The following is a 57,671-nucleotide window of genomic DNA, read 5'->3' as shown; positions in this document are numbered from 1 at the left end:
GATGTCGAAGGCATACGCGGTCCCCTGGGTCTTGCAGATTCCCGCCACGTCCTGGCCAGACGCGCGGTTGGCGACGTACTCCCCTGCAAAGGCTCCAGTTCCCGCTGCTCCACCAACATACATGTGCACGGTGATCGACGAGGTAACATACGTCGAACAGGCCCAGCCCCAGACGTGGTGATTGTCTGGCTGGGCCATGTCACCGATCACCCGGGACGCGTAAACGGTCACAGCACCGCTCGTCGTGCTTGCGCCGCGGGTATCGGTGGCCCGTGCTGCCACGGTGTGGGCGCCCTCGGCGATCGAAGACCATGTCCCCTGATAGGGCGCACTGCTGTCGGTCGCAACGACGTTTCCGTCGCCAATAAACGCAACCGAGGCCACCGGGCCGTCCGGGTCCGAGGCGTTTGCTGCGAAACTGAAAGAGCCACCCTCGGCAATGATCGCGCCACCGCTTGGTGCGGTCAGTTGGGCGGTTGGGGCCTGGTTCTGCGGGACTGTGTACGAGCCCGAGTGCCCGATGAGGTTGTTGCCGCCGCCAAGGGGAGATAGGCCATGGATGTAGATGCTCTTGCCCGCGTGCTGTCGGACCAGGTCATCGGTAAGAGGTATCTCGAAAATGTACGCGGAACCTTGCGTCTTGCACGCAGCGGCGACATCCGTCCCAGACGACTTATTCGCTGAATACTCGCCAGCGTAAGTCCCAGTCCCATAAGGCCCCCCGACATAAAGATGGACCTGGATCGAACCCGCCCAATAGGTGGAGCAGGCCCACCCCCAGATCCGATAGCTATCCGGCTGACCGATGTCGCCAATCACGCGTGAGCCGTAGACGGTCACCGCAGAACTTGTCGTGCTGGCGCCACGCGTATCGGTCGCACGTGCAGCTAGCGAATGAGCGCCCTCCGCTACGGACGACCATGTGCCCTGATAAGGCGAACTGCTGGTGCTCAACAGTACGTTTCCATCGCCCAGGAAAGCAACCGAGGCCACGCCGTCGTCAGCATCCGAGGCGTTCGCGGCCAGCGAGAACGTTCCACCCTCCGCGATGATCGCCCCACCGCCCGGCGCGGTCAGCTGCGCCGTCGGCACTGCGTTCACGGGGATCCGGAAGTTGCCCGAGCCGGCGATCGCCGAGTTTGAAGCGCCTACGGGCGAGATACCATGCACATAGATGGTCTGCCCGCCGTACTGCATCACCATCGCGTTGGTGATTGGAATGCTGAAGCGATAGGCGGACCCACCCGCTTGGCAGGCGCTGGCCACACCAGTCTCACTTGCATTGCTCGCCCGGAACCCGCCAAGCATCGTACCTCCGCCGCCGGCGGGGCCGCCGACATACAGGTGCACGTCGATCGAGGTATTCAGGCGCGTGGAGCACGCCCAGCCGTTGATGCTGCCGCCGCCGATCCCGTCGATGTTGCCCTTGATGACCGACTCGAGTACCTGGACCGAGACGTTGGAGGAGAGGTTGCCGAACCACGCCACGCCGTCCTGGACCATCCTCCACTGGAAGTTGTAGGTTCCCGGTGTGCGTGGCGCGGTCGCATTGAAATTGAAGGTCGCCGTCTGCCCAGTGGCCGTGGCGCCCGGCAGCCCCACTCGGCCCGTGCCCCAGGTGCTGTTATCGCCCGGGTTCTGGGAGCCGAGGTTGAATGCGGAACCCGAAGTCCATGTCATCGTGCCCGTATTCTTGAACGCCAAAGACGCGCCATAAGTCTGCCCCACCACCATGGTCGTTGGCACGCTCTGCGACACGAAAGCCGCATCGCGCGGAGGGGTGTTGTCCGCGGGCGGATCGTCTGGGCAGATGTTGCCGGAGCCTGCAGTCGAACCGTCAGGGCATTTCCTGGCAGCCCATGAGGGCGCCGCGTGAAGCATCAACAGCAGGCACACGGCAATAGCGCATACGTGGCCGCGAGCGGCTCGCAGGCCCGGCCTAACAAATTTCATGTCCCGAGATCCCTCTATTGGGCCTTTGAATATTCGGTCGCGACTCGAAAGGCTTGGCGGCGCTTATCCGCCAGACTTGGTTCTGCTAATACTCATCGGCTTGCCGAAGACATCACGCGCGATCGTGGTCTTCGCCCCTTCTTGTGCATCGATAACGGTTGGCGTTTCGTAGTTCGGCGTGTCGAAAGCCTGGAAGCTCGTCACGACCTTATGGCCCAGCGGATCGGTCGTACGCGTCTTGTTGCCCGTCAGGTACTCCGTGAGCGTCGTCAGCGTTCCGCCTTCGCTGTCCTGCGAGGAGGACGTCAGGCGGCCTAGCGCGTCGTAGCTCTTCCAGACACCGCTGGTTGTGCCGCTCGAACTGCTCGGATAGGAGGCAAAGGTCTGCCGCCCTTCGGCGTCATATGCGAAGCGCTGGAAGCGCACGGTTCCCGCCTCATTTGCAGCATCGAATTCACGAACAAGCGTGGGCCGCCATAGTCCGTCGTAATAGGTGAGTTTGCGATTGTTCCCTTGAGACACCACCTGTCGCCAGTGTCCAGCGCCCAGGCCATATTCGTCCGAAGCGACCGGCTCAAACACCTGTGTGGTGGAACTCCAAACCTGGTTATCGTTCGGATAGTTCAGCGAAGCCAAGCGACCCATGGCGTCATAGCCATAGCTGTATCGATTCCCCAGTTCGTCCGTGCGACTGGTGATCCAACCAGCGTCACTTACGACTGCCGACTGGGAGTTCCCGTCCGCATGGACGACGCTCTGGGCGATACCCCGCTTCCAGTTCGAGAAATTCGTGGCGTGGCCAACTGCATCCGTCGCGCTCGAAAGCGTTCCGTCAGCGTTATACGCATATGTGCCGGCCAGCTGGCCGAACGCATATGCTTTCACAAGAACTCCCGAGGCCGTGTACTCTCCGGCGGACATCACCACACCGGTATCGGAGTTAGTGACCGAGGCGACTTGATCCATGATCCAGAGCGATGGCACATCCTTGTACGAGCGCTTTTCCTTGACTGTGCCGGACGGGCCTGTCCGCGTCACTTCCAATTGACGTGCAAAGGAATCAAACGTCGTCGTCCAGGAGAAACTTGTCCCTTCTTGCTGTATCAGCCGACCATTGAGCGGATGGTATTGACTCGCGTAGTTCCCATCGCCGCGCGGCTGGATGCTGTATCCGATGTAGGCGGGATACGGGCCGGCATCGGGCGCTGCATACGTCCGTGTCTCGGTACGCAGCGCAGCGCCTCCCGATAGCGCGGATTGCTGACTGAGCAACTGGCCCTCGTTGACACGGAAGCGGTTGCCGTACATCAGCTTGTCAATGCTGCCGTCGGGTTTGGTAACGGTCGTGGTCCTGAGCGCGGGTGTCGACGCCGTGCATTTCGGCGCAGCCGTCGCGTTCGAAGGAACCGAAGATGGAATCCAGCAACCAGCGGTTTCGTCGTAGGCGTAGGTCCAACTGTAACCCGCGCTGGGCAAGCCTGGACCGGTGATGGACTTGGAGACCAAGGCCATCGCGTACGACTCTTTGGGGTAGTACGCATAGAACTGGTCGGTACTGATGCCGTCAACCGACAGGCACTCACGCGGGACCCAAGTGCGCGACATGCGAACCGCTTGCAGCCCGAATGTGATGACCGCGCCACTGGGATGCGTCACAGTCCCCGTAGAGGTGCCTCCGCCCGTTGTCGTGTCGCAACTCCCGTGCTGCCCAGGCGTGCGGGAAACCAGCGATTCGAGGTTGAATTTCCAACTGCTTTGATCGGGCAGGGTCACCTGACCCAACGAGATCGACGTTGCGTAGCTGTATGTCCACGTACGGCCAGCACTGCTCGCCGTCTTGATCTGGTAACCGCTTGCGTCGACATAGGTAAAGGCGATCGAGCGACCGTCGCTGCTGGTGATCGACTGCAATTGGTTCGCGTTCGAAGGATTCCAGTTGTAGGTCACCGTGTTCCCGAACCGGTCCGTGACCTGCGTCGGATAGATGACGTATTCGTTGCGGTAAAGGATGTAACCGTTGTAAGCCTGGGGCGTGATGATGGTTGAACGGCTTGCAGACGCAACTTGAGGTGCGGCTGATGACTTCTTCAACGCAGTGTGGCTACGCGTGGTCATGTGATCGAACCGATACCGCGTGCCATCGCGGGTCACGACCTCGAAGCCCTCGCCGATCGAGGGACTACTGCCGCTGGCGAGATTGGCTACACAGGTGACGGCAGAGCCGTCAGCCAATGTCAGGCCATAGGAGCGCCCGTCGGTGGGCACAGCTGCAGGGTTGGAGAGAAGCTCCTGGTCCCCCTTCCCGGGAAGGTAAACAAAGGTGCCTTGCCAGTACTCGCCAGCTGCGAAATCTCCGCCTTGCTGGCCTACCGCGTCCGGCGGCGCCTCGTAATTCGAGCAGCGCGTTTTCCTGATTTCCCCACTACCAAAAGCCCAATCACTGCCAAGGGGAAACACACCATGGATGGACGGAATGGAAAGATCCCAATCACCGAAGAAGCCGTGAAAGCCGTCTGTCCCTTGACCAGCGCTCAAACGACGAGTGACCTCAACGGCCAAGGCATTGTTGCCGGGCACAGAGATGTCGGTCTGGGTCAAGCCCAGGGATCCGCTGTAGAGGTTGACCTCATCGCCGGCCAAGCCCGTATTGAGGCCTTTGACCTGCGAGGTCGCGGTGACCAGCTTGTTGAACTCTTCGGGAAGCGTGACGCTCTGAGCGCTGAGGGACGCCACCGGCACAAGCATCAAGCATGGCAACAGAATTGTGGACAGCACTTCCTTGTATGACAGCCACAGGCTGTCATTCCACTTGGCACGCATCGATATCCCCTATGCCAAGGCAGCAGCCCCATACCGCCCGAATCCTTAGCAGTGGGGCTATTAGCGCGCGGGCATGACCAGATTGTCAAGCGCGTCACATTCGCCTTCTTCCAGGCGTTGCGCAGCGATCGAGTCGAGAGCACAAATGTACTGTCAAGCGAGCAGGCGATGCTTGAGGGTCTTTACTGCTCAACGTACAGCGCAAGAATGCTGTCCACCCATCCGGCGTCGGGGTCGTACCGGCTCCTTTCCGCAGGAATACAACCGCAAACAAAAGCGCCCCGGCGGGACCGGGGCGCTTGGTGGGTCAGGCTTCCAGGCCCCACTTGTCGGGGTCGGCGGGCTTTTGCTTGTAGATCGTGCCGGCGAAGTCGACGTGCAGTTCGGTCCAGTCGCCCTCTCCCTGATAGGCGAGCACTTCGAAGTGTTTCGGTTTGCGTTCCGGCTTGCCGTGGGTGGTCCATCCGGCCTGTTTGACGGCGGTCAGGGCGGCTCGCGGATCGGCGGGCACATCCGGGTGGTGATGATGGTGGTGCTTCGGGCCGTGGTGGGGCTTCTTGTGCTCCACTTCGACGAAGCGTCCGCCCTTCTTGCTGATGCGGGTGACCTTGATCTCCGAGGGGCGTTGTTCGCCCTCCAGTTTCACTGAGAGGCCCTGCTGGAGAGGGAAGGCTTCGGCGCCTTTGGGACCCAGGTCGGCCAGGTGGACCTGGTCGCCGGACTGCAGGGTGAATCGATGCGCGAAGACGTGTTCGATGACGCCGGTCAACGCGACTGTTTCATGGTGCGGCATGCATTTCTCCTAAGAGCGCCCAACCGCGGGCGCGGCAAGGGAATGCGTGCGGGCTGGGGGCGTTTCAAGCGCGGGGCTTGGCGCGGTTGGCGGGCGTGCAGGTTTGTGGTGTGGGCGCGTGGAGATGCAGGGGACTTGGTTCGTCCTCACAACGGTGCGCGTGAAGAGGGGCTCGGCTTGGTTGTGCGGCCGGCGATACGATGGGCCCGGCTGGCATCCGCGCGGAATGGGTGCTGTGGATCGCAGGTGGTGAGCGATACGTCCATGGATTCCCGCTTTCGCGGGAATGACGGGCTGATGGGGCTCCTGTGGGAGCCGCCATGGCGGCGATCGGGCTCTCAAGGTAAAGCCTCATCGCCGCCATGGCGGCTCCCACCTTGCAGCCGGCGACTGGATCATCCCGCCGCGGCCTGGCGCTCTCGGGGTCCGCGCAGGCGTGCGCGACGAGTGGAGACTCGCGACGGGTTATCGAGCCTGCCCGCATGCGGTGGCGTTGGGGCGATGCCTGGGGTCCAGTAGATGCCTGGGACCCGGTACACGCCAGGGCCCCGCGTTGCGCGGGGCCCGACCGGCTTACTCGCCCTCGCCGCGATTGGCCAGCTGCTCGCGGATCTGGGCGTCGACCGCGGCGATGGCGGTCATGTTGAGCACGCGGCGCGGGGTGGCGCTGGCGGTGAGGATGTGGACCGGCTTGGACACGCCCATCAGGATCGGGCCGATGGCCACGCCCTCGGTGAACACGCGCACCAGGTTGTAGGCGATGTTGGCCGCCTCCAGGTTGGGCAGCACGAACAGGTTGGCGCGGCCCTTGAGGGTGCTGTTGGGCATGATCTGCCGGCGCAGGGTCTCGTCCCAGGCGGTATCGCCCTGCATCTCGCCGTCCATGTTGAGGTCGGGCCGGCGCTTGAGCAGCAGTTCGCGCACCGCGCGCATCTTCAGGGCGTCGCGCGAGTCGTGGCTGCCGAAGTTGGAGTGCGACAGCAGCGCAACCTTGGGCTCGATACCGAACAGCTTCAGGCGGAAGGCGGCCTGCAACGTGGCCTCGGCGATCTGCTCGGCGGTCGGATCTTCCTGCACGTGCGTGTCGACGAAGAAGAACGCGCCCTGCTGGTTGATCACGCCGGTCATGGCCGAGGTGGAGCTCACGCGCGGCTCCAGCGGGATGACGCTGCGCGCGTAGCCGAGCTTCTTGTGGAAGCGTCCGACGATGCCGGTGAGCATGGCGTCGGCCTCGCCGCGGGCCACCATCACCGCCGCGATCAGGGTCGGCCGCGAGCGCATCAACTCCTTGGCCGCGGCCACGGTCACGCCGCGGCGTTCGGTCAGGGCGTGGTAGGTCTGCCAGTACTCGTTGAAGCGCGGGTCGTCGTGGATGTTGGTGACTTCGAAGTCCTGGCCGGCGACCAGGCGCAGGCCCATGCGCTTGATGCGCTGGTCGATCACCTCCGGGCGACCGATCAGGATCGGGAAGGCCACGCCTTCATCGACCACGGTCTGCACGGCGCGCAGCACCACTTCCTCCTCGCCCTCGGCGTAGACCACGCGCTTGCGATCGGCGCGGGCGCGGTCGTACACCGGCTTCATCATCAGGCTGGTGCGGTAGACGAACTGGCTCAGGGTGTTGCGGTAGGCCTCCATGTCCTCGATGGGGCGCTCTGCTATCCCTGAGTCCATCGCCGCCTGCGCCACGGCGCTGGACAGCTCCACCAGCAGGCGCGGGTCGAGCGGGCGCGGGATCAGATAGTCGGGGCCGAAGCTGGGCGTCTCGCCGCCATAGGCCGCGCCCAGGTCGGAGGCCTCGCGCCGGGCCAGGGCGGCGATGGCGCGCACGCAGGCGACCTTCATCGCCTCGTTGATGCCGGTGGCGCCGCAGTCCAGCGCGCCGCGGAACAGGTAGGGGAAGCACAGCACGTTGTTGATCTGGTTCGGATAGTCCGAACGCCCGGTGCCGATGATCGCGTCCGGGCGCGCCTCCTTGGCGACCTCGGGCATGATCTCCGGGTTGGGATTGGCCAGGGCGAAGATGATCGGCTGCGGCGCCATCGACTTGACCATCTCGGGCGTCAGGATGCCCGGGGCCGACAGGCCCAGGAAGATGTCCGCGCCCTGGACGATCTCAGCCAGGGTGCGCTTGTCCGTGTCGCGCGCGTAGCGCTGCTTGTCCGGATCCAGGTCGGTGCGACCGGTGTGGATGACGCCTTCGCGGTCCAGGGCCAGGATGTTCTCGGGCTTGAGGCCCAGCGAGACCAGCATGTTGACGCAGGAGATGCCGGCCGCGCCCATGCCCGTGGTCGCCAGCTTGACCTCTTCGATCTTCTTGCCGGTGACGATCATGGCGTTGAGCACCGCCGCGCCGACGATGATCGCGGTGCCGTGCTGGTCGTCATGGAACACCGGGATGTTCATCTTCTCGCGCAGCGTGCGCTCGACCTTGAAACACTCCGGGGCCTTGATGTCCTCCAGGTTGATGCCGCCGAAGGACGGCTCCAGCGAGGCGATGATCTCGATCAGCTTGTCCGGGTCGGTCTCGTTGATCTCAATGTCGAACACGTCGATGCCGGCGAACTTCTGGAACAGCACGCCCTTGCCTTCCATCACCGGCTTGGCCGCCAGCGGGCCGATCGCGCCCAGGCCCAGCACTGCGGTGCCGTTGGTGATCACCGCCACCAGGTTGCCACGCGCGGTATAGGTGCTGGCGGCCTTGGGATCGGCGGCGATCTCCTCGCAGGCATAGGCCACTCCGGGCGAATAGGCCAGGGCCAGGTCGCGCTGGGTGATCATCGGCTTGGTGGCGATGACCTTGATCTTCCCGGCGGGCGACTGGCTGTGGTAGTCCAGCGCGGCTTGCTTGAATTCTTCTTTGGACATCGGCGTGGTGGGCATCTTCGATGGGGGTTGGATTCTAGCGCCGCGATCCTGAGTGGACCGGCAGTGGCGGCGATGGGAGGTCCCACCTGGCGGGAACCGGGCGCTTGCGCTCGGTCCCGACTCCAGACGCAAGAGGCCGGGCTTGTGGGCCCGGCCTCTTGAGGCATCTGGCGCGGCAGGGCCTTACGCGGTGATCGGCAGGCGGTCCGGATCGGACTCCAGCTTGCCGTCCAGGGCGGCGTTGAGCTTGTCGCGGTCCAGCGCGTTCTCCCAGCGCGAGACCACGATGGTGGCCACCGCGTTGCCGGTGAAGTTGGTCAGCGAGCGGCATTCGGACATAAAGCGGTCCACGCCCAGGATCAGCGCCATGCCGGCCACCGGCACCTCAGGCACCACCGACAGCGTGGCGGCCAGGGTGATGAAGCCCGCGCCGGTGACGCCGGCCGCGCCCTTGGAGCTGAGCATGGCCACCAGCAGCAGGGTGATCTGGTGGCCCAGGGTCAGCTCGGTGTTCGTCGCCTGGGCGATGAACAGCGCGGCCAGGGTCATGTAGATGTTGGTACCGTCCAGGTTGAACGAGTAGCCGGTCGGCACGACCAGGCCCACCACCGACTTCTTGCAGCCGGCCTGCTCCATCTTCTCCATCAGCGAGGGCAGCGCCGACTCGGAGGAGGAGGTGCCCAGCACCAGCAGCAGCTCGGCCTTGAGGTAACGGATCAGCTTGAGGACCGAGAAGCCGCACAGCCGGCAGACGAGCCCTAAGATCACCAGCACGAACAGCAGCGAGGTGATGTAGAAGCTGCCCACCAGCCAGGCCAGGTTGGCCAGCACCGCCAGGCCGTACTTGCCGATGGTGAAGGCGATCGCGCCGAAGGCGCCGATCGGGGCGGCCTTCATCAGGATGTGCACCAGGCGGAACACCGGGGTGACCAGTGCATTGAGGAAATCGACGATGGGCCGGCCGCGCTCGCCGGTCATCGCCAGCGCGATGCCGAACAGCACGGCCACGAACAGCACCTGCAGGATGTTGTCGCCCACGAACGGGCTGATCAGCGTCTTGGGGATGATGTCCATCAAGAAGCCGGTGACCGTCATGTCGTGGGTCGCGTTGACGTACTGATCGACCTTGGTGTGGTCCAGATCGGCGACGTTGACGTTCATGCCCGCACCCGGCTGCACGACGTGGGCGACCACCATGCCCACGATCAGCGCCAGGGTGGAGAAGAACAGGAAGTAGATCATCGCCTTGCCGAAGACCCGACCCACGCTGCGCAGATGGGTCATGCCGGCGATGCCGGTGACGATGGTCAGGAAGATCACCGGGCCGATGATCATCTTCACCAGCTTGACGAAGGCATCGCCCAGCGGCTTGAGCGCCTCGCCCAGCTTGGGGTCGAAGTAGCCGACCAGCACGCCGATGATGATGGCCACGATCACCTGGAAGTACAGGTGCCGGTAGAACGGGAGCGGCTTGGACGGCGCCACGCCGGCGCTGGGAATGTGCATGGTCGGTGGACTCCTGAGGAGAGAGGCGCGGGCGGACGGTACGACCCACGGAACGAGGCGCACGGTAGCCCCTGCCGCGGCGGCGGGCATTAGCACATTGGTACTAAGCGTCATTAACAGGCCTTTGGCGGCGTTTCCGCGGACGGGCGCGACACTCTTCGCCCCTCCCCTTGCCCGCAACGCGGGCAGGGGGAGGTTGGGAGGGGGTCGCTTCTTGCGCGGTGGCTGGAGAAGCGAAGCAAAAGCAACCCCTCCCCCTCAGTCGCTAGCCGCGACTTCGAGCTCCCCTTCGCCTTCGGCGAAAGGAAGCGACCGTTCCTGCGGGCTGCTGGCGCTTCGGATGCGACGGAGGAGGCCGGGAGGCGACGCTCGCGCTCGGCCGCGCTTTGCGCTCCTCCCCTTGCCCGCAGCACGGGCAGGGGGAGATTGGGAGGGGGTCGCTTTTTTGCGCGGTGGCTGGAGAAGCGAAGCAAAAGCAACCCCTCCCCCTCAGTCGCTAGCCGCGACTTCGAGCTCCCCTTCGCCTTCGGCGAAAGGGAGGGGGCCGTTCTTGCGCTCTGCGGGTCTCTCGCACGTGCCGAAGGAGAGCGGCGCTTCGGGTTCTGCTTTACACGTTTGCTGGCATAAGGGAGCGGCTACCGCTTCCGCTTGGTACGCCGTCATCGCGGCGCGGCGTCGGCGCCTGCGTCGCGGCATGCTCGCCGTGTGCGACCATGCCGCGCCCGTGCCCTGCGCATTGCTTCCATGCCTCAGCCGTGTCCCGCCTCTCCCCACGCCTGATCCGGATCGCCGGCTGGTCGCTGCTGGCCCTGTCGATCGCCAGCACCGCCATCGGCGCGGCGGTGCTGGCGCGCAAGGCCGCGCTGGAGAGCGAGCAGCGGGCGCTGGCCGACCAGCTGCACCTGCGCGCGCAGTCGCTGCAGCGGCTGATCGAGCGCTACCGGGTGATGCCCACCGTGCTGGCGCTGGATCCGGAACTGCGCGCGGCGCTGCAGCAGCCGCAGCAGGCGCGCGATGTGGCCGCGCTCAACCGCAAGCTGGTGGTGGCCAACGGCGCCACGCACGTGTCCACGCTGACCCTGATCGACCGCGACGGCATCGCCGTGGCGGCCAGCAACTGGGACGACCCCAGCAGCAACGTCGGCCAGGACTACGCCTTCCGCCCGTATTTCCGCAACGCGATGCGCGACGGCACCGGCACCTTCTACGGCATCGGCGTCACCACCGGCGTGGCCGGCTACTTCATCTCCGAGGCGATCCGCGATGCGCACGGGCGCCGGCTCGGCGTGATCGCGGTGAAGATCACCCTGGACGCGCTGGAGACCGAGTGGCGCGACAGCCGCGACCTGCTGTTGCTCAGCGACAGCCACGACATCGTGTTCCTGGCCAGCCAGCCGCGCTGGCGTTACAGCGAGCTGCGCCCGCTGACCGAGCGCGACAACGAGGACCTGAATGCCACGCGCCAGTACGCGGGCCAGCCGCTGCATCTGGCCGGCCTGCAGGTGGTGGATACCCTGCCCGGCGGCGACCGCCGCGTGCAGCTGCGCAACCCCAGCGCACGCGGGCTGTGGCTGTGGAAGTCGCTGCCGCTGGACGGGCCCGCCTGGACCCTGCACGCGCTGCGCCGCGATCGCAGCGTCGCCGCGGCCTGGAGCGCGGTCGCGGTGGCGGTGGCGTGCTGGCTGCCGCTGATCCTGCTGGGGCTGTTCGTGCGCCAGCGCGTGCGCCTGGCCGAGCACCGCCGCCGCAGCCGCGAGGAACTCGAACGCATGGTCGCCCACCACGCCGAGGCCCTGCGCTCGGCCCAGGACGGGCTGGTGGATGCCGCGCGCGCGGCGGCCTCGGGCCAGTCCAGCCTGGAACACCTGCCGCAGGGCGTGAGCGTGGTCGATGCGCAGCTGCGCCTGATCGCCTGGAACAGCCGCTATCAGGAGATGTTCCAGTTCCCGGCCGAGATGATGCAGGTGGGCCGGCCGATCGAGGACTTCTTCCGCCACAACGCGCGCAAGGGCTGGCTGGGGCCGGGCCAGGTCGAGGAGGCGATCCAGCGCCGGCTGGACCATCTGCGCAGCGGCGGGGCGCACATGCACGAGCGCGAGCTGCCCAACGGCCGCGTGCTGGAGATCCGCGGCAATCCGATGCCCGACGGCGGCTTCGTCACCAGCTTCGCCGACATCACCACCTACGTGGCCGCCGCGCGCGACCTGCGCACGCTGGCCAGCACGCTGGAGCGGCGCGTGGAGGAGAGCACGGCCGATCTGCGCGCGGCCACCGCGCTGGCGGAGAACGCCAACCGCTACAAGGCGCGCTTCGTCGCCTCGGCCGTGCACGACCTGCTGCAGCCGCTCAACGCCGCGCGCATGTTCCTGGGCGCGCTGCGCGGCAAGCTGCACGGCGAGGAGGAGCGCGACCTCATGCAGCGCGCGCAGACCGCGCTGGCCGCGCAGGACGACCTGCTGGCCTCGATGCTGGAAGTGTCGCGGCTGGAGGCCGGCGTGCTGCAGCCCAAGCTGGAGGACGTGGCGCTGGGCCCGCTGCTGGCCGGGTTGGCCGAGCAGTTCGGCATCCTGGCCCAGGCACAGGGCCTGGTCCTGCACACGGTCGGCACCCGCGCGCGGGTGCGCACCGACCCGACCCTGCTGCGCCGGGTGCTGCAGAACCTGCTGTCCAACGCGCTGCACTACACGCCGCACGGCAAGGTGCTGCTGGGCTGCCGCCGCGTGCCCGGCGCGGTGCGCGTGGAAGTGTGGGACACCGGCGTGGGCATCCCGGAGAACAAGCACGCGGCGATCTTCGAGGAGTTCGCGCGGCTGGACAACGGCCTGCGTCACGACCGCCGCAGCGCCGGGCTGGGCCTGTCGATCGTCGAGCGCACCGCGCGGCTGCTGGAGCATCCGCTGTCGCTGCGCTCCTGGCCCGGACGCGGCAGCGTGTTCGCGATCACCGTGCCGTTGGCGGCGGCGACCCCTCCGGCGGCAGCCGCCCCGCGTGCGCCGGTGCCGGGCGCGCTGGCCGCGCAGCCGCTGCAGGGCACGAGGGTGTGGTGCCTGGATGCCGACGCGCAGGCCTGCGAGGCGCTGATGGCGCTGCTGCGCAGCTGGGGCTGTCAGGTCGCCGGCGGCAGCGCGCCGCAGGCGCTGGAGGCGCTGACCGGCCAGGAGGCGCCGCCCGACCTGGTGCTGATGGATCTGCGCTGGCGCGACGGGCGCGGTGCGGCGGCCGTGGGTACGCTGGAGCCGGTGCCGCCGCTGGTGCTGATCGGCGCGCCGGGCGAGCGCGCCGAGGCGCTCGAGCACGGCCATGGCTTCCTCGCGCGGCCGATCACGCCGGCCGCGCTGCGTGCGGTGCTGACCCAGCGCCTGATGGCGAGTGGGAGGCTGCGCTGAGGCTGAGGCGTTGGTCTTGTCGCAGGGGATGATCAAGCTTTCCCGGTAAAGCCTCATCGCTGCCATTGGCCGAAAAGGCCACAAGGGCGGCACCCTCTGTAGAGCGGAGCTTGCTCCGCTGCGCTTCGTTCGGTTCGTAGGGAAGGCCCCAGCGGAGCAAGCTCCGCTCTACAGGCAGGATGCTGCGAGATTTGAGGACACAGTTGCTCCCACCAGACCCTACAAAGCGTCGTCGGGGCTGGGGACGTCGTCCAGCTCGAGCGAGCGCGCCATGACGGCGGCCTGGGTGCGCGAGCGGCAGCCGAGCTTGGACAGCACGGCGCCGACGTGGATCTTGACCGTGTTCTCGGCCAGCCCCAGCGCGGCGGCGATCTGCTTGTTGAGCAGGCCCTCGGCCACCAGCATCAGCACGCGGAACTGCTGCGGCGTCAGCTGCGCCAGGCGCGCGGCCAGCTGGGCGTCGGCCTCCGAGCGCGCGGCGGTCAGCGGCGGGAACCAGGTGCCGCCCTCGAGCACCGTGGCCACCGCCTCGCCGATGGTTTCCACCTGCGAGGACTTGGGGATGAAGCCGGCCGCGCCGAACTGCTGGGCGCGGCGGATCACGCGCGGATCGTCGTTGGAGGAAATCACCACCACCGGCAGCTCAGGGCGCTCGCCGCGCAGCAGCGCCAGCGCCGACAGGCCGCGCGCGCCGGGCATGGCCAGGTCCAGCAGCACCAGGGCCACGTCCGGATGCTGTTCCAGGGCCACGCCCAGGGTGGAGACGCTGGAGGCCTCGACCGTGGCCACGCCCGGGAAGCGCGAAGCCAGCGCGTGCAGGACCGCGGCGCGGAACAGCGGATGGTCGTCGGCGACGAGCAGGGTCGGTGGCGTCATCCGCACAGTCTAGGACACCGCGGGCGGGCGGCGCTCAGGCCGGCGCCGCGCGCAGATGTCGGATTCGCCATGTGGCTGGGCCTGCGCGCGTGGATTGTTGTGGATTCGTAAAACGCGCCGGACATGCGCAGGCATCCCGTGGACAAATTTTCACCACACCGAAGTTGCTCCCACTTGATGTAATAACGCTTCGCGTCGTTGAGGCCGATGTAAAGAATCCATGAAGCGTCGCCAGCGCGGTCATCGCGATGGACCGCGCTTGTCATGCAACGTTCATGCATCGCTTGTCGACCCGAGAAATTCGTGGCTAGTCTCGGGATGTCGCTTGTACGGAAAGACACCCAACGCATGTCCTCGTTCGTCCTGACCCTTGCCCTGCTGGCGATGGCCTGTCTGTTGTTGATGTCCGGCCGCGGGCGAGTGTGGAAGGCGTGCGTGCTCTCGCTCCTGGGCGTGCTGCTGAGCACGTGGTGGTTCATCGACCGCCTCAGCGGCGATGGCCTCAACGCGGCCACGCTGTATCACCTCAGGGCCGGGATGGAAGGCGCGGGCGTCTCGGATTTCGCCGGCGACATCGCCGCCTATGTCGCGTTGCTGCTGGCCTCGCTGCTGCCGCTGGGTCTGGCGCGCGTGCGGCGCTGGCGCCTGCCCGGCCATGCGCGCGCCACGTCCGCCGCCTTCCTCGCCGCTGCCGCGATCGCCGTCACCGCCAGTCCGCTGCCGCGCGATGGCATGCGCCTGTATCGCCTCGGTCAGCCGGTCGATGGCAGCGTGGTGGCCGGCGAGTACCGCGTCCCGCGCGCACCGCTGCCCACGCGCAAGAACATCGTGTGGATCTATGGCGAGAGCCTGGAGCGCACCTACTTCGATCGGAAGGCCTTCGGGGGGATCACGCCGCACCTGCAGCAGCTGGCCAGCGAAGGGCTGGACTTCCGCAACGTGACCTCGGCCGACGGCGGCGGCTGGACCATCGCCGGCATGGTGTCCTCGCAGTGCGGGGTGCCGCTGACCGCCGCGCCGGGCGATGAGAACAGCTTCGGTCGCATGCACAGCTTCCTGCCCGAGGCGCAGTGCCTGGGCGACTATCTGCGCACGCAGGGCTATCGCAACGATTTCATCGGCGGCGCCGATGGCGCGTTCGCCGGCAAGGGCAGCTTCCTGGCCAGCCATGGCTACGACGATGTGCGCGATCTGGCCTGGTTCCAGCGCCAGGGCATCGATCGCCGCCACTTCTCGGCCTGGGGCGTGCACGACGACGTGCTGCTGGACCAGGTGTGGGACAGGTTCCAGGCACTCTCGCGCGCGGGTCAGCCCTTCATGCTCACCACGCTGACCATGGATACCCATCATCCGGCCGGGCACCTGCCGGTGGCGTGTCAGCGCCAGGGCCAGGACGCGGTGAGCATGCGTGAGGCGATCGCCTGTTCGGACCGATTGATCGGCGAGCTGGTCGCCAGGATCCGCGGCAGCCGCTGGGCCGACAATACGGTGGTGGTGGTCGCCTCCGATCATCTGGCGCTGCCCAACGAACTGGCCGGCACGCTGCGCACGCTGCACCGCGAGAACCTGCTGCTGATGCTGGGCCCGGGCATCGCGCCCAAGCAAGTGGATACGCGTGGCGGCAGCACGCTGGACTCCGGCGCCACGCTGCTGTCGCTGCTGGATCCGGCGCTGGGCGCGATCGGCTTCGGCCGCTCGCTGCTCGACCCGCACGCCAAGCCCAGCGCCAGCGCCGCCTTCGCGCAGGCCGACGGCCGCGACTACCGCCGCTATCTGGCCTATGCCAACCAGCTGTGGACCGGGCGGCAGACGCGCACGCTGCGCGTGGACGACGATCGCCTGGTCGTCGGCGTCCAGGAGCTGCGCCCGCCCGTGCTGCTGGATTACGACAGCAGCTGGAACCTGAAGAACATCACCCTGGAAGACACGCCGCGCCGCTTCCGCAAGGCCAGCCCGGAGAACACGCTGGCCTATGTCGACCGCTGCACCGCCTTCGACAACGACTCACCCGACAGCGGCTGGTGCGCGCTGCTGATCAACAACGCCCGCGATGCGCGGCTGTACCGCAGCGGCGAGCTGGCGCACGGCGTGCGCGTGGACGCGCCGCTGCAGCGCATGGCCGGCGCGCGGCTGGAGCCGCGCCAGCCGGTGATGGTCGGCTCGGCGCTGCGCCAGACCGCGCCCGGCCACTACCAGGTCACGCTGACCACCTCGCACCGGCCCAGCCACGCGTTCTGGATCGAGGCCATGGATGCGCAGGGCAAGGTGCTGGCCCAGCACTGGGCGCTGCCCGATCCTTCCGGCCGCATCGAGATGAGCCTGGACCTGGACCGCGAGGTGGACGACATGCAGATCCGCGCCTGGCTGGGTTCGCCCGACGACATCGGCGTGGACCACGATGTGGCCCTGGTGCCCGCGCCGACGCGCAGCAAGCGCTCGTAACCGCGCTCAGTAGGTGTAGGTGATCGCCCAGACCGCGCCGGGCTCGGTGCGGCGCACCAGCAGCGGGCTGCCCTGCACCTGGCCCCCGTAGCGCGTGGAGGTGAGCTGGGTCGTGGAGGTCCAGTGCGTGTCGAACTTATGTTCCCAGCCCAGGCCCAGCGAACCGGCGTACAGCCCGGCATCGGCCTGGAACGGCGCGAAGTCCGAGCGCGCGGCCTGGGCCTGCGTCACGCCGAACCAGGCCTGGTTGTAATGCGCATCGCCCCACCAGGCATCTACGTCCACGGCCAGGCCGTCGTGCGCGGTCTGGAACAGCCCCAGCTCGGTGCCCAGGTGGAACTGGGTGCGCGGCGCGGACTGGCGCAAGGTGCGCTCGGCCTCGGCGCTGACCGACAGCCAGGGCGTGAACTGCGCCTCCAGCATGGTGTGCGAGGTGAAGGCGTCGGGCACCTGGCCCATGCCGGCCAGGCGCGTGCTGCCGGAGCGCCAGCGGCTGTCGTGATCCACGCGGCCGAAGTCGTAGGCCACCGACTGCGACAGGGTGAACACCGGCCCGAGCTGGAACTGCAGGCCGGCGCCGTGTTCCTGATCGGCGAACAGCACGCCGTGCTGCAGCGAGAACACCGGCATGGGCGCGAAGCGACTGCCGCCGCCTCCCGGATAGCGCGACTCGAGTTGGGCGGCCATGCCGATCACCTGCTCGTTGTCGCTGGTCGGCTGGGTGACGGTCGCGTCCTGCGCCTTGGCAGGCGGGATCGCCAGCGTGCCCAGGGCGGGCACCGCCAGCAGGAGAGGAATCAAGCGCACATGCATGGTCTAAGGTCCTAGGCGGCCCGGCCTCGCCGGCGGCCTCCCGCCGGGCGAGGCGTGGGTCGGCGCGGCACGAATCCGCTGGCGAGCCCAGGCCCATCGGTAACCATTTTCTGGCAGAAAATGTCGGGACGATGTCGTACTTGCCGGAGCCGGAACGGTTCCGTTCATGCCCCGCGCGTCCGCTGCGGCGCGCGATCGGCCTCAAGGCGCCTGCGGCTGGACCAGCGCGTGCCAGTTCTCCAGGAACTGGCGGCGCTTGAGCGTATCCAGGTACACCAGCAGGCCGGGCCCCAGCGCGATCGGCCGCAGCGCCTCGCCGGCCGGCAGCACCGAGCCCAGGCGCGCCTGCTCGGTCAGCACGCGCTGGCCGCGCGGCGAGAGCAGATAGTCCAGGAAGGACTGCGCCTGCGCGGGGTGCTGCGCCGTGCGCGGGATCACCGCGGTGCGCAGCGCCAGCAGCGTGTAGTCCTCCGGCTGCACCAGACCCAGCGGCGCGCCGGCGTCGATGCGCGCCTGCGCGTAGGAGCCCAGCACGTTGTAGGCCAGCAGCAGCTGGCCGCGCGCGACCCGGTCCAGCAACGGGCCGGTCCGCTCCTCCAGCTGCACCGCGTTGCGGCCCAGCGCGGCCAGCAGCGCGGTGGACACGCTGCCGCGCTGCGCGTCCTGGGTCGCGAACAGATAGCCCACGCCGCTGCGCGCGATGTCGTAGGTGCCCACCCGGCCGCGCAGCGGCGCGTCCGGATCGCGTAGCAGGTCCAGCAGCTGGCGGCGCGTGCGCGGCACCTGGTCCGGCTTGAGCAGGCGCGTGTTGTAGACGATGGCCACCGGCTCGGTGCTGACGGCGAAGACCTCGTGCCGCCACTGCGCCCAGTCGGGCAGCGCCTCGGTCTGCGGCGAGCGATAGGCCAGCGCGTGGCCGTCGTTGGCCAGCTTGGTCTGCAGGTCCATGCTGGCGCTGATCATCAGATCCGGGCCGTGCGCGTCGTTCGGGGCGCGCAGGTAGCGCGCGTACATCTCCCAGGAGACCACTTCCTCGTACAGCACCTCGACGTCCGGATGCAAGCGCTGGTAGTCGGCGATGACGCTGGCGAACACCGGCAGATCGGTCGAGCCCTGCACGCGCAGCTGCGCCCCGGCCTTGCCGGAGGGCGCGGGGAAGCGGCGTGCCTTGTCCGACTGCGCCCAGGCCAGGGGCACCACGCACAGCAGCAGCAGCACGGCGAACAGACGCATCGGGCGCATCAGGCGATCCTCGGCAGGCGCAGGGTCACCACCAGCCCGCCCTCGGGCCGGTTGGACAGGTCGATGTGCGCGCCATGGCTGTCGGCCACGCGCTTAACGATGGCCAGGCCCAGGCCGGCGCCGCCCTGTGCGGCCTGCGCGCCGCGGGCGAAGCGCGCGAACACGGTGTTGGCCTCGGCCGCCGGGATGCCCGGCCCGTGGTCGGCGATGGTCACCACGCACTGCGCCGGCTCCACGCTCAGCGCGATCTCCAGCGGCCCTTGCGCGCCGCCGTGCTTGAGCGCGTTGTCTATCAGGTTCTTCAACGCCTCGCGCAGCAGCAGCGCATCGCCGCGCACATGCGCCGGCGCCGGATCCATCTCCAGCACCAGCGTCGGCTGCGGGCCGACCGCCGGCAGCGCGTCGTGCAAGGCCTGGCGCAGCGCCTCGGCCAGGTCGCAGCGCGTGAAGTCCTGCAGGTTGGAGCGGTGCAGCACGCTGGCATCGCTGAGCAGTTGGTTGAGCAGGCGGCTCATGTGGGTCGCGTTGCGCTCCACCGCGACCAGGCTGCGGCGCATGTCGGCCGGGTCGTCCTCGTCCAGGCCCAGCTGCGCCTGCGCGCGCAGCGCGGCCAGCGGCGTGCGCATCTGGTGCGCGGCCTCGGCCATGAAGGCGCGCAGGTTCTCGTTGCTGGCCTGCAGGCGCTGCATGAAGCGGTTGAGCGCGCCGACCATCTGCTGCATCTCCTGCGGCGCGCCCTCGGGCAGCGGGCGCAGGTCGGAGGGCTCGCGCCGCGACAGGTCGCCCTCCAGCCGTGCCAGCGGACGCAGCGCGCGCTGCACGCCCAGCCAGACCAGCGCGGCGCTGAGCAGCGAGAGCAGCGCCAGCGCGGCCAGCGCGCGCAGCACCAGCTCGCCGGCCAGCGCCTCGCGCGCGCGGCGGGTGTGGCCCACCTCCACCAGCACCTGCGCCTGCGCGGCCGGCGTGGTGATGCGCCGGGCCACCGCCGCCACGCGCACCGGCTCGCCGCTGTAGCGCGTGTCGAACAGCACCGGCTGCCCATCGCGCGGCGGCCGGCTTGGCATCGGCAGGTCGCCGTAGCCGGTGATGGTGCGGCCGCTGCCGTCGAGCACGCGGTAGAAGACGCGGTCCTCCGGCGCCATCGACAGCATGTCCAGCGCCGCGTACGGCAGATCCACCTGCCACTGGCCATCGGCCAGGGCGACGCTGTCCAGGATCGACAGCGCCGAGGACACCAGCAGATGGTCGTAGGACTGGTTGGCCGCACGGTTGCCATAGGCGCGTGCGGCGAAGAACAGCACGGCGATGGCCAGCGCCGACAGCGCGCCCAGGTACAGCAGCAGCGTGCGCCGCAGCGAGGGCGCGGCGCGGCTCATGGCGCGGCGGCCTCGGCCTTGTAACCCACGCCGCGCACGGTGGTGATGCGCAGCGGGCCGTGTTCGCCCAGCTTGCGGCGCAGGCGGCCGATGTACAGCTCGATGGCGTTGGGCCCGGCCTCGTCGTCGAAGCCGAACAGGCCCTTGGCGATCTCGTCCTTGCTCACCACCTGCTCCAGCCGGCCCAGCAGGATCTCCAGCAGGCGGAACTCGCGGTTGGGCAGCTCCAGCGCCACGCCATCCACGTGCACCGTGTGCGCGGCGGCGTCGAACACCAGCGTGCCCACCTGCACCGCGGCGGTGGCCTGGCCGCGGCTGCGCCGCAGCAGCACCCGGCAGCGCGCCTCGAACTCGCGGAAGTCGAACGGCTTGGCCAGGTAGTCGTCGGCGCCCACGTCCAGTGCGTGCACGCGGTCCTCGATGCCGTCGCGCGCGGTGAGCATCAGCACCGGCGTGGCGTCGCCGCGCTCGCGCAGCTCGCCCAGCACGGTCAGGCCGTCCATGCGCGGCAGGCCGATATCCAGCACTACCAGGTCGAAGGCCTGGTAGCGCAGCACGCTGGCCGCGCCCAGGCCGTCGCGCTGCCAGTCCACCGCGTGGCCGCTGCGCCGCATGCGTCGCACGATGGCGTCGGCCAGGTCCTCGTTGTCTTCGACCAGCAGCAGGCGCATCGGCACGGCCAGCACGGCATGGGGCGCCGCAGGATTCCATCTGCGCGCGGCCGCGTCCATCCCACCTTTGCTGCGCCGCAGCGACAGGACCATGACAGCTTGCGGCCCCTAGCCTGCCTCGCAACCTCGGCGCCCGGGCTCGATCCGCGGCGGCCGGTCCGAACCTGGGAGGGTCCGTGTCCACCACCACCAACACCATCGCCGCGCTGGCCGCGGTCCTGGGCGCCTGCGTCGCCGCACCGGCCCTGGCCGCGGACGAGGACACGCGCCCGATCACCGCCGAACTGGGCGGCCGCCTGCACTGGGACTTCGCCGTGTTCGACAACGACGAGCGCGGCGCGCCCAACCGCAACGACACCCAGTTCCGCCGGGTCTGGCTGGATGTCTCCGGGCGCTTCTACGGCTTCACCTACAAGGCCGAGGTCGATCTGGCCGGCCTGCAGGATGCGCCGGGCAGCGCCGGCATCGTCGCGCGCGATGTGTACATCGCCAAAGCGTTCGACGCCGGCACGCTGACGGTGGGCCAGTTCAAGCAGTACTTCAGCCTGGACGATCGCACCGGCTCCAACTACGGCGCGTTCCTGGAGCGCGGCATGGGCCCCAGCACGCTGGCACCGATCTATCGCAAGGCGGTGTCCTGGCAGGCCACCCTGCCGCATGGCACCTGGGCGGCGAGCGCCTACAGTCTGGAGAGCATCGACAACAGCGCGACCAAGGGCGCGGCGGTCGGCGGGCGCGCCACCTGGCTGCCGCTGGATGCGGGCAGCACGCTGCGGCACCTGGGCCTGTCGCTGGCGCACGAGGCCTACGACCATCCGGGCACGCGCCGGGCCGCGGCGCTGGTGCTGCGACCACGCCCAGCCAACGACCTGGCCGACAACAGCCGCCTGACCCTGGCGCGCTTCGACGCCGGCCGCGACACCGACGTGGACAAGTGGTCGCTGGAATACGCCGAGGTCCACGGCCCGCTCTCCTGGCAGGGCGAATACAGCGGCGCGGTGCTGGACGACGGCGCGCAACAGGCGCAGGTGCAGGCCGCCTACGGCTTCGTCAGCTGGTTCGTCACCGGCGAGTCGCGCGGCTACGACCGCAAGACCGGGCGCTTCTCGCGCATCAAGGCCATGCGCCACCGCACCGGCGCGCTGGAATTGGCGCTGCGCTACGACCGCATGTGGGGCCGGCAGCATCCCGACGGCATGGCCGACACGATCGATGCCTCGATGCGGGCGGTGACGCTGGGCGCCAACTGGTACTTCCAGCCCAACCTGCGGGTGATGTTCGACGTGATCGACAGCCGCAACCGCGACCACCGCACCGGCACCACGCTGGACCACACCCTGGCCTACACCGGACGCTTCCAGTACGACTTCTGATCCCCCGCCGCACCGCCGGTGCGGCCTTCAACCCTTGAGGAAACGCGAATGCTGACGCTGCTCGGCTTCGGGATGGTCATCGCCTTCATGTACCTGATCATGTCCAAGCGGCTCTCGCCGCTGGTGGCGCTGATCACGGTGCCGATCGTGTTCGCGCTGCTGGGCGGCTTCGGCGGCGGCATCAACGAGATGATGCTGGAAGGCATCAAGAAGATCGCGCCGACCGGCGTGATGCTGATGTTCGCCATCCTCTATTTCGGCGTGATGATCGATGCGGGGCTGTTCGACCCGTTGGTCGGACGCATCCTGCGCCTGGTCAAGGGCGATCCGCTGAAGATCGTGATGGGCACGGCGATCCTGGCGATGCTGATCTCGCTGGACGGCGACGGCTCGACCACCTACATGATCACCGCCTCGGCCATGCTGCCGCTGTACCACCGGCTGGGCATGAACGCGCTGCGCATGACCTGCGTGACCATGCTCGCCAGCGGCGTGATGAACCTCACCCCGTGGGGCGGGCCGACCGCGCGCGCGGCTACCGCGCTGCACGTGGACCCGGCCGATGTGTTCGTGCCGCTGGTGCCGGCGATGGTGATCGCGCTGCTCAGCATCCTGGCGCTGGCGTGGTGGCTGGGCCTGCAGGAGCGCCGCCGCCTGGGCGTGATCCAGCTGCCGCCGGGCCAGGACTGGATGGATGCCTCGGTGGCCGAGGATGGCAGCGACGCCCTGCCCACGGTCGAGGATGTCGAGCACATCAAGCGGCCCAAGCTGCTGTGGGTCAACTTCGCCCTGACCTGCGCGCTGATGGCGGCGCTGGTGGTGGGCGTGCTGCCGATGCCGGTGCTGTTCATGATCGGCTTCGCCATCGCGCTGGTGATCAACTACCCGGACCTGGCCGAGCAGCGCCGCCGCCTGGTCAACCACGCCGGCAACGTGCTGTCGGTGGTGTCGCTGATCTTCGCCGCCGGCATCTTCACCGGCATCCTGTCCAACACCGGCATGGTCGAGGCGATGTCGCGCAGTTTCCTGGCGGTGATCCCCGATGCCTGCGGCCCGTATCTGGCGGTGATCACCGCGCTGGCCAGCATGCCCTTCACCTTCTTCATGTCCAACGACGCCTTCTACTTCGGCGTGCTGCCGATCCTGTCGCAGGCCGCGGGCGAATACGGCATCACGCCGGTGGAGATGGCGCGCGCCTCGCTGGCCGGCCAGCCGGTGCATCTGCTCAGCCCGCTGGTGCCTTCGACCTACCTGCTGGTGGGCCTGGCCAAGGTGGAGTTCGCCGACCACCAGAAGTTCACCCTCAAGTGGGCGGTGCTGGTCTCGCTGGTGCTGATGGCGGCGGGGTTGGTGTTTGGGTTGTTTCCGTTGGTGGCTTGAGTGGGGGGATTCGGGAATCGGGAATCGGGAATCGGGAATCGGGAATCGGGAATCGGGAATCGGAAAAGCAAACACCGCTGACGCTTCGCAGGCCACGCTCGCTCTTCACGGGGCCCGGTTCCCGGGTTCCGACACCTCTTCGAATACTTCCAAGGTCCATCCAATGACACTTCGCATCGCTTACGTCACCAGCGGCATGGGCAGCCTCGGCACGGCCATCTGCCAGAAGCTGGCCCATAGCGGCCACACCGTGGTGGTCGGCTGCGGGCCCGATTCGCCGCGCAAGGCCGGCTGGCTGCGCGAGCAGCGCGCGCTGGGCTTCGACTTCATCGTCTCGGAGGGCAATGCGGCCGACTGGGACTCGACCGTGGCCGCCTTCGACCAGGTGCGCTCGGAGGTCGGCGAGATCGACGTGCTGGTCAACAACGCCGGCGGTCACCGCGATCAGCTGTTCCGGCAGATGCAGCGCGCGGACTGGCAGGCGGTGATCAACGGCAACCTCAACGCGCTGTTCAACGTCACCAAGCAGGTGATCGACGGCATGACCACGCGCGGCTGGGGACGCATCGTCAACATCGGCTCGGTCAGCGCGCACCGCGGGCAGATCGGGCAGGTCAACTACGCCACGGCCAAGGCGGCGATGGGCGGCTTCACCCGCGCGCTGGCGCAGGAAGTGGCCACGCGCGGGGTGACGGTCAACACGCTCTCGCCCGGTTACATCGCCAGCGCGGCGATCAGCGGCTTCCCGCCCGACATGCTGGAGCGCCTGGCCTCCAGCGTGCCGGTGCGTCGCCTGGGCCAGCCGGCCGAAGTCGCCGGCCTGTGCGCCTGGCTGGTCTCCGACGAGGCCGCCTACGTCACCGGCGCCGACTACGCCGTCAACGGCGGCCTGCACATGGACTGAGCGCGACCCCTGCTCGGTGGGGGCAACTGTCTTCTCAAATCTCGCAGCGGCTCTGCCTGTTGAGCGGAGCTTGCTCCGCTGGGGCATCCCCACGAACCGAACGAAGAGCAGCGGAGCAAGCTCCGCTCTACAGGGGGGAGCCGCCGTGGCGGCGATGGAGACTTCCCGGTAAAGCCTCGTCGCCGCCATGGCGGCTGCCACAGGGTTTGCGAGGACTGTGCGCACGGCCTGGCCCTTGCTGTGCCATGCCCTGTCGGGTCGAGGCTCTGCGGCCAACAGGTCAGGATTTCTTTCGAGCCGAAGTCATGAGACATGAAGCGCGCCGCAGCGGGCCGGCGGGCAGTGGCCGCGACGAGCGAGGCAGGAGGCCGAGCGCCCGACTCAGGGCAGGATGCCCTGACCGAGGGAAAAGCGGACGCCGCCCGCCGGACCGCTGCCCCTTTCGAAGTCGCAGCGCCCACGCACTGCAATCCCTATAGCGACAAGAACAAAAAAAGGACGGCCAGAAGCCGTCCTTTTTGATATCTCCCGCCGAACTCGGCGGAAAAACCCGCCTCACTTCAGCCCGCGATTCTCCAGCAGCGGCGCGACGCTGGGATCCTTGCCGCGGAAGTCGCGGTAAAGCGTGGCCAGGTCGACGGTGTTGCCGCGCGAGAGGATCTTGTCGCGGAAGATGTCGCCGTTCTTGCGGCTCAGCCCGCCATGCTCCTTGAACCACTCGAACGCATCGTCGTCCAGCACCTCGGCCCAGAAGTAAGCGTAGTAGCCAGCCGAATAGCCGCCGCCCCAGATATGGTCGAAGTAGGTGGTGCGGTAGCGCGGCGGCACTTCGGCCAGATCGACCTTGTACTTCTTCAGCGAATCGGCCTCGAACTTGTCCACGTCCTGCAGCGGCGCGTCGGCCGGCAGGGTGTGCCAGGACAGGTCCAGCAGCGCCGCCGACAGGTACTCGGTGGTGGCATAGCCCTGGTTGAAGGTGCGCGACTTCTTGATCTTCTCCACCAGATCGGCCGGCATCGCCTCGCCGGTCTGGTAGTGCTTGGCGTAGTGCGCGAACACCTTCGGATCGGAGGCCCAGTGCTCGTTGAACTGCGAGGGGAACTCGACGAAGTCGCGCGAGGTGGCGGTGCCCGCCAGGGTCGGATACTTCACGTTGGAGAACATGCCGTGCAGCGCATGGCCGAACTCATGGAACATCGTGGTGACGTCGTCGAAGCTCAGCAGCGCCGGCTGGCCCGGCGCCGGCTTGGTGAAGTTGCAGACGTTGTAGACCACCGGCTTGGTGCCGCTCAGCCCGTTCTGGCCGACGAACTCGTCCATCCAGGCGCCGCCGGACTTGCTGTCGCGCTTGAAATAGTCGGTGTAGAACAGCGCCAGCGACTTGCCGTCCTGGTCGAACACCTCGTAGACCTTCATCCCGTCGTGATAGGTCGGGATGTCGGTGCGCTCCTTGAAGGTGATGCCGTAGAGCTGGGTGGCGGCGTAGAACACGCCGTTCTTGAGCACGTTGTCCAGCTCGAAGTACGGCTTGATCTGCGCCTCGTCCAGGTCGTACTTGGCCTTGCGCACCTGCTCGGCGTAGAAGTCCCAGTCGGCGGCGGTGAGCTTGAAACCGCCCTGCTGCGCGTCGATCACCTTCTGCATCTCGGCCGCCTCGCTGCGCGCCTTGGCGGTGGCGGCGGGCACGGTGTCGGTGAGCAGCTTCAGCGCGGCATCCGGCGTCTTGGCCATCTGGTCGCTGAGGCTGTAGGCCGCATAGCTGTCGAAGCCGAGCAGCTTGGCCTTCTGCGCGCGCAGCTGGGCCAGGCGCTGCACGGTCTGGCGGGTGTCGTTGGCGTCGCCCTTCTCGGCGCGCGTCTGCGAGGCGCTCATCACCTGCAGGCGCAGGTCGCGATCCTTCAGCGAGGCCAGCACCGGCTGCTGAGTGGTGTTCTGCAGGGCCAGCAGGTACTTGCCGTCGAGCTTGCGCGCGGCCGCGTCCTGCGCGGCCGAGGCGATGTCGCCGTCGGACAGGCCGTCCAGCTTGGCCTTGTCGTCCACCACCACCGCGCCGGCGGCGGCGGCCGCGACCAGCTTGGTGTGGAACTGCGTGGCCAGGGTGGTCTCTTCGATGTTGAGCTTGCGCAGGGTGGCCTTGTCGGCGTCGGACAGCTGCGCGCCGGCGCGCACGAACTCCTGGTACTGGTACTCGACCAGGCGCTTCTGCTCCGGGTCCAGGTTCAAGGTGTCGCGCTGGTCGTAGAGGCTCTTGATGCGCGCGAACAGCTTCGGATCCAGGTTGATCTCGTCCTGGTGCGCGGCCAGCTTGGGCGCGATCTCTTCCTGGATCTTCTGACGCGCATCGTTGGTATCGGCCTGGACCAGGCCGAAGAAGATGCGCGAGACACGGGTCAGGGTCTCGCCGCTGCGCTCCATCGCCTCCAGGGTGTTGGCGAAGGTGGCCGGCTCCGGGTTGTCGGCGATCTTGCGGATCTCGGCCAGGTGCTGCTGCATGCCTTCCTCAAAGGCCGGCAGGTAGTCGCTGTCCTGGATCTTGTCGAAGGGCGGCGCCTGGAAGGGCAGCGTGCTGGCGCTCAGCAGCGGGTTGGCGCGCTGCGGTGCGGCGTCGGCGGCCGGGGTGGACGCGGCGGGTTTCACGGCATCGGCCTCCGTTTGTGCGTGGCAGGCGGCCAGCGCCAGGCTGATGGCGGTGGCAAGAGCGAGGGTGCGGGTCATGCGGGATCCAGCCATTGCGGAAGAGCGCGCACGCTACCCGATCTGCCGGTCGCTGGCACGTGCCGGACGCTGGCCGATTGGGCCAAAGGTCAGCGTCAGGACGCATCGGCGCCCGGGCCCGGCCTGCCCGGTCCGGGCGCAGGGCCAGCCACGCCTAAGGCGCCGCCTGGCCGGCCGGCAGCGGCAGCGCGTCGTCCTTGTAGATGGCCACGTGCGGCACACCGTCGGCGCCGATCCAGCCGCGGTACATGCCCTCGGTATTGAACGGGAAGGCGACCACGCCATCGGCGGCCAGCCCGATCGCGCCGCCGTCGCCGCCGGCGGCCGGGATCTCCCGGTTGATCACCGTCTGCGCCGCGCGCACCAGCGACTGGCCGGCGTACTTCATCCGCGCGCAGATGTCGTAGGCGGCCACCGCGCGGATGTAGAACTCGCCCCAGCCGGTGCCGGACACGGCGCACTGCGCGTTGGCATAGGTGCCGGCGCCGATGATCGGCGAATCGCCGACCCGGCCGTAGCGCTTGTCGGTCATGCCGCCGGTGGAGGTGCCGGCCGCCAGCCGCCCGGCGCCGTCCAGCGCCAGCGCGCCGACGGTGCCGAAGTGCCTGGCCGTGGCCAGGTCCTCGTGGGCCAGGCCCAGGCGGTCTTCCTTCAGCGCCTGCTGCAGCTGCTGCCAGCGCTTCTCGGTGCGGAAGTACGACGGATCGACCAGCGTGATGCCTTGCTCGCGGGCGAAGACCTCGGCGCCATCGCCGACCATCATCACGTGCTGGGAGTGGTCCATGACCGCCTTGGCGAGCAGGATCGGATTCTTGACCCGGTGCACACCGGCGATCGCGCCGGCCTTGCCGCTGGCGCCGTCCATGATCGCCGCGTCCAGCTCGTTCCTGCCGTCGTGGGTGAACACCGCGCCCTTGCCGGCGTTGAACTGCGGCGAGTCCTCCAGCACGGTGATGGCCGCGGCCACCGCTTCCGGCGCCGGCTTGCCCTGGGTCAGTAGCGCATGGCCGGCCTGCAGCGCGGCGGTCATCGCCGCACGCGCCTCGGCCTCGTCGGCCGGCGTCATGCCCTTGCGCTCCACGCCGGCCCCGCCGTGGATCACCAGCATCGGCGCATCCAGCAGGACCAGCACGCCGTCGCGCACCGCGTAGCGGCGCTGGAAGACCGGCGCGTCCACCGTGCCGGCCGGCAGGTGCAGCACCGAGCCGGCGCCCACGCCCAGCGTGCGCACCTGCGCCAGCCGCATCGGGCTGTCCTCGGCCTGGCGCTCGGTGAAGCCGCCCTGCACCACCGTCGCGCCCGCGCCGGGCGCGGTGGCGTACACGCGGGCGCTGCCATCGCCTTCCACGGCCACCGCCGCGCTCTCGTCCACGCCCAGGCCGATCAGCGGATGCCCAGCCAGGGTCTCGGCCTTGGCCACGAAGCCGATCAGCCGGCCCAGCCGGTTACGTTCGCTGAAGTGCGTGTCGGTGATCACGCCCTTGAGCGCGGCCAGGTGCAGGAAGCCGGTCTCGATGGTGTTCTCCGGCCCCAGCGGATCGGCCAACGCGCGCGGGCTGGTCTGGCTGCCGCCGTCCATGGCGCCGTACAGATACTCGCCCTGCATGGCCAGGCCGGCGCTGGTGCCGCCAAGCGGCTTGCCCGCGGCCACGTGCGCATCCAGCGCGTCAGCCACCGGCGTGTCCTTCCAGAAGCGCACGTAGCGCGACTGGTCGCCGCCGGCGATGAAGATGCCGTCGGCCCGCTTCAAGGCCTGCAGCATCTTCGGGTCGTAGGCCGCCTGGCGGTCGTGGAAGACGAAGGTCTCCACCGACACCGGGCCGCCGACCTCGCGATAGAACTCCTCGCCCACCTCGCCGGCCTGCGAGGCACGCAGCACCACCAGGTGGCCGTTGCCGGCTTTGGCGAAGAACCAGCGCAGGGCATCGTGGTTGCGGTCGCCGCCGCCCATCAGCAGCAGGCCCGGCTGGACCTTGCCCGGTGTGGCGGCCCTGGCGTCGCCCAGCAGGTAGTGGTCCAGCGAGGCCGGCGCGGCCATCGCCACACCCGACCACAGCAGCGCGGCCAGCAGCGGCCAGGACTTGCGCGAAACGGACGGCATGGGCAGGGGTTCCTTTGGAGGGCGACAGCCATGCAGGACGAACGAGCAGCGCCAATCCCCCCGTGGGCAACAGCGCGTCGGCTCGGCTATGGTGCAGGCCATGCGCACCGCCCTGGACGACTGGTTCATCCGCGAGATCCTGGTCCACGAGGCGTCGCTGAGCGCGTATCTGCGCCGCAGCTGGTCGCGGCCCGACGAGGTCCACGACCTGCGCCAGGAGATCTACGTGCGCGTCTACGAGGCCGCCGGCAAGGCGCTGCCGACCGCGCCCAAGTCCTTCCTGTTCGCCACCGCCCGCCACCTGATGACCGACCGGCTGCGCCGCGGGCGGGTGGTGTCGATCGAGGCAGTGGGTGATCTGGACGCCTTGCACGTCTTGGTGGATGAGGCCTGTCCCGAGCGCGTGTGCGGCGGACGGCAGGTGCTCAGGCGGCTGGCCGAGGCGTTCGACCGGCTGCCGGACCGCTGCCGGGAAGTGGTGTGGCTGCGGCGGGTGGAGGAACTGTCGCAGAAGGAGGCGGCCATGCGCATGGGCATCAGCGAGAAGACCGTGGAGAAGCACCTGGCCAAGGGCATGCGCCTGCTGGCCGGGGCCTATCACGACGGCGGCCCGGCGCGCCCCGCCGCCACCGCATCGCAACCGACCGGACACCGGCATGTCGACGGACAGCGCCAGGATTGAGTCGCGCGCGGCCGCGTGGCTGGCGCGGCGCGACTGCGGGGACTGGGACACCCAGGCACAGGACGCGCTGGAAGCCTGGCTGGCGCAGGCCACCGCGCACCGCATCGCCTTCCTGCGGCTGGAGGCGGCCTGGGAGCAGAGCGGGCGCCTGGCCGCGCTCGGCGCCGGGATGGCGCCGGGCACGGTGCCGCCGCGCGGCGCCTGGTCGTCCCCGCCGGCACCGCCCACCGCGCCCGCCGCGCCCCCCGGCCCGGGCGCCGACCTGTCCCAGGTGGTCTTCACCCCGCGCCCCGCGCGCTCCCGCCGCCGCTGGCCTGCCCTGCTCGCCGGCGCGGCCGTGCTGCTGCTCGCCCTGGGCGTGGCCGGCGCCGGCTGGAGGCACTACGCGGTCACCGAAAGCGCGAGTTACGCCAGCGCGCTGGGCCAGCTGCAGCCGGTAGCGCTGTCCGACGGCTCGCGCGCCACGCTCAGCAGCGACAGCCTGATCGAGGTCGCGCTATCGGCCGCGCGCCGGCGCATCGCACTGAAACGCGGCGAGGCCTACTTCGAGGTGGCCAAGGACGCCGACCGGCCGTTCGTGGTCGAGGCCGGCGAGCGCCGCGCGGTGGCGGTGGGCACGCGCTTCTCGGTACGCCGCGACGGCGCCACCACCCGCGTGGTCGTCACCGAAGGCACGGTGCGGCTGGAATCGGACGACCACGGCGACCGCCCCGCCCCGACCACGCTGCTGCCGGCCGGCAGCATCGCCATCGCCGGCCCGGACGGGGTGCTGGTGCGCAGCGTGCCGCTGGCCGAGGCCGAGGCCGCGCTGGACTGGCGCGGCGGCCTGCTGAGCTTCCGCGACACCGCCTTGGGCGAGGCGGTGGCCGAGTTCAATCGCTACAACGCGCACAAGCTGGTGGTGGCCGACGCCCGCGCCGCCGCGCTGCGGGTGTCGGGCACCTTCCAGTGGGACAACGCCGACGGCTTCGTGCGCCTGCTCGAACGCGGCTTCCCCGTGCACGCCGAACGCCGCCCCGGGACGGTGCTGCTGCACAGCCGCTGAGCGCGCCGCGCGTCGATCGCGTGGGGGGAGTGGCGGACTTGTTCGTCCTGAGCCTTGCATGGGCGCGCCCCCCGCACGCCCGCCACTCTGGGGAGAGTCGAATGCATTCCAAGCTGCGAACGCTGCTGTTGAGCGCTGCCTGTGCGGCGGCCCTGTCCGCCCAGGCCCAGGCCGCCAGCCAACTGGACATCCCGGCCGGCAGCCTGGATGTCGCCCTGCAGGCGCTCTCGCGCCAGACCGGCGCGCAGCTGCTCTACCGCCCCGAGCAGCTGGCCGGCCTGCAGACCCGCGGCGTGCGTGGCGAGCTGAGCCCGGCGCAGGCCGCCGAGCGCCTGCTCGAAGGCAGCGGCCTGGTCGCCCGGCGCGACGCCTCCGGCGCCCTGCTGATCGCCCGCCAGGACGCGACCCCGCGGCCTGTGCCCGGCGCGCGCCCGAAGCCCGCGCCCGCGCCGCAGGCCGACAGCGACGCCCCGACCGACCTGGAGCGCCTGCAGGTCACCGGCTCGCGCATCCCGCGCGCTCAGGTCGAGGGTCCTGCGCCGATCACCACCATCACCGCCGAGGACATCAAGGCCAAGGGCTTCACCACCGTGCCCGACGTGCTGCGCGCGATCACCCAGAACGGCGGCGAGACCCAGAGCCAGCAGTCGGCCAACGGCGCGGACTTCTCGCCCGGCGCCCAGCAGGTGGACCTGCGCGGGCTGGGGCCCAACCACACCCTGGTGCTGGTCAACGGCCGCCGCATCGCCGACTTCCCGCTGCCGTTCAAGGGCCGCAGCAACTTCACCGACATCTCCAACATCCCGCTGGGGATGATCGAGCGCATCGAGATCCTCAGCGGCAGCGCCTCGGCGGTGTACGGCTCGGACGCGATCTCCGGCGTGGTCAACTTCATCCTGAAGAAGCACGCCGACGGCACCACCTTGGACTACCGCTTCGGCACCACCAGCCGCGGCGATGCCGACTCGTTCGACCTGAGCATCTCCAGCGGCTTGGAGCGCGGCGCCTTCAGCGCGGTGTACGGACTGGAGTACACCGGACAGAACCCGCTGTGGGCCTATCAGCGCGGCATCCAGGACTCCTCGCAGGATTCCCCCGTGGCCAGCGGCCGGATCGCGCGCCGCGGCTTCCTGCGGACCGACTATTACGACACCTACCTCGACCCGGGCCGGGACACCTGCGAGGCGCTGGCCCGCTTCAACGGCAACTCCACCTACTACGCCTCGCGCCCGCGTTACGGCGACTACGATCCCGCGCTGGACGACTACGGCCCCGGCTACTACTGCGGCAGCGACAAGGCGATCGGCTACGGCACCATCATCAGCAAGCGCGAGGGGCTCAACGCCTACGGCAGCTTCAACTACGACTTCGGCGACGGGCTGCGCTGGTTCGCCGACGTGCAGGCCGGCTACCACACCATCGACCTGTTCCGGGACGTGCGCAGCTGGTCCTACCAGCAGCCCAACGGGCAGAAGGACGGCTACTTCTACAACCAGGCCACCGAGCAGGTGGAGTACTGGCAGCGCCAGTTCACGCCCGAGGAAATGGGCGGGCTGAACACCGGCACGGTCCGCAACCGGCAGAAGACCTTCAGCCTCACCACCGGCCTGGCCGGCCGCTTTGGTCAGGCCTGGGACTGGGAGGCCTCGCTGTCGCATTCGCAGTACTCGCTGGCGGTGAGCTGGCCGCAGATCGTCGCCTCCAAGGCCAACGACCTGTTCCTGGGGCCGATGCTGGGCATCGACGAGGACTCGGGCTATCCCATCTACGACGCCGATCCGGCGCGCCTGTACACCCCGCTGACCCGCGCCGAATACGACGGCATCTTCGCGCGCTCCACCTACCACCCCGAGTCGCGCAACGACACGCTGGCCTTCACCCTGACCAACACCGAGCTGTTCGGCCTGCCCGGCGGACCGGCCGGGCTGTCGGCCACCGCCGAGCTCGGCAGCCAGGGCTACGACCTCAAGCCCGATCCGCTGGCCACGCAGGACTACTACTACAGCTGGAAGGACTCCGACGGCCACGGCAGCCGCAACCGCTGGGCGGTGGCCAGCGAACTGCGCCTGCCGCTGCTGGAGCGCCTCAACCTGAGCCTGGCCGGGCGCTTCGACCAGTACCGCTTCGCCGGCCGCAGCATCGACAAGCCGACCTGGAGCGCGGGCGTGGAATGGCGCCCGATCGATGCGCTGCTGCTGCGCGGCTCCTATGGCACCGCCTTCCGCGCGCCGGATCTGCACTACCTGTTCGCTCAGGAAGGCGAGGACGAGACCTCCGGCGTGGACTACTACCGCTGCGACACCGAGGAGGCGGGCACGCCGTACGAGGACTGCAGCTACGGCGACGAGGGCATCGTGCGCACGCGCGTGGGCAACCGCGACCTCAAGCCGGAGACCAGCACCGCGTGGACCGCCGGCCTGGTGTTCTCGCCCACGCCAAGCTTCGACATCTCGCTGGACTGGTTCGACATCGACATGCGCGACCAGGTGCAGGACCTGCGCGTGGACGTGGTCCTGCGCAACGAGCGCGACTGCCTCACCGGCGCGGTCCCGCTCAGCTCGGGTACCTGCGTGGACGCGCTCGCGCGCGTCACCCGGCTGGCGGACGGCAAGCTCTACGGCGTGTCCGTCGAACCGATCAACATCGCCCGCGAACGCACCTCCGGCGCAGACCTGGCCGCGCACTGGAAGCTGGACACCGGCCTGGGCCTGTTCACGCTAGGCCTGGACTACACCTGGGTGCACCGCCACGACATCCAGGTCTATGCCGGCGATCCGATGGTGGACGAGTTCGCCATCAACAGCGGCTACGACATCCCGCGCACCAAGACCAGCGCCAGCCTGGGCTGGAGCAAGGCCGCCTGGTCGGCCACGGTGTACGGCCAGCGCCTGGGCAAGCTGCCCAACTATGCCTCCTACGACCAGGACTTCGACGAGGACTCGGGCCAGAGCCCCTGGGTCGAGGCGACCTGGCGCTACAACCTGTCGCTGTCGCGGCAATTCGGCGACCGCGCGCGCCTGTCGCTGACGGTCAACAACGTGCTGGACAAGATGCCGCCCAAGGACGCCAGCTACACCGCCTATCCGTACTACGACGTGTCCTGGTTCGATTCGCTGGGGCGCAGCCTGTATCTGGACTTCACCTACAAGTTCGGCGGCAAGGCCTTGTGAGAACCGCGTGCTGAGGAATGAGTAACGGGCGCGGGCAGAAGATCCGCGCTCATTCGCGCCTCGTTCCTCTCCGCCCGCTCCTCAGACGGTGCCGCGCGTCTTCCCCATCCACGGCCGGTACCAGGCGCGGATGGCGGCCATGTCGGCCTCCATGTCGGCGCTGGTGTGGAACACCGGCCCCAGGCCGATGATCTTCTCGGGGTAGTGGAAGTAAGCCATCAGCACCGGCACATCGGCGGCGCGGGCGATCTTCCAGAAGCCCGCCTTCCACTTGTCCACGCGGTTGCGCGTGCCCTCGGGGGTGACCACGAACCAGATGCGCTCGCTGCGGCGGATGGTGTCCACCGCGGTGCTGACCACACCGCCGGCGTTGGCACGGTCCACCGGCACCACGCCCAGCTTGTGCAGCAGGATCGACAGCGGCCACCAGAACAGGCTGGCCTTGGCCAGCACCTTGACCTCGAAGCCCATCGCGATCTTGGCCGCCATGCCCCACAGCCCGTCCCAGTTGGACGAATGCGGGGCCACGATCATCACCAGCTTGGGGATGTCCGGCAGCTCGCCGGCGATGCGCCAGCCGCTCAGGCGCAGCAGCGTGCGCGCGCACCAGCGGTTGAAGCGGTTGGGCTTCACACGCGGCATGTTGCGGGGGGTGGCCGGCATCTGGCCCGGCGGCCTCGGGGTCGGGTCAGTCCCAGTCACGTGCGGTCCGGTTGCGCTTGATCTGGCCACGGGTCTTCTTCTCATCCAGCCGGCGCAGCTTGGAGGCGCGGCTCGGTCGGGTCGCCACGCGCGCCTTGGGCACCGACAGGCTGGCGGCGATGATGTCGGCCAGGCGCTCGCGTGCGTCCTGGCGGTTGCGGTCCTGGGTGCGGAAGCGCTGCGCGTCGATCACCAGCACCCCCTCGTCGGTCAGGCGCCGGTCGCGACGCGCCAGCAGGCGGCTGCGCAGGGCCTCGGGCAGCGACGGCGAGCCGGCCACGTCGAAACGCAGCTCCACCGCGCTGGACACCTTGTTGACGTTCTGCCCACCGGCGCCGCTGGCGCGCACGAAACGCTCGACCAGCTCCTCCTCGGGGATCGACAGCGCAGGGGTGATCTGGAGGGAACCGGCCGGCATGGCCGCGATTGTAGGACAAGGCGATGACACGCCGTGCGATGCCGCGACATGCGGGCCGGCGCCCATCGCGGTCCTGAACCCCGGCCCGCGCGCGCACCTGACGAGTCTGTCATCGCGCTTTGCGAGCGAGGCGAACCGACGCAGAATCGCCGCCCTTGCTTAGTGAAATTTTTACACGCACCCCGCGCCGGCTCGGCACCATCGCCGGTCACGTTGCGCGCCTTTTCGAGATCCACATGCCACGCCGTCGATTCACGTCCGTCCTGTTGTTGCTGTCCCTGCTGGCGGCGGTCTGCGCGCCCGCGCTGGCCCGCGTGCCGACCGACGAGGAGATCGACCGACTGCTGGCCGCCTCGCGCGCGCAGAGCATGCTGGCGGCGATCCAGCCCCAGGTCGAGGCCATGCAGCGCGAGCAGTTCGCCCAGCTGACCCAGGGCAAGACGCTGACCCCGCAGCAGCAGGCCGAGATCCAGCAGATCCAGGCCAGGACCTCCGAGATCGTGCGCCAGTCGCTGGCCTGGGAGCAGATGCGCCCGGTCTATCTGGACGTGTACCGCAAGACCTTCGACGACGACGACGTCAAGGCGATGACCAAGTTCTACGAGAGCAAGGCCGGCCAGCGCCTGCTGGACCGCACGCCGGCGGTGATGCAGAGCCTGATGGTCGGCATCCAGCAGAAGATGATCCCGCAGCTCGAGGCGCTGCAGGCCGAGGTCAAGACCGTCTCGGCCGAGCCCCTGCCCGCCCCGCCAGTGTCCCCGCCGGAGGAGCGCCGCAAGTCGGCCACGACCAGCAGCACCCGCAAGAAGGCCACCTCGACCAGCAAGAAGTCGAGCACCAAGTCGAGCACGAAGAAGTCCAGCTCCAGCAAGTCGAGCGGCAGCAAGTCCGGCTCGACCAAAGCCAGCACCACCAAGAAGGCCACCACCAGCAAGACCCCGGCCAAGAAGACCACCACGACCAAGAAGGCCTCGTAGCGCCGCGACCGGCGCAGGGCCACAGCCCTGAAGACGGCGTCCGCGACCTTGCCGCCAGCCGCAGCCGCAGCCGCAGCCGCAGCCGCAAAGCCTCACGCCTTTCTCGGCGCGCAGACGAAGCGGAACCAACCACAGCCCCTTCGTCCCCCCGAAGTCCAGAACAGCCCCTCCCCTTTCGCGAAGCGAAGGGGGAGGTTGGGAGGGGGTGCTCTTGCTTTTGACTTCCCCGCGAAAAGCAACCCCTCCCCCTCAGTCGCTAGCCGCGACTTCGAGCTCCCCTTGGCCTGCGGCCAAAGGGAGGGGGCAGAGCGCGCGCGCTTCAGGAATGGCTGATCAAGAAGTCGTCCCCGCCAGGGAGAAACAACAGAGGCGCTTCTACCGGAAGCCCTAAAGCGCCAACTGCGCCCGCGGCGGCAGACGCCAGTCCACCGCCCCCAACCCATGCCGATCGAGGTACTCGCTGGCCTGCGAGAAATGCCGGCAGCCCAAAAAGCCCCGATGCGCCGACAGCGGCGAAGGATGCGGCGCCTTCAGCACCCGATGCCGGCGCGGATCGATCACCTTGCCCTTGGCCTGCGCATAGCTGCCCCAGAGCAGGAACACCAGATGCTCGCGCTCCTGCGCCAGCGTCTGGATCACATGGTCGGTGAAGCCCTCCCAGCCCTTGCCCTGATGCGCGCCGGCGCGGCCCTCCTCGACCGTCAGCACCGAGTTGAGCAGCAGCACGCCATGGCGTGCCCACGGCATCAGGCAACCGTGATCCGGCGGAGTGAAGCCGATGTCGCTGGCCAGCTCCTTGTAGATGTTCTGCAGCGACGGCGGCACCGGCACGCCCGGCAGCACCGAGAAGCACAGCCCATGCGCCTGGCCGGCGCCGTGATACGGATCCTGGCCCAGGATCACCACCTTGACCGCCTCGAACGGCGTGGCATCGAACGCCGCGAAGATCTGCGGCCCCGGCGGAAACACATGCGCCCCGGCCTGCTTGCGCTGACGCAGGAACGCCGACAGCGCCTGCATCTCCGGCCGCAGCAGCCAATCGCCCACCCGCGCCTTCCACGAAGGCTCGAGCTGGATGCGGGGCTGGGAAGCGTCTTCGGTCATCGCGTCATTGTAGGCGGCGCCGATGCTTGCTTGTGCGGGTGGCAGCCGCCTGTAGAGCGGAGCTCGCTCCGCTGGGGCCTTCCCCACGAACCGAACGAAGCGCAGCGGAGCAAGCTCCGCTCTACGCCACCGCCGGCAGCGTGGCCATGTCCCAGCGCGGGGTGACGTGGACCTGCGCGTCGCTGCGCTGGCCGGCTTCCAGGCGCAGGGCGCCGGCGAAGGCGATCATCGCGCCGTTGTCGGTGCACAGCGCCGGGCGCGGGAAGCAGGCGCGGCCGCCGCGCTGTTCGCACATGGCCTGCAGCCTGGCGCGCAGACGCTTGTTGGCGCCCACGCCGCCGGCGATCACCAGCGTGTCGCTGCCGGCCGCCTCCAGCGCGCGCTGGCACTTGATCGCCAGCGTGTCGACCACCGCGTCCTCGAAGCCGCGTGCGATGTCCGCGCGCGTGGTCTCGGACTGATCGCTGTCGCGCCAGGCCAGCAGCACCTGCGTCTTCAAGCCGGAGAAGCTGAAGTCCAGGCCCGGGCGGTCGGTCATCGGCCGGGCGAAGGTGTAGGCCCCCGGCGTGCCGGTCTCGGCCAGCCGCGCCAGCTGCGGGCCGCCTGGATACGGCAGGCCCATCAGCTTGGCGGTCTTGTCGAAGGCCTCGCCGGCCGCGTCGTCCAGGGTCTCGCCGAGCAGGCGGTACTCACCGATCCGGTCCACCGCCACCAGTTGGGTGTGGCCGCCGGAGACCAGCAGCGCGACGAAGGGCGCCGCGGGCGGGTCGTCCTCCATCAGCGGCGCCAGCAGGTGGCCTTCCATGTGGTGCACGCCGATGGCCGGCAGGTCCAGCGCCCAGGCCAGCGCGCGGGCCACGCCGGCGCCCACCAGCAGCGCGCCGACCAGGCCGGGCCCGGCGGTATAGGCCACGCCGTCCAGATCGCGGGTGGACAGGCCGGCCTCGCCCAGGGTCTGGCGGATCAGCGGCAGCAGCTTGCGCACGTGGTCGCGGCTGGCCAGCTCCGGCACCACGCCGCCGTACTGGGCATGCAGGGCGATCTGGCTGTAGACCGCGTGGGCGCGCATGCCGGCCGCGCCGCCCAGGGCGGTGTCGTAGACCGCCACGCCGGTCTCGTCGCAGGAGGTTTCGATGCCGAGGACTTTCATGGCCACAGGATGCGCCCGGCGCAGGCCCTTTTCCAGCCCGCGCGCTTGCACGGCACCGGACGAGCCGCTATAGTGCGCGGCTCACCGGGTCAGAGCCCGGTCATTTTGTGTCCCGGAGATTCCATGCCCAGCGTCAAAGTCCGCGAAAACGAGCCGTTCGAGTTTGCGCTCCGTCGTTTCAAGCGCACCTGCGAAAAGGCCGGCGTGCTGGCCGAAACCCGCAAGCGCGAGTTCTACGAAAAGCCGACCCAGGAGCGCAAGCGCAAGGCCGCTGCCGCGGTGAAGCGCCAGCTGCGTCGCTCCTCGCGCGACGTCACCAAGCGCCAGCGCCTGTACTGAGCGAAGGCGGGTCGTTGCGTCGGCCACCGCTCCGTGCGGTGGCTCGGCGGCAAGCCAGACCAAGAGCCGGCACGCGCGAGCGTCGCCGGCTTTTTGTCGTCCCTTAGATTCCTGTTCCCGCGCGGGTGTTTCGACCCGCGCGCCCTGCCCCGGAGGATGGCCATGAGCCTCAAGCAGCAGCTGACCGAAGACATGAAGACCGCCATGAAGGCCGGTGAGAAGGATCGCCTGGGCGTGATCCGCCTGATCAACGCGGCGATCAAGCAGCGCGAAGTCGACGAGCGCATCGCGCTGGACGACGCCGCGGTGCTGGCCGTGCTGGAGAAGATGGTCAAGCAGCGCAAGGACTCGGTCAGCCAGTACGAAGGTGCCGGCCGCGAGGACCTGGCCGCGATCGAGCGCGCCGAGCTGGCCATCATCGACACCTACCTGCCCGCCAAGCTGGACGAGGCCGCCATCGCCGCGGCGATCGATGCGGCCATCGCCCAGACCGGCGCCGCCGGCCCGGCCGACATGGGCAAGCTGATGGGCGTGCTCAAGCCGCAGCTGGCCGGGCAGGCCGACATGGGCCTGGTGTCCAAGCTGGTCAAGCAGAAGCTGGCCGGCTGAGCCCGCGCCCCGGCGCGCCGCCTGCGGGCCGCGCGCCGTCCGCCCGCCCTGCGCGGGCTGCAATCGAAAGCGATTCTCATCTACACTTCCCGGGCTGGGTGCAAGCCTCTCGCCGCGCCCGCCAGCAGGTCCGCCTTGCAAGGACCTCCCGGGGAAGTTCCACATGTCCGCTCCCACCCACCGCGCCGGCCTGCGCCCGACGTTGTTGACCCTGGCCGTGTTGACGGCCCTGCCCGCCGCGGCCCAGCAGACGCCCACGGCGGCCACCGCCACGGACCTGGACAAGGTCACCGTCAAGGGCGAGAAGACCGACCGCTCGCTGCAGGACACCGCCTCCAGCGTGGCGGTGACCACCAGCGCCAGGATCGAGCAGGAGAACCTGCTCTCGCTGTCGGACCTGATCAACCGCACGCCCAACGTGACGCCGATGTACGGCCAGCGCGGCTTCACCATCCGCGGCATCGCCGACGAGTCCGGCGCGCCCAACCCGCTGGCCACCATCTATCTGGACGGCGCGGCGCTGCCCAGCCAGGCCAGCGACAGCCTGCCCACCGACCTGTGGGACCTGTCCCAGGTCGAGATCTTCCGCGGCCCACAGTCCACCATCCAGGGCCAGAACGCCCTGGCCGGCGCGATCGTGATGCGCAGCGAGGACCCGACCATGGATTGGAGCGGCCGCGCCCGCGTGCTGCTGTCCGACCCGTCGGACAAGCGCTACGCCGTCGCCGGCGGCGGCCCGCTGGTGAGCGACGAATTGGCCTTCCGCGTGGCCGCCGAGAAGCGCGATTTCGACGGCTACGTGTGGAACCCGACCCGCCAGACCGGCGAGGACGCGCTGGAGAGCACCAATGCGCGCTTCAAGCTGCTGTGGACGCCCAAGGGGCTGCCGGGCCTGACCGCGCGCCTGACCTGGATCAACGACAACCGCGACGGGCCGTACATGTACACCTACGCACGCAGCGATGTGCGCGACCCGTTCGACCATCCGATCAACACCTCCGACTTTCCCAACACCACCCGGTCCCACGCGCAGATCGGCACGGCGCAGGTGGACTACGACTTCGGCAACGCCTGGACCCTGTCCTCGGTGACGGCCTGGAGCAAGGTGACGACCGCACGCAGTGCCGACAACGATCTGGGACCGGTGGATTCCGCCCACACCCTCACTGACGGCGACTACCGCGGCCGCTCGCAGGAGCTGCGCGTGCACTACGCTGGCGAGCGCCTGGACGGGCTGCTGGGCGCGTACTGGTCGCGCGCGGAGGATGGCAACATCCAGTCCAGCCGCACCAATGTGACCACGCCGGTGACGACCATCGCCGGGGTGCTGCGCGCCTCGGGCTTCCCGGCGGCCAACGCCACGGCCATCGCCACGCGCTACGCGCAGGCGCTGCCGGTGATCCCGGTGGACTACGACAGCGATGCGCCGACCGAGTCGGAGAACAAGGCGCTGTTCGGCGATGGCCAGCTGCGGCTGGCGCCGGCGTGGACGCTGCTGGGCGGGTTCCGCTACGACCGCCAGGACTACACCTTCTCCAACGACACCAATGCGGTGTTCGCCGGCACCCTGCCCGATCCGGGCGGCTTCGGCGCGGCCGGCTCGCTGCTGTACCGGGCGGTGGTGGGCATCAACCAGGCGGTGCTGGGCCTGGTGCGTTCGGCCAGCGGCGGCTACGTGGCGCCGACCACGCGCAGCTTCACCGCCTTCCTGCCCAAGGCCGGGCTGCGCTGGGACTTCGCCGCGGACAAGTCGCTGGCGCTGACGGTGCAGCGCGGCTATCGCTCGGGCGGTTCGAGCTTCAACATCGCCCGCAGCCAGGTGGTCGCCTACGACCCGGAATACACCTGGAACTACGAGGCGGCCCTGCGCACGCAGTGGCTGGACGGGCGCCTGACCTTCAACGCCAACGCCTATTACATCGACTGGAAGGACAAGCAGGTCACCGCCTACTTCGGCCTCAACACCTACGACTACAACACCGTCAACGCCGGCCGCGCGCACCTGTACGGGCTGGAAGCCGAGACGCGCTACCGCGTGAGCGAGGGCTTCGACCTGTACGCCTCGCTGGGCGGCACGCGCACGCGCTACGACGAGTTCAAGACCATCCAGGGCGCGACCATCACCGACTACAGCGGCCAGGAGTTCGCCTATGCGCCGCACTGGACGCTGGCGGCCGGTGGCAACTGGCGCTGGGCGCAGGGCTGGTTCGGCAATCTCAACGCCAACTTCCGCGACAGCATGAAGTTCAGCGTGGGCAGCGGCGCCGAGGGCGCGCCCTCGCGCACGCTGGTCAACGGCAAGCTGGGCTACGGCAACCTGGACTGGAGCGCCTACGTGTTCGGCAGCAACCTGCTGGACAAGGGCTATGTCCAGTACGCCTGGGGCGATCAGCCCAACATGGTGATCGGCGCGCCGCGCGTGATCGGGATCGGGTTCGAGGCCTACTGGTGAAGCGATGAAGCGCATGCGCGAGGCAACCCGATGACGACGCTGTACCTGCTCGGCGGCCTGCTGGCCGCGCTGGCGTTCTACCTGGCGTGCGCGCATCAGCGCCTGCGGCCATCGCTGCGCGCGCATGCGCGCGCCCTGCGCGTGGCCGGCTGGCTGCTGTGCGCGGCCTGCCTGGGGCTGGCCATCGCGGTGCTGGGGCCGTGGGCCGGTGCGTTCGCCGCATTGAGCGCGGTGATGCTGGGCCTGGTGGCGCTGCCTTACCTGGATGCCTGGCGCCAGGCGCGCAAGGTGGCGCCATGACCGGCAAGTGGCTGGCGGCGATCCTGCTGGGCCTGCCGCTGTCCACCGGCGTGGTCGGGCTGGCGGCGCTGCTGTGGCCGGGCCGGCTGGAGGTGCACACCTTGCCGCTGTTGCTGCTGTCCTTCCCGGTGTGGATCGGGACGATGTCGGCGGCCTTCGCCTGCCGCAACGGCGCGCGCGCCTGGCTGTGGCTGGGCGGGGCCACGGTGCTGGCCTACGCCGCGCTGTATGCGGCCAAGGCGCTGGGCTGGGCCGCGGAGCTGCCGGCATGAAGGCCGCGACCCTGCGCAGCTTCCTGTCGCTGCATACCTGGGCCGGGCTGCTGGCCGGGATGGCGCTGTTCATCGCCTTCTATGCCGGCGCCTTCAGCATCTTCACCCACGACTTGAACGACTGGGCGCCGCGCCCGGCCGCGGCCGATGCCAAAGGCGCGGACCCGGCGCAGACGCTGGCCCGCGCACAGGCGCTGGTGGACACCATGCAGCGCCAGCATCCGGACGCGCGCGATGCGATGTTCCTGGTGTTGGCCGGCGAGCACGGCCCGGTGCCGCGCGTGTTCCATCAGCCGCCCGGCGGGCGGGAGACCTTCCAGTACCGGCTCGACGAACACGGCGCCCTGCAGCAGCTGCCGCAGCGGGTGGGCTTCGTCGATTTCCTCTACGACCTGCACTTCACCGCCGGCCTGCCGCGCACCTTCGGCACCTATCTGTTCGGCGTGGTGTGCGTGCTGTACGGGCTGGCGCTGGTGTCCGGCGTGGTGGCCTATGCGCCGGTGCTGCTGAAGGACCTGTTCGCGCTGCGCGTGGGCAGCAACCTCAAGCGCCTGTGGCAGGACGCGCACAACGTGATCGGCATGCTCTCGCTGCCCTTCCACGTGATCTTCGCCTGGTCGGGCGCGGTGCTGACGCTGGGCCTGGTGCTGCTGGCGCCGTTCCAGTATCTGGTGTTCGGCGGCAAGCTGATGCAGGTGCTGGCGTCGGACTTCGAAGTCGTCCCCCACGTCGCGCCGGCCAAGGTCGCCGCGCCGACGCTGCCGGTGGCCGAGCTGATCCGCCGCGCGCAGCTGGCGCTGCCGGGCATGGAGGTGGACTCCATCGCCTACCACGACGCCGGCGATGCCAATGCCAAGATCGAGCTGTACGGCGAGATCGACCAGCGTCATCTCAACACGCTGGCGGTGGTCGCGCTCAACGGCGCCAGCGGCCAGGTGCTGCGGGTGGTCGATCCGCGCGCGATGTCGCCGGGCACGGCGATGCTGCGCGGGCTGCAGGCGCTGCACTTCGGCAACTACGGCCACGGCGCGGTGCACTGGCTGTACTTCGTGCTGGGCCTGGGCGGGGCGTTCCTGTTCTACAGCGGCAACCTGCTGTGGATCGAGGCACGGCGCAAGCGGCGCACGCCGCAGCAGCCGACGCGCACGCAGGTGATGGCGCGGCTGACGCTGGGCGTGTGCCTGGGCTGCGTGGGCGGGGTCTCGGCGCTGTTCATCGCCGGCGCCCTGCTGCCCGAGGCGCAGGCGAAGTTCGCCTACTACGCGGTGTTCTTCGCGCTGCTGCTGTGGGCGCTGCTGCGTGCGCCGGCCAGGGCCGGTGCGGAGCTGCTGTTCGCCTGCGCGGCGCTGACCGCGCTGGTGCCGGTGGCCGGGTGGATCGGCACCGGCGAGCATCTGTTCGCCGCGCTGTGGCACGGGCACTGGACACGCTTCGGCGTGGGCGCGATCGCGCTGCTGCTGGCGCTCGCGTACTGGCGCATGGGCCTGGCCGCGCGCCGTCGCGCTCGTGCCGGCGAGGCCAACAGCGTGTGGTCGGCCCAGACACCCGCCAGCGCGGGCTGATCCATTCGATCACCGACTGGTGACACCCCTGCGGGGCATGCTGATCGGCAACCGTCGCAACGCCGATCAATGCCATGCATCTGCCCTCGTCCGACAAACTGAGCCGTCGCCTGCAGAAGCTGCAGGACAGTTTTCCGGTGGCGCTGGCCAAGCGCTTCTCCGAGAGCGACCTGATGACCCAGGCCGCGGCCCTGACCTTCTATGCGCTGCTGTCGCTGGCGCCGCTGCTGGTGCTGTTGCTGTGGATCGTGGCCTCGCTCTACCCGCCGGCGCAGGACGAGCTGCTGCGGCAGATCGCTGGGCTGGCCGGGCCGCAGGCCGGGGCCGTGGCGCGCACCGTGCTGACCAACGCCAAGGCCCAGCCCAGCGTGGGATCGCTGGCCGGGCTGTGGAGCACGCTGCTGCTGTTCGTCGGCGCCACCGCAGTGTTCGCGCGCCTGCAGGCCGCGTTGAACCTGATCTTCTACACCGACCGCACCGCGCTGACGGGCGGTGTATGGGATTTCCTGAAGAAGCGCGTGTTCTCCTTCGGCGTGGTGCTGGGGCTGGGCTTCCTGCTGATCGTCTCGATGATGGCCGCCACCGCGCTGCAGGTGGTGCTGGCCAGCGTGCCCTCGCTGCTGCCGGTGCTGGGCAATGCGCTGACCTTCGTGCTGTACGCGGCTGCGTTCGGTTTCCTCTACCACTATCTGCCCGACCGGCCGGTGGAATGGCGCCAGGCGCTGCTGGGCGGGGTGATCACCGCCGGGCTGTTCATCGCCGGGCGCTACGGCATCGGGCTGTACCTGGCGAGCACCGACCCGGGCAGCGCCTACGGGACGATGGGCGCGATGGTGATCATGCTGGTGTGGCTGTACTACGCCACCGTGGTGTTCTTCGTCGGCGCGCTGCTGACCGCGGTGATCGACGAGCGGATGGACGCCCGGGCCGCGCACCGGGCCGCCGAGCGCGAGGCCGTCTTGCGCCAGAGTTCCACCGAGCGCCCCGAGGCGGTCGATCCCGACGCCCAGGCGCTGCCGGCGCAGGAGCTGCCTTCGCATCAGGATGGGGCGCCGCGGGTCTGAGGGTTGTGGGGCGCGCCTCGGCGCGCTGGCTGCTTTAGGAAACGCTGGGTCTTTGCCTCTTTGCGGAACGCGGGAGAGGGAGGCTGGTTGGGACGGTCTGCGCGAAGAGCGACCCCTCCCCCTCAGTCGCTAGCTCGCGACTTCGAGCTCCCCTTCGCCTTCGGCGAAAGGGAGGGGGCCGAAAACGGGCTGGCGCGAGGGAGAGGGCACGCACGACCGGGTACAAGGGAAGGCCGGGGCGGCTTGGCTTGACGGGCGTGGCATCCTAGTCGTCTGCCATGGCCCGTATTCCCGACGCTTTCATCGATGACCTGCTCGCCCGGACGGACATCGTCGAGGTGATCGGCACGCGCGTGCCGCTCAAGCGGCAGGGCAAGGAGTACGCGGCGCGCTGCCCGTTCCACGACGAGCGTTCGGCCAGCTTCACCGTCTCGCCGGTCAAGCAGTTCTATCACTGCTTCGGCTGCGGCGCGCACGGCACGGCGATCAGCTTCCTGATGAACTACGACCGCCTCGAGTTCCTCGATGCGGTCGACGAGCTGGCCAAGCGCGCCGGCATGGAGGTCCCGCGCGAGACCGCCCAGCGCAACCAGAGCGACGACAGCCGCGAGCTGTACACGATGCTGGAGGCCAGCGCGCGCTTCTTCCAGCGGCAGCTGGAGGCCAGCGACAAGGCCAGGGCGTACCTGGACGGGCGCGGCGTGGACGCGGCCACGCGCGCGGCCTTCGGCATCGGCTATGCGCCCGACGGCTATTCGGCGCTGAAGGACGCGCTGGGCACCGACGCGCGCCGGATGCAGCTGCTCGAACGCGGCGGCATGTTCTCCAAGAACGACCGCGGCCACGTCTACGACAAGTTCCGCGACCGGGTGATGTTCCCCATCGCCGACCGGCGCGGGCGCACCATCGCCTTCGGCGGGCGCGTGCTGGACAAGGACGACGGGCCCAAGTACCTCAACAGCCCCGAGACCGCGCTGTTCCACAAGGGCCGCGAGCTGTACGGCCTGTGGCAGGTGCGCCAGGCTAACCAGAAGATCGAGAAGCTGGTGGTGGTGGAGGGCTACATGGACGTGGTCAGCCTGTTCCAGTTCGGCGTGAAGTACGCGGTGGCCACGCTGGGCACGGCGACCACGCCGGACCATGCCGAGCTGCTGTTCCGCAATGCGGCCGATGTGTACTTCTGCTTCGACGGCGACGCGGCCGGGCAGCGCGCCGGCTGGCGCGCGCTGGAGTCGGTGCTGCCGCGGATGAAGGACGGGCGGCAGGCGTTCTTTTTGTTCCTGCCCGACGGCGAGGACCCGGACACCATCGTGCGCAAGGAGGGCGCCGAGGGCTTCGCCGCGCGCCTGGCCCAGGCCACGCCGCTGTCGGAATTCTTCTTCGACGAGCTCTCGCGCGAGATCAACCTGGGCACGCTGGACGGCAAGGCGCGCCTGGCCGAACGCGCCAAGCCACTGCTGGCGCAGATCCCCGACGGCGCCTTCGGCGACCTGATGCGGGCGCAGCTGGCGCGGATCACCGGCGTGGGCGCCAACCCGCCGCCGGCGCCCGCGGCGGCGCGCCCGGTCGCGCGGCGCGCTCCGTCCGGCCCGCAGCAGCGGCCCAGCCTGGTGCGCAGCGCGATCCTGCTGCTGCTGCACGCGCCGTCGCTGGCGCTGGAAGTGCCGATGCCCTACACCTTCGCCGGACTGCGCCTGCCCGGCATCGCGCTGCTGACCGAGCTGCTGGACATCATCCAGGCGCGCCCGGAGATCACCCCCGGCGCGCTGCTGGAGCACTTCGCCGAACGCGAGGAGCTGCCCGCGCTGCAGAAGCTGATGATGCAGGCCCTGCCCGGCGAGGAAGCCACCTGGCGCCAGGAGCTGCACGATGCGGTGGTGCAGCTGGAGAAGCAGACCCTGCAGCAGCGCCTGGACGAACTGCTGGCCAAGCAGCGCGCGCAGGGCCTGGACGACACCGACAAGTACGAACTGCGCGAACTGCTCAAGGCGCGCGCATCGGGGCATTGAGCGCTGGCGGTTCCCACCCACAGCCCATGCTCCAAAGCGCGCTCGGACTCATCGACCTGGCCGGTAGAATCGAGGTCCCCACCGCTCCACTGCCCTGCTCGTGAACCTGCTCAAGCGTCTGCGCATCGACTCCTTCACGCTTTGCCTGCTGGGCACGGTCCTGCTGGCCTCGCTGCTGCCGGTGCGCGGCACCGCGGCGGGGTGGATGGACGACATCACCGATGTGGCCATCGCCGCGCTGTTCTTCCTGCACGGTGCGCGGCTGTCGCGCGAGGCCATCGTCGCCGGCATGACCCACTGGCGGCTGCATCTGACCATCCTGGCCTGCACCTTCGTGCTGTTCCCGCTGCTGGGCCTGATGGTGCATCCGCTGGCGGTGCACCTGCTGACGCCGGGCCTGGCGCTGGGCTTGCTGTTCCTGTGCGCGCTGCCGTCCACGGTGCAGTCCTCGATCGCCTTCACCTCGATGGCCGGCGGCAACGTGCCGGCCGCGGTGTGCGCCGCCTCGGCCTCCAGCCTGCTGGGCGTGTTTCTGACGCCGGCGATCATGACCCTGCTCGCCGGCACGCAAGGGCAGATGGCCGATCCGCTGCAGGCGATGTTCAAGATCCTGCTGCAGCTGCTGGTGCCGTTCGTGGCCGGTCACCTGCTGCGCCCGCTGATCGGCGGCTGGGTCGAACGCCGGCGCGCGGTGCTCAAGTACACCGACCAGGGCACGATCCTGCTGGTGGTCTACACCGCCTTCAGCGCGGCGGTGGTCGAGGGCCTGTGGCAGCACACGCCGCTGCTGGCGCTGCTGGGCGTGGTCGGCTTCGCCGCGGCGCTGCTGGGCGTGGCCATGGCCCTGATCACGCTGCTGGCGCGCCGGCTGGGCTTCGCCCGCAGCGACGAGATCGCCATCGTGTTCTGCGGCTCCAAGAAGAGCCTGGCCACCGGCGTGCCGATGGCCAAGGTGATGTTCGCCGGCGGCGCGCTGGGCGCGATCGTGCTGCCGGTGATGATCTACCACCAGGTGCAGCTGATCACCTGCGCTGTCGTGGCCCAGCGCTATGCGCGCGGCAAGGCGCGCACCGACGCGCCGATCGCCGACTGAGCAGGCGCGCCGTTTTTGCCCTGATCCCTGGCCTCCGGCCCCCTGGCCCCTGCTCCTACGCGAACAGCTCGAACTGGCTCAGATTCTCGGGCGTGATCAGGCGGAAGCGCGTGCGCTGCTCCGGCGCGCGCTCGAGTTCCTCGTTGGCGTGCAGCAGATGCTGCAGACCGGAGAGGATCTGCCCTTCCGGGTCCTGGTCGATCACCGCGGCCAGATCGCCGGCGCGCAGCAGCTCGGCGTGTTCGCGCGTGGCCTCGTGGCCGATCCACACCGGCGCCACCGCCAGCGGATGGCGGCGCAGCGCGCGGCGGATGCCGCCCGAGCACGCGCCGGTGCTGTAGATCGCCACGATGTCGTGGCGCTGGCGCAGGGTGTCGTGCAGCAGGGCGTGGGCGCGCTCGTTGTCGTCGGCCACTTCCACCGGCGGCAGCGGATCCAGGTGCGGGAACTGCTCGGCCAGGATCTGGGTGAAGCCTTCCACGCGATCCAGCTGCGAGCGGAAGTCCAGCGAGGCCACCGGCATCCACACCTTGCCCGCCTGGCGGGTGAAACGCCCGGCCAGGTAGCCGGCGGTGCGCCCGGCCAGCACGTTGTCGATGCCCACGTAGGCCAGGCGCTGGATGCCGGACACGTCCGAGGTCATGGTCACCACCGGTGTGCCGGCGGCATTCACCGCGCGCAGGGCCTGGCCGATGCGTGCGTTGTCGCGGGCCACGATCAGCAGGCCGTGGCGCGGATACGGCGGATTCTCCAGGAACTCGGCCAGGCGTTCGTCGTCGCGTTCGCCCCAGGCGCTGCGATGCACGGTCACGCGCGGACCGATCAGGTTGGCGTAGCGGTCCAGCGCGTTGTTGAAGCGCTGGAACAGCGCGATCTCGCTGTGCACCAGCACCACGTCGAAATGCAGCACGCCATGGCGTACGTCCGGGAGCAGGCGGTTGGTGCCCAGGCGCTTGGCCGCCTCGACCACCTTGCGGCGCAGCGCGTCGGACACGCTGCCGCGCTCGTTGAGCACGCGGTCGACGGTGCTGGGGCTGACCCCCGCCTCGATGGCGATCTCGGTGAAACGGGGGCTGCGCTTGGTGCGGCGACGCTCGACACTCATGGAATTCAGACGATCACTCGAAGGGACGTGGCGGCGGCGGAACGGCGCCGCCGCGCGGCCATCCTCCCGCGCGCATGGCGCCGGCGCAACGGGCTCACAGGCTGCGCCCGGCGATGCCCGGCAGCAGCGGCGCCAGCCAGTGGTCCACCAGCAGGAAGGCGAACAGCGCCATCAGGTACACGATCGAATAGCGGAAGGTGCGCATGGCGAAGAATTCGTCCGGCGGATCCAGCAGCTTCCACGCGTACCAAAGGAAGCCCGCGCCCAGCACCAGCGCCCCGCCCAGGTAGAACAGGCCGCTGAGCCCGAACAGCACCGGCAGCAGCGTGGCCTCCACCAGCAGCACGGTGTAGAACAGGATCTGCCAGCGCGTATAGACCACGCCGTGGGTGACCGGCAGCATCGGGATCAGCGCCTTGGCGTAGTCCTCGCGGCGGAAGATCGCCAGTGCCCAGAAGTGCGGCGGCGTCCAGACGAAGATGATCAGCACCAGCAGCAGGCTGTGGCCCCAGTCCCACGGGCCCTCCATGCCGGTGACCGCGGCCCAGCCCAGCATCGGCGGCGTGGCCCCGGCCAGCCCGCCGATGACGATGTTCTGCGGCGTGGCGCGCTTGAGGTAGACGGTGTAGATCACCGCGTAGCCGATCAGCGAGAAGAACGTCAGCACCGCGGTGATCACGTTGACCCACAGCACCAGGATGGCCATCGAGATCACGGTCAGCACCAGCGCGAACACCAGCACCTGCCAGGGCTGCACCTTGCCCACCACCAGCGGGCGCCACGAGGTGCGCGCCATCTGCGCATCGATGCGCGCATCGAGCAGCTGGTTGATGGCCGCCGCCGCCGAGGCCGCGATCCAGATGCCCACGAAGCCCAGCAGCCCGTGCCGCACCTGGGTCGCGCTGGGCAGGCCGGGGATCGCCAGGATCATGCCGACGAAGGCGGTGAACACGATCAGGGCGACCACGCGCGGCTTGGTCAGGTCCCAGTAGTCCTTCGCCGTGGCGCGCACGGCGCTCATTCCGGCGTCCTCAGCCGCGCCAGCAGCGACACCAGCACGAACAGCAGCACCACCGCGCCGGCGTTGTGCAGCACGGCCACGCCCAGCGGCAGGGCCAGCTTGACGTTGAGGATGCCCAGGGTCACCTGGGCCAGCAGCGCGGCCAGCAGGCCCGCGCCCCAGCCGCGCATGCCTGGCTGGCGCCACAGCCGCAGCGCGCAGAACACCAGCCAGCAGGCCAGCACGATGGCCATCAGCCGGTGCGCCATCTGGATGGCGATGCGCGAGGCGCCGTCGAGCACGCCGCCTTCATAGTCCACGCCGATGCCGCGCCACAGGGTGAAGCCCTCGTGGAAGTCGTGCGGCGGCCACCACTGGCCCACGCACTGCGGGAAGTTGGCCATGCGCCAGCTGCCGCCGCCGCAGGCCAGCGCCGCGTAGTTGGCGCTGACCCAGCCGCCCAGCGCGATCTGCACCACCAGCAGCCCCAGGCCCACGCCCAGCACGCGCTTGAGCGCGCGCGCATCGACCAGGGTGATCGGCAGCTGGGTCGCCCGCCAGGCCATCCACACCAGCAGGCCGAAGGTCGCCAGGCCGCCCAGCAGGTGCCCCATCACCACGATGGGCTTGAGCAGCCAGGTCACCGTCCACATGCCCAGCAGGGCCTGGAAGATGATCATCGCCAGGGTCAGCATCGCCACGCGCGCAAGATCGCCCGCGCCGCCAGGCGCGGACGCCGAAGACCAGCGCCACGCCGCGACCAGCAGGATGCCCTCGCCGATCAGGGCCAGCACGCTGGCCGCCACGTGCTGGCCGCGCATGTACAGCGGGATGGCCAGCGCCACCAGGACCGCCGCCACGATCACCTGCGCGACGCCCAGCCGGCGCCGGCGCGCGGCCATCAGCGCCAGGGCGAAGATCTCGAGGCTGAGCATGCCGGCCAGGAAGCGGTGCACCTGCTCGCGCCAGGCCTTGTGCGTCTCCAGCGGGCGGATCTTCAGCTGGGCGTGGTCGATGATCTCCGAAGGCGCCTGTGGCCAGGCCGCGCGGCCATAGCAGGTCGGCCAGTCCGGGCAGCTCAGGCCGGCATCGGACAGGCGCACGAAGCCGCCGAAGACGATCGTGCTGGCGGTCATGATCGCCGCCAGCCAGGCGATGCGGTGGAAGTGCCGGAACGGCAGGCGTGGGAGGACAGGCATTACGGTGGGGTTCGCTCTAAAGGAGTTTCAGCAGCTTGGCGACGTCGCTGCGCAGGTCGGCCGGGTCGAAGCCCGGGGCGAAGCGCTGGATCACGAAGCCGTTGGGATCGATCACGTACACCGGCACGCCCGCGCCGTCGTCCACCTGGGGCAGGGCGGCGCGCAGCGGATCGCCGGCGGCGATCACGCGCAGCGACACCGGGCGCGCCGCACCGGCCGGCGGCGGACCGATCCACAGGATGTGCACCTGGTCGGCGTTGTGGCCGAACAGCTGCCAGACCGTGTCCAGCTGGTGCGACAGGGCCACGCAGTCGGCCACGCAGTCGGCCGGCGGCGCCAGCACGATGCGCCAGGTGCGCTGCGGCTGACGCCAGCTGTAGGTGCCGCCACCGGCCAGCGCCGGCTGCAGCGCGCGCACGTCCACGGGCGGACGCAGCAACGCCCCGTGGTTCTTCAGCCCGGCCGGCTGCCAGCCGGCGAAGCGCAGCACGCCGGCCGCGCCCACGCTGCCGAAGAACAACACGAACAGGCCGAGCAGGATCCACCGGCCACGGTTTCGGCCAGGAGCGACGTCGGAAGGGTTCATGCCCCCATTTTCTCACGCGCGGCGCGTCTGCGCCGCCACGTGAGCACGCCGGCGGTGATCAGCACCGCCAGCGCCAGGCCGAACCACTGCACCGCATAGCCCAGGTGGCGCTCCGGTGGCAGCGTGTTGGGCAGCACGTCCAGGTCGCGCGGAAAGCCGCCCGGCAGGGCCGGATCGAGCTTGAGCACCCGCTGCGCCAGCACCGGCTGGCGCAGCGGCGCGGCCAGCGCGGCCGGGTCCAGCACCACGGCGAGCAGGTCGCCGTTGGCCTGGGCCTGCGCGGGCGCCCGCAGCAGCCCGGCCGAGGGCGGCGGCGCCAACAGCCCGGCGACGCGATGCGTGTCGGCCAGCGCCGGCACCGGCGGCAGCTGGCGCTGCGCGTCCAGCGGCTGCCAGCCCAGGTCCACCAGCAGCGGCGCGCCGCCGGCATCGGGCACGAACACCCGGTAGACGCGCACGCCGGCCTGGCCTTGGTGGGTCTGGTTGTCCAGCAGCACCGCCGGGCCCGGCGCGAAGCGACCGCTGCCGGCCGCCCAGTCGAACTCCTGCGCGCGGGCGTGCTGCGCCGCGTCAGCCAGCGGCCGCGGCTGGCGGTCGTGCAGCACCTGGGCGACCTGCTCCAGCATCGCGCGTTTCTGCTTGGCACGCCCGAGCTGCCACACGCCCAGCCCGGAGAAGACCGCCGCCACCAGCAGGGCCAGCGCCCAGCCGGCGGGCGTGGACAGGCGCCGGCTCACGCCCGCCTGCCCAGGGCAGACGATAATCCCCGCATGCGGCACACAGCCGCCCGAGAGGTGCGCATGAACGACTCGCTCAAGACCCTGCTGATCGTCGCCTTCCTGATCATGATCGTGTGGAACCTCGGCGCCGGCCTGTACTACCTGCTGATCGACCGCGGCCAGACCACGCGCACGGTGCGCTCACTGACCTGGCGCATCGGGCTGTCGGTGACCCTGTTCGCGCTGGTCGTGCTGGGCATCTGGAGCGGCTGGATCAAACCGCACGGCATCGGCGGCTGAAAGCGAGGAACGCGCGCGCAGACACTGAGGAGTGAGCAAAAGCGCTGGGCTTCCGCTCACGCGTCGCCACGCGCCCCTGCCTCAAAGCACGTAAACGAACAGGAACAGCGCCAGCCACACCACGTCGACGAAATGCCAGTACCACGCGGCCGCCTCGAAGGCGAAGTGGTGGTCCTTGGTGAAGTGCCCCTTGAGCACGCGCAGCCACATGATCGCCAGCATCAGCGTGCCCAGGAACACGTGCGCACCATGGAAGCCGGTGAGCATGAAGAAGGTCGAGCCGTAGATGCCCGAGCCCAGCGTCAGGTTGAGCGCGTGGTAGGCATGCGCGTACTCGGTCACCTGGAAGTACAGGAAGGTCAGACCCAGCAGCACGGTGATGCCCAGCCACAGCAGCACGGTGCCGCGCTGCGCCGCCTTGAGCGCGTGGTGGCCGATGGTCAGGGTCACGCCGGAGGTCAGCAGGATCAGCGTGTTGATCAGCGGCAGGCCCCAGGCCGGGATGGTCTGGAAGGTGCCGCCGACCATCGCCGGGCCATTGGTCGGCCAGCCGGCCGAGTACCCCTCCCACAGCAGCGCGTTAGTCATTACCCCGTCGCCCTGCCCGCCCAGCCACGGCAGGGAGAAGGTGCGGGTGTAGAACAGCGCGCCGAAGAAGGCGGCGAAGAACATCACCTCGGAGAAGATGAACCACACCATCCCCATGCGGAAGGACACGTCGACCTGGCCGTTGTAGCGGCCGGCGACCGACTCGCGGATCACATCGCCGAACCACATGAACAGCGTCGCCGCCAGCAGCACCACGCCGACCAGGAAGGTCCATTTGCCCCAGGCCGCGTCGTTGAGCCAGCTGGCCACGCCGATCATCAGCACGAACATCGCGATCGAACCGACAAAGGGCCACTTGCTCTGCGCCGGGACGAAGTAGACATCGGCATCCTGGGAGTGGGTCTGCGCCATCACGCGTTCCTTTGAGGGTCTTGGGCAATCAAGGCGCCGAATGCGCCGTCGGACTCGCCGCCGCGCCCGCCAGGGCGGTGGTCAGCGCATCGTTCTTGAAGAAGGTGTAGGACAGGGTGATCGTGGAGACATCGCTGGGCAGATGCGGGTCGACCATGAAGCGCAGCGGCATATCGCGGCTCTCGCCGGCCTCCAGCGTCTGCGCGGTGAAGCAGAAGCACTCGGTCTTGACGAAGTACTGCGAGGCCCGCGCCGGCGCCACCGAAGGCACCGCATTGCCCACGATCGAGCGCTTGCCGTCGTTGCGGGCGAAGAACTGCGCCTCGTACAGCTGGCCCGGCACCACCTGCATGCGCTGGACCTCCGGGTGGAAGGCCCAGGGCAGCTTCGAATTGACGCCGCCATCGAACTCCACCGTCACCAGGCGCTTGCTCGCCGCCACGCCGGCCACCTGGCCGGCCGCGGCCGGCCCCTTGTCCAGGCGGATGCCGAACACCTTCTCGCAGGCCAGCCGGTACAGCGGCACCAGCGAGAAGGTCAGCACGAACACCACCACCGCCACGCCGATCAGCCGCGGCAGGCCCGCGGTGCGCCGATCCGGCGCCGAAGCGGTGGCAGCGTCCCGGGCGTTCATGCGCGCAGCACCCCGGAGAGGATGAAGGCGGCATAGATCGCGATCGCGATGCCGCCCACCACCAGCGCGGTTATGCGCGTGCCACGCCGCCGCCTGGCGGCCTCGGCCATGGTCTGCAGCGGGGCGCGCGGGCTGTCCATCAGTGACCGATGTCCTCGTGCGCCAGGTCGCCCGGCTTGATCACCGGCGGCGTGGTGAAGGTATGCGCCGGCGCCGGCGAGGGCACCGTCCACTCCAGGCCCCTGGCGTTCTCCCAGGCGCGCGCGTCGGCCGGCGCGCCCTTCTTCAGCGACCAGCCCAGGATGGCGGCCATCATGAAGGGCGTGAGGAACATGCCGAAGGCGCCGATCGAACTGACGAAGTTCCAGTCGGCGAAGACCACGTTGTAGTCCGGGATGCGGCGCGGCATGCCGGCCAGGCCCAGGAAGTGCTGCGGGAAGAACAGCACGTTGACGAACACCACCGTCCACCAGAAATGGAACTTGCTCCAGAACTGGCTGTACATGCGCCCGGTCCACTTGGGCCACCAGTAGTAGGTGGCCGCGATGATCGAGAACACCGCGCCGGTCACCAGCACGTAGTGGAAGTGCGCCACCACGAAGTAGGTGTCGTGGTACTGGAAGTCGGCCGGCACGATGGCCAGCATCAGCCCGGAGAAGCCGCCGATGGTGAACAGGATGACGAAGGCCACCGCCCACAGCATCGGCGTCTCGAAGCTCAGCGAGCCCTTCCACATGGTCGAGACCCAGTTGAACACCTTCACCCCGGTGGGGATGGCGATCAGCATGGTGGCGAACATGAAGTAGATCTCGCCGCCCAGCGGCATGCCCACCGCGAACATGTGGTGCGCCCACACGATGAAGCTCAGGAAGGCGATCGAGGCGGTGGCGTAGACCATGGCCTGGTAGCCGAACAGCGGCTTGCGGCTGAAGGTCGGGATGATCTCGCTGGCCACGCCGAAGGCCGGCAGGATCATGATGTAGACCTCGGGATGGCCGAAGAACCAGAAGATGTGCTGGTACATCACCGGGTCGCCGCCGCCGGCGGCGTTGAAGAAGCTGGTGCCGAAGAAGCGGTCGGTCAGCAGCATGGTCACCGCGCCGGCCAGCACCGGCATCACCGCGATCAGCAGAAAGGCGGTGATCAGCCAGGTCCACACGAAGATCGGCATCTTCAGCAGATCCATGCCCGGCGCGCGCATGTTGAGGATGGTGGCGATGATGTTGATCGCGCCCATGATCGAGCTGATGCCGGCCACGTGGATGGCGAACACGCTGAAAGCAACGTTGGCGCCGCCCTGCAGCGACAGCGGCGGGTACAGCGTCCAGCCGCCGGCCGGCGCGCCGCCGGGCAGGAACAGCGTCATCAGCAGCAGGGTGAAGGCCACCGGCAGCAGCCAGAACGACCAGTTGTTCATGCGCGGCAGCGCCATGTCCGGCGCGCCGATCTGCAGCGGGATCATCCAGTTGCCCAGGCCGACGAAGGCCGGCATGACGCCGCCGAAGATCATCACCAGCGCGTGCACGGTGGTCATCTGGTTGAAGAACTCGGGCTTGACGAACTGCAGGCCCGGCTCCATCAGCTCGGCGCGGATCACCACGCTCATCGCCGCGCCGATGATGAACATCACGAAGGAGAACAGCAGATACAGCGTGCCGATGTCCTTGTGGTTGGTGGAGAAGAACCAGCGCTCGACGAAGCCCTGGCGATGGCCGTGGTGATCGTCGTGGTGCTCTGCGGCGGCGTGGGCCATGGGCGTGTTCCTCGAAAGCAGCGGGTGTCGCGAGAAGAGATCAGGCCTGCGCGGGCGCGGGCGCTGCTTCGGCGGCGGCGGGCGCGGCGCTGGCGCTGGCGTCGCCGCCGGCCGGCGCGGCCTGTTCCGGCGTCACATCCGGCGCCGGCGAGCCTTCGGCCGGGGCCGGCGGCACCGGCGCGGCCGGCTTGCGCGCGGCCAGCCACTTCTGGAAGTCGGCCTTGGACACGGCCTCCACCACGATCGGCATGAAGCCATGGTCCTTGCCGCACAGCTCGGCGCATTGGCCGCGGTAGGTGCCGGGCACTTCGATATTGGTCCAGGCCTCGTTGATCAGGCCAGGGATGGCGTCCTGCTTCCAGCCCAGCGCCGGCACCCACCAGGAGTGGATGACGTCGTCGGCGGTGATGACGAAGCGGATCTTGGTGTCCACCGGCAGCACCAGTGGATGGTCAACTTCCAACAGGTAGTGCGGATTGCTGGCGGCGTCGGGCACCTTGCCGGACTGGCGCATCTGGTCGGAGCTGCGCGCCAGGCGGCTGGTGAACTCCACGCCCTGGCCCAGGTACTCGTACTTCCACATCCACTGGTAGCCGGTGACCTTGATGGTCATCTCCGAATCGCGCGTGTCGTACATCGCGATCAGCTTGGCCGTCGCCGGCCAGGCCATGGCGATCAGGATGATCACCGGCACGATGGTCCAGATCAGCTCGGCGGTGGTGTTGTGGCTGAACTGCGCGGCGACCGCGCCCTTGGACTTGCGGAACTTGAACATCGCATAGCCCATCGCGCCGAACACGATGATGCCGATCGCCACGCAGACCCACAGCGCCACCATGTGCGCCTCATAGGCCATGCGCGCGGTGTGGGTGACGCCCCGGCCCATGTTGAGCTGCCAGGGCTTGGGATCGGCGACCTGCGCCAAGGCCAGGCCCGGCAGGCCCGCCAATGTCGCCAGCAGCGCGACGCGGCTGCCTCCCCTTGTCTTGCCTTGCGTCATTGCCTAGACCCCGCCTTCAGTGTCATCGGTCACGGCCGCACTGCGGCCGCAAGTGAAACGCGTAACTGCCTTGCCAGTTCCTGCCGCTCGGCCGGGCCGAGCAGCCTTCCCACTTCCACCTGCCGGCCACTGGAGGACAGGGTGACGCACGCATCGCCACCGACGCCCAGCCGCACCCAGTACGGATGCGCCCGGAACGCGGCATCGCGCTGCGCGCGCCGCCGCACCTCCACCAACTCCGGCGCGAT

Annotated in this window: 46 protein-coding genes and 1 pseudogene (2 of these 47 running past the window's edge); 19 read left to right on the top strand and 28 right to left on the bottom strand. The window is 69.2% G+C overall.

Annotated elements, in window-relative coordinates:
- The 5 genes from WFQ05_RS08210 to WFQ05_RS08190 all read right to left on the bottom strand — a co-directional run.
- Window positions 1-1,758, bottom strand: the beginning of a protein-coding gene (locus tag WFQ05_RS08210) for an Ig-like domain-containing protein (protein WP_337053404.1). The gene continues 2,472 nt to the left of window position 1, outside the view; only the first 1,758 of its 4,230 coding nucleotides appear in the window; the start codon lies at window positions 1,756-1,758; the stop codon falls past the left edge of the window.
- A gap of 258 nt (window positions 1,759-2,016) precedes the next feature.
- On the bottom strand, window positions 2,017-4,773 hold the full coding sequence (locus WFQ05_RS08205) for an RHS repeat domain-containing protein (RefSeq protein ID WP_337053403.1): 2,757 nt from the start codon (window positions 4,771-4,773) through the stop codon (window positions 2,017-2,019).
- 307 nt (window positions 4,774-5,080) lie between these two features.
- Complete coding sequence (locus WFQ05_RS08200; protein ID WP_337053402.1) at window positions 5,081-5,566, bottom strand: hypothetical protein; 486 nt, start codon at window positions 5,564-5,566, stop codon at window positions 5,081-5,083.
- Between the two features lie 573 nt (window positions 5,567-6,139).
- Window positions 6,140-8,434 (bottom strand): NADP-dependent malic enzyme, encoded by a 2,295-nt coding sequence (locus WFQ05_RS08195; protein ID WP_337053400.1) that lies wholly within the window; start codon window positions 8,432-8,434, stop codon window positions 6,140-6,142.
- 183 nt (window positions 8,435-8,617) lie between these two features.
- Entirely contained in the window at window positions 8,618-9,940 is a 1,323-nt protein-coding gene (locus tag WFQ05_RS08190) for a dicarboxylate/amino acid:cation symporter (protein ID WP_337053398.1), read from the bottom strand.
- A gap of 755 nt (window positions 9,941-10,695) precedes the next feature.
- Between WFQ05_RS08190 and WFQ05_RS08185 the strand changes: the two genes are divergently transcribed.
- Window positions 10,696-13,326, top strand: a complete 2,631-nt coding sequence (locus WFQ05_RS08185; RefSeq protein WP_337053397.1) for a PAS-domain containing protein — start codon at window positions 10,696-10,698, stop codon at window positions 13,324-13,326.
- A gap of 219 nt (window positions 13,327-13,545) precedes the next feature.
- Here WFQ05_RS08185 and WFQ05_RS08180 read toward each other — a convergent pair whose 3' ends face one another.
- Window positions 13,546-14,202 carry a response regulator transcription factor gene (locus WFQ05_RS08180; protein WP_130535965.1) on the bottom strand — a complete coding sequence of 219 codons (657 nt, stop codon included), beginning with the start codon at window positions 14,200-14,202 and terminating at the stop codon, window positions 13,546-13,548.
- Window positions 14,203-14,550: 348 nt separating this feature from the next.
- On the opposite strand from WFQ05_RS08180, the gene WFQ05_RS08175 reads away from it, so the two are divergent.
- On the top strand, window positions 14,551-16,644 hold the full coding sequence (locus WFQ05_RS08175) for a phosphoglycerol transferase I (RefSeq protein ID WP_337053396.1): 2,094 nt from the start codon (window positions 14,551-14,553) through the stop codon (window positions 16,642-16,644).
- Between the two features lie 6 nt (window positions 16,645-16,650).
- Here the strand turns inward: WFQ05_RS08175 and WFQ05_RS08170 are convergent, their stop codons facing one another.
- The 4 genes from WFQ05_RS08170 to WFQ05_RS08155 all read right to left on the bottom strand — a co-directional run bounded on the left by WFQ05_RS08170 (window position 16,651) and on the right by WFQ05_RS08155 (window position 20,746).
- The gene (locus WFQ05_RS08170; protein WP_337053395.1) at window positions 16,651-17,457 is read right to left on the bottom strand and encodes a MipA/OmpV family protein; all 807 of its coding nucleotides are present in this window, start codon (window positions 17,455-17,457) and stop codon (window positions 16,651-16,653) included.
- A gap of 201 nt (window positions 17,458-17,658) precedes the next feature.
- A complete protein-coding gene (locus WFQ05_RS08165; protein WP_337053567.1) occupies window positions 17,659-18,690 on the bottom strand; it encodes an ABC transporter substrate-binding protein in 1,032 nt (343 codons plus the stop codon).
- A gap of 8 nt (window positions 18,691-18,698) precedes the next feature.
- Entirely contained in the window at window positions 18,699-20,075 is a 1,377-nt protein-coding gene (locus tag WFQ05_RS08160) for a sensor histidine kinase (protein WP_337053394.1), read from the bottom strand.
- The gene (locus tag WFQ05_RS08155; protein WP_130561757.1) at window positions 20,072-20,746 is read right to left on the bottom strand and encodes a response regulator transcription factor; all 675 of its coding nucleotides are present in this window, start codon (window positions 20,744-20,746) and stop codon (window positions 20,072-20,074) included. The genes WFQ05_RS08160 and WFQ05_RS08155 overlap by 4 nt, the downstream gene beginning before the upstream one ends.
- Before the next feature lie 176 nt (window positions 20,747-20,922).
- On the opposite strand from WFQ05_RS08155, the gene WFQ05_RS08150 reads away from it, so the two are divergent.
- From WFQ05_RS08150 to phbB, 3 genes are all read left to right on the top strand, one after another.
- Window positions 20,923-22,119 (top strand): porin, encoded by a 1,197-nt coding sequence (locus tag WFQ05_RS08150; protein ID WP_337053393.1) that lies wholly within the window; start codon window positions 20,923-20,925, stop codon window positions 22,117-22,119.
- A 48-nt stretch (window positions 22,120-22,167) separates the two neighbouring features.
- On the top strand, window positions 22,168-23,499 hold the full coding sequence (locus WFQ05_RS08145) for a CitMHS family transporter (RefSeq protein WP_130521558.1): 1,332 nt from the start codon (window positions 22,168-22,170) through the stop codon (window positions 23,497-23,499).
- A gap of 163 nt (window positions 23,500-23,662) precedes the next feature.
- Window positions 23,663-24,403 (top strand): acetoacetyl-CoA reductase, encoded by a 741-nt coding sequence (gene phbB / locus WFQ05_RS08140; RefSeq protein WP_130521557.1) that lies wholly within the window; start codon window positions 23,663-23,665, stop codon window positions 24,401-24,403.
- 555 nt (window positions 24,404-24,958) lie between these two features.
- Here the strand turns inward: phbB and dcp are convergent.
- The 3 genes and pseudogenes from dcp to WFQ05_RS08125 all read right to left on the bottom strand — a co-directional run.
- Window positions 24,959-27,118, bottom strand: a complete 2,160-nt coding sequence (gene dcp, locus WFQ05_RS08135) for a peptidyl-dipeptidase Dcp (protein WP_130524665.1) — start codon at window positions 27,116-27,118, stop codon at window positions 24,959-24,961.
- A gap of 154 nt (window positions 27,119-27,272) precedes the next feature.
- Complete coding sequence (locus tag WFQ05_RS08130; protein WP_228257939.1) at window positions 27,273-28,226, bottom strand: isoaspartyl peptidase/L-asparaginase; 954 nt, start codon at window positions 28,224-28,226, stop codon at window positions 27,273-27,275.
- A 237-nt stretch (window positions 28,227-28,463) separates the two neighbouring features.
- Window positions 28,464-28,880 (bottom strand): annotated as a pseudogene (locus WFQ05_RS08125) (cyanophycinase); the annotation flags it as partial.
- A gap of 439 nt (window positions 28,881-29,319) precedes the next feature.
- Here WFQ05_RS08125 and WFQ05_RS08120 point away from each other — a divergent pair.
- The 3 genes from WFQ05_RS08120 (at window position 29,320) to WFQ05_RS08110 (ending at window position 34,116) form a co-directional block, all read left to right on the top strand.
- The gene (locus WFQ05_RS08120; RefSeq protein WP_337053391.1) at window positions 29,320-29,901 is read left to right on the top strand and encodes an RNA polymerase sigma factor; all 582 of its coding nucleotides are present in this window, start codon (window positions 29,320-29,322) and stop codon (window positions 29,899-29,901) included.
- A complete protein-coding gene (locus tag WFQ05_RS08115; RefSeq protein ID WP_337053390.1) occupies window positions 29,876-30,946 on the top strand; it encodes a FecR domain-containing protein in 1,071 nt (356 codons plus the stop codon). Before WFQ05_RS08120 ends, WFQ05_RS08115 begins: the two co-directional genes overlap by 26 nt.
- A gap of 101 nt (window positions 30,947-31,047) precedes the next feature.
- Window positions 31,048-34,116, top strand: a complete 3,069-nt coding sequence (locus tag WFQ05_RS08110) for a TonB-dependent receptor (RefSeq protein ID WP_337053388.1) — start codon at window positions 31,048-31,050, stop codon at window positions 34,114-34,116.
- A gap of 81 nt (window positions 34,117-34,197) precedes the next feature.
- Here the strand turns inward: WFQ05_RS08110 and WFQ05_RS08105 are convergent, their stop codons facing one another.
- Both WFQ05_RS08105 and arfB read right to left on the bottom strand, forming a co-directional pair.
- Window positions 34,198-34,779: a lysophospholipid acyltransferase family protein gene (locus WFQ05_RS08105; RefSeq protein WP_234852743.1), complete on the bottom strand. Its 582-nt coding sequence runs from the start codon at window positions 34,777-34,779 to the stop codon at window positions 34,198-34,200.
- Window positions 34,780-34,804: 25 nt separating this feature from the next.
- Window positions 34,805-35,236 carry an alternative ribosome rescue aminoacyl-tRNA hydrolase ArfB gene (arfB, locus tag WFQ05_RS08100; RefSeq protein WP_130521545.1) on the bottom strand — a complete coding sequence of 144 codons (432 nt, stop codon included), beginning with the start codon at window positions 35,234-35,236 and terminating at the stop codon, window positions 34,805-34,807.
- Between the two features lie 266 nt (window positions 35,237-35,502).
- On the opposite strand from arfB, the gene WFQ05_RS08095 reads away from it, so the two are divergent.
- Entirely contained in the window at window positions 35,503-36,213 is a 711-nt protein-coding gene (locus WFQ05_RS08095; protein ID WP_337053387.1) for a DUF2059 domain-containing protein, read from the top strand.
- Window positions 36,214-36,600: 387 nt separating this feature from the next.
- On the opposite strand, the gene ung is transcribed toward WFQ05_RS08095, so the two are convergent.
- Window positions 36,601-37,317 (bottom strand): uracil-DNA glycosylase, encoded by a 717-nt coding sequence (ung, locus tag WFQ05_RS08090; RefSeq protein WP_337053386.1) that lies wholly within the window; start codon window positions 37,315-37,317, stop codon window positions 36,601-36,603.
- A 121-nt stretch (window positions 37,318-37,438) separates the two neighbouring features.
- Window positions 37,439-38,467, bottom strand: a complete 1,029-nt coding sequence (gene tsaD, locus WFQ05_RS08085) for a tRNA (adenosine(37)-N6)-threonylcarbamoyltransferase complex transferase subunit TsaD (protein ID WP_337053385.1) — start codon at window positions 38,465-38,467, stop codon at window positions 37,439-37,441.
- A gap of 123 nt (window positions 38,468-38,590) precedes the next feature.
- Here tsaD and rpsU point away from each other — a divergent pair, with 123 nt between their 5' ends.
- From rpsU to WFQ05_RS08040, 9 genes are all read left to right on the top strand, one after another.
- On the top strand, window positions 38,591-38,806 hold the full coding sequence (gene rpsU / locus WFQ05_RS08080; RefSeq protein ID WP_002808376.1) for a 30S ribosomal protein S21: 216 nt from the start codon (window positions 38,591-38,593) through the stop codon (window positions 38,804-38,806).
- Between the two features lie 162 nt (window positions 38,807-38,968).
- Window positions 38,969-39,415 carry a GatB/YqeY domain-containing protein gene (locus tag WFQ05_RS08075; RefSeq protein WP_337053384.1) on the top strand — a complete coding sequence of 149 codons (447 nt, stop codon included), beginning with the start codon at window positions 38,969-38,971 and terminating at the stop codon, window positions 39,413-39,415.
- Window positions 39,416-39,578: 163 nt separating this feature from the next.
- Entirely contained in the window at window positions 39,579-41,867 is a 2,289-nt protein-coding gene (locus WFQ05_RS08070) for a TonB-dependent receptor (protein ID WP_337053383.1), read from the top strand.
- Window positions 41,868-41,897: 30 nt separating this feature from the next.
- Window positions 41,898-42,167: a hypothetical protein gene (locus tag WFQ05_RS08065; protein WP_337053382.1), complete on the top strand. Its 270-nt coding sequence runs from the start codon at window positions 41,898-41,900 to the stop codon at window positions 42,165-42,167.
- Window positions 42,164-42,439 carry a hypothetical protein gene (locus tag WFQ05_RS08060; protein WP_337053381.1) on the top strand — a complete coding sequence of 92 codons (276 nt, stop codon included), beginning with the start codon at window positions 42,164-42,166 and terminating at the stop codon, window positions 42,437-42,439. The genes WFQ05_RS08065 and WFQ05_RS08060 overlap by 4 nt, the downstream gene beginning before the upstream one ends.
- Window positions 42,436-44,001, top strand: a complete 1,566-nt coding sequence (locus WFQ05_RS08055; RefSeq protein ID WP_337053380.1) for a PepSY-associated TM helix domain-containing protein — start codon at window positions 42,436-42,438, stop codon at window positions 43,999-44,001. Before WFQ05_RS08060 ends, WFQ05_RS08055 begins: the two co-directional genes overlap by 4 nt.
- A 74-nt stretch (window positions 44,002-44,075) precedes the next feature.
- Entirely contained in the window at window positions 44,076-45,065 is a 990-nt protein-coding gene (locus WFQ05_RS08050) for a YihY/virulence factor BrkB family protein (RefSeq protein ID WP_130521526.1), read from the top strand.
- A 278-nt stretch (window positions 45,066-45,343) separates the two neighbouring features.
- Complete coding sequence (dnaG, locus tag WFQ05_RS08045) at window positions 45,344-47,074, top strand: DNA primase (RefSeq protein ID WP_130521525.1); 1,731 nt, start codon at window positions 45,344-45,346, stop codon at window positions 47,072-47,074.
- Between the two features lie 100 nt (window positions 47,075-47,174).
- Entirely contained in the window at window positions 47,175-48,167 is a 993-nt protein-coding gene (locus tag WFQ05_RS08040; RefSeq protein WP_337053377.1) for a bile acid:sodium symporter family protein, read from the top strand.
- A 55-nt stretch (window positions 48,168-48,222) separates the two neighbouring features.
- Here WFQ05_RS08040 and WFQ05_RS08035 read toward each other — a convergent pair whose 3' ends face one another.
- From WFQ05_RS08035 to WFQ05_RS08015, 5 genes are all read right to left on the bottom strand, one after another.
- Window positions 48,223-49,272: a LacI family DNA-binding transcriptional regulator gene (locus WFQ05_RS08035; protein ID WP_130524649.1), complete on the bottom strand. Its 1,050-nt coding sequence runs from the start codon at window positions 49,270-49,272 to the stop codon at window positions 48,223-48,225.
- Between the two features lie 94 nt (window positions 49,273-49,366).
- A complete protein-coding gene (gene cyoE, locus WFQ05_RS08030) occupies window positions 49,367-50,284 on the bottom strand; it encodes a heme o synthase (protein WP_234852752.1) in 918 nt (305 codons plus the stop codon).
- A gap of 5 nt (window positions 50,285-50,289) precedes the next feature.
- Window positions 50,290-51,471: a COX15/CtaA family protein gene (locus WFQ05_RS08025; RefSeq protein WP_337053376.1), complete on the bottom strand. Its 1,182-nt coding sequence runs from the start codon at window positions 51,469-51,471 to the stop codon at window positions 50,290-50,292.
- 16 nt (window positions 51,472-51,487) lie between these two features.
- Entirely contained in the window at window positions 51,488-52,057 is a 570-nt protein-coding gene (locus tag WFQ05_RS08020) for a hypothetical protein (RefSeq protein ID WP_337053375.1), read from the bottom strand.
- A complete protein-coding gene (locus WFQ05_RS08015; RefSeq protein WP_337053374.1) occupies window positions 52,054-52,794 on the bottom strand; it encodes an SURF1 family protein in 741 nt (246 codons plus the stop codon). The genes WFQ05_RS08020 and WFQ05_RS08015 overlap by 4 nt, the downstream gene beginning before the upstream one ends.
- A 63-nt stretch (window positions 52,795-52,857) precedes the next feature.
- Here WFQ05_RS08015 and WFQ05_RS08010 point away from each other — a divergent pair, with 63 nt between their 5' ends.
- Window positions 52,858-53,076: a twin transmembrane helix small protein gene (locus tag WFQ05_RS08010; protein WP_130521513.1), complete on the top strand. Its 219-nt coding sequence runs from the start codon at window positions 52,858-52,860 to the stop codon at window positions 53,074-53,076.
- Window positions 53,077-53,157: 81 nt separating this feature from the next.
- Here the strand turns inward: WFQ05_RS08010 and WFQ05_RS08005 are convergent, their stop codons facing one another.
- The 6 genes in view from WFQ05_RS08005 to WFQ05_RS07980 are tightly spaced (at most 40 nt apart) and all read right to left on the bottom strand, a layout consistent with a single transcriptional unit that may run on beyond the window.
- Window positions 53,158-54,036, bottom strand: a complete 879-nt coding sequence (locus tag WFQ05_RS08005) for a cytochrome c oxidase subunit 3 (RefSeq protein ID WP_130524646.1) — start codon at window positions 54,034-54,036, stop codon at window positions 53,158-53,160.
- A gap of 28 nt (window positions 54,037-54,064) precedes the next feature.
- Window positions 54,065-54,670: a cytochrome c oxidase assembly protein gene (locus WFQ05_RS08000; protein ID WP_130521510.1), complete on the bottom strand. Its 606-nt coding sequence runs from the start codon at window positions 54,668-54,670 to the stop codon at window positions 54,065-54,067.
- Complete coding sequence (locus tag WFQ05_RS07995; protein WP_165394652.1) at window positions 54,667-54,810, bottom strand: hypothetical protein; 144 nt, start codon at window positions 54,808-54,810, stop codon at window positions 54,667-54,669. The genes WFQ05_RS08000 and WFQ05_RS07995 overlap by 4 nt, the downstream gene beginning before the upstream one ends.
- Entirely contained in the window at window positions 54,810-56,423 is a 1,614-nt protein-coding gene (gene ctaD / locus WFQ05_RS07990; protein ID WP_337053373.1) for a cytochrome c oxidase subunit I, read from the bottom strand. Before ctaD ends, WFQ05_RS07995 begins: the two co-directional genes overlap by 1 nt.
- A gap of 40 nt (window positions 56,424-56,463) precedes the next feature.
- Entirely contained in the window at window positions 56,464-57,423 is a 960-nt protein-coding gene (gene coxB, locus WFQ05_RS07985; RefSeq protein WP_337053371.1) for a cytochrome c oxidase subunit II, read from the bottom strand.
- A 29-nt stretch (window positions 57,424-57,452) separates the two neighbouring features.
- Window positions 57,453-57,671, bottom strand: partial view of a DUF2244 domain-containing protein gene (locus WFQ05_RS07980; RefSeq protein WP_130521662.1) — the 3' end only. The gene runs 252 nt beyond the window's last position; 219 of the gene's 471 nt are visible here — the last part of the coding sequence; its start codon lies beyond the right edge, outside the window; its stop codon occupies window positions 57,453-57,455.

It is taken from the genome of Pseudoxanthomonas sp. USHLN014 (genome assembly GCF_037153335.1).
GTDB lineage: Bacteria > Pseudomonadota > Gammaproteobacteria > Xanthomonadales > Xanthomonadaceae > Pseudoxanthomonas_A > Pseudoxanthomonas_A winnipegensis.
This window is presented reverse-complemented; position numbering and strand designations above follow the sequence as displayed.

Bases quoted from the DNA above. Each gene is read 5' to 3' on its own strand.
- dcp (WP_130524665.1), bottom strand. From the start codon at position 27,118: ATGACCCGCACCCTCGCTCTTGCCACCGCCATCAGCCTGGCGCTGGCC.
- WFQ05_RS08070 (WP_337053383.1), top strand. From the start codon at position 39,579: ATGTCCGCTCCCACCCACCGCGCCGGCCTGCGCCCGACGTTGTTGACC.
- arfB (WP_130521545.1), bottom strand. From the start codon at position 35,236: ATGCCGGCCGGTTCCCTCCAGATCACCCCTGCGCTGTCGATCCCCGAG.
- WFQ05_RS08180 (WP_130535965.1), bottom strand. From the start codon at position 14,202: ATGACGCCACCGACCCTGCTCGTCGCCGACGACCATCCGCTGTTCCGC.
- WFQ05_RS08050 (WP_130521526.1), top strand. From the start codon at position 44,076: ATGCATCTGCCCTCGTCCGACAAACTGAGCCGTCGCCTGCAGAAGCTG.
- WFQ05_RS08110 (WP_337053388.1), top strand. From the start codon at position 31,048: ATGCATTCCAAGCTGCGAACGCTGCTGTTGAGCGCTGCCTGTGCGGCG.
- tsaD (WP_337053385.1), bottom strand. From the start codon at position 38,467: ATGAAAGTCCTCGGCATCGAAACCTCCTGCGACGAGACCGGCGTGGCG.
- WFQ05_RS08055 (WP_337053380.1), top strand. From the start codon at position 42,436: ATGAAGGCCGCGACCCTGCGCAGCTTCCTGTCGCTGCATACCTGGGCC.
- coxB (WP_337053371.1), bottom strand. From the start codon at position 57,423: ATGACGCAAGGCAAGACAAGGGGAGGCAGCCGCGTCGCGCTGCTGGCG.
- WFQ05_RS08060 (WP_337053381.1), top strand. From the start codon at position 42,164: ATGACCGGCAAGTGGCTGGCGGCGATCCTGCTGGGCCTGCCGCTGTCC.
- WFQ05_RS08205 (WP_337053403.1), bottom strand. From the start codon at position 4,773: ATGCGTGCCAAGTGGAATGACAGCCTGTGGCTGTCATACAAGGAAGTG.
- WFQ05_RS08155 (WP_130561757.1), bottom strand. From the start codon at position 20,746: ATGCGCCTGCTGCTGGTCGAAGACAACGAGGACCTGGCCGACGCCATC.
- WFQ05_RS08195 (WP_337053400.1), bottom strand. From the start codon at position 8,434: ATGTCCAAAGAAGAATTCAAGCAAGCCGCGCTGGACTACCACAGCCAG.
- dnaG (WP_130521525.1), top strand. From the start codon at position 45,344: ATGGCCCGTATTCCCGACGCTTTCATCGATGACCTGCTCGCCCGGACG.
- WFQ05_RS08000 (WP_130521510.1), bottom strand. From the start codon at position 54,670: ATGAACGCCCGGGACGCTGCCACCGCTTCGGCGCCGGATCGGCGCACC.
- WFQ05_RS07995 (WP_165394652.1), bottom strand. From the start codon at position 54,810: ATGGACAGCCCGCGCGCCCCGCTGCAGACCATGGCCGAGGCCGCCAGG.
- WFQ05_RS08115 (WP_337053390.1), top strand. From the start codon at position 29,876: ATGTCGACGGACAGCGCCAGGATTGAGTCGCGCGCGGCCGCGTGGCTG.
- WFQ05_RS08105 (WP_234852743.1), bottom strand. From the start codon at position 34,779: ATGCCGGCCACCCCCCGCAACATGCCGCGTGTGAAGCCCAACCGCTTC.
- WFQ05_RS08025 (WP_337053376.1), bottom strand. From the start codon at position 51,471: ATGCCTGTCCTCCCACGCCTGCCGTTCCGGCACTTCCACCGCATCGCC.
- phbB (WP_130521557.1), top strand. From the start codon at position 23,663: ATGACACTTCGCATCGCTTACGTCACCAGCGGCATGGGCAGCCTCGGC.
- WFQ05_RS08010 (WP_130521513.1), top strand. From the start codon at position 52,858: ATGAACGACTCGCTCAAGACCCTGCTGATCGTCGCCTTCCTGATCATG.
- WFQ05_RS08190 (WP_337053398.1), bottom strand. From the start codon at position 9,940: ATGCACATTCCCAGCGCCGGCGTGGCGCCGTCCAAGCCGCTCCCGTTC.
- WFQ05_RS08165 (WP_337053567.1), bottom strand. From the start codon at position 18,690: ATGCGTCTGTTCGCCGTGCTGCTGCTGCTGTGCGTGGTGCCCCTGGCC.
- rpsU (WP_002808376.1), top strand. From the start codon at position 38,591: ATGCCCAGCGTCAAAGTCCGCGAAAACGAGCCGTTCGAGTTTGCGCTC.
- WFQ05_RS08005 (WP_130524646.1), bottom strand. From the start codon at position 54,036: ATGGCGCAGACCCACTCCCAGGATGCCGATGTCTACTTCGTCCCGGCG.
- WFQ05_RS08020 (WP_337053375.1), bottom strand. From the start codon at position 52,057: ATGAACCCTTCCGACGTCGCTCCTGGCCGAAACCGTGGCCGGTGGATC.
- WFQ05_RS08120 (WP_337053391.1), top strand. From the start codon at position 29,320: ATGCGCACCGCCCTGGACGACTGGTTCATCCGCGAGATCCTGGTCCAC.
- ctaD (WP_337053373.1), bottom strand. From the start codon at position 56,423: ATGGCCCACGCCGCCGCAGAGCACCACGACGATCACCACGGCCATCGC.
- WFQ05_RS08170 (WP_337053395.1), bottom strand. From the start codon at position 17,457: ATGCATGTGCGCTTGATTCCTCTCCTGCTGGCGGTGCCCGCCCTGGGC.
- WFQ05_RS08145 (WP_130521558.1), top strand. From the start codon at position 22,168: ATGCTGACGCTGCTCGGCTTCGGGATGGTCATCGCCTTCATGTACCTG.
- WFQ05_RS08175 (WP_337053396.1), top strand. From the start codon at position 14,551: ATGTCCTCGTTCGTCCTGACCCTTGCCCTGCTGGCGATGGCCTGTCTG.
- WFQ05_RS08065 (WP_337053382.1), top strand. From the start codon at position 41,898: ATGACGACGCTGTACCTGCTCGGCGGCCTGCTGGCCGCGCTGGCGTTC.
- WFQ05_RS08160 (WP_337053394.1), bottom strand. From the start codon at position 20,075: ATGAGCCGCGCCGCGCCCTCGCTGCGGCGCACGCTGCTGCTGTACCTG.
- WFQ05_RS08200 (WP_337053402.1), bottom strand. From the start codon at position 5,566: ATGCCGCACCATGAAACAGTCGCGTTGACCGGCGTCATCGAACACGTC.
- WFQ05_RS08075 (WP_337053384.1), top strand. From the start codon at position 38,969: ATGAGCCTCAAGCAGCAGCTGACCGAAGACATGAAGACCGCCATGAAG.
- WFQ05_RS08035 (WP_130524649.1), bottom strand. From the start codon at position 49,272: ATGAGTGTCGAGCGTCGCCGCACCAAGCGCAGCCCCCGTTTCACCGAG.
- WFQ05_RS08130 (WP_228257939.1), bottom strand. From the start codon at position 28,226: ATGCTGGTGATCCACGGCGGGGCCGGCGTGGAGCGCAAGGGCATGACG.
- ung (WP_337053386.1), bottom strand. From the start codon at position 37,317: ATGACCGAAGACGCTTCCCAGCCCCGCATCCAGCTCGAGCCTTCGTGG.